Annotated in this window: 47 protein-coding genes, 2 tRNA genes and 2 pseudogenes (1 of these 51 running past the window's edge); 34 read left to right on the top strand and 17 right to left on the bottom strand. The window is 66.6% G+C overall.

Annotated features, from left to right (window positions below):
* The 3 genes from A5678_RS00805 to A5678_RS00795 all read left to right on the top strand — a co-directional run.
* On the top strand, nt 1-5,416 hold the 3' portion of the coding sequence (locus A5678_RS00805) for a type I polyketide synthase (protein ID WP_156746721.1). It extends 3,791 nt beyond the left edge of the window; 5,416 of the gene's 9,207 nt are visible here — the last part of the coding sequence; its start codon lies beyond the left edge, outside the window; its stop codon occupies nt 5,414-5,416.
* 31 nt (nt 5,417-5,447) lie between these two features.
* Nucleotides 5,448-5,840 (top strand): holo-ACP synthase, encoded by a 393-nt coding sequence (locus tag A5678_RS00800; protein ID WP_065444533.1) that lies wholly within the window; start codon nt 5,448-5,450, stop codon nt 5,838-5,840.
* Between the two features lie 111 nt (nt 5,841-5,951).
* Nucleotides 5,952-7,277 (top strand): dipeptidase, encoded by a 1,326-nt coding sequence (locus A5678_RS00795; RefSeq protein WP_068036969.1) that lies wholly within the window; start codon nt 5,952-5,954, stop codon nt 7,275-7,277.
* Between the two features lie 14 nt (nt 7,278-7,291).
* On the opposite strand, the gene A5678_RS26915 is transcribed toward A5678_RS00795, so the two are convergent.
* Complete coding sequence (locus tag A5678_RS26915) at nt 7,292-7,585, bottom strand: hypothetical protein (protein WP_156746710.1); 294 nt, start codon at nt 7,583-7,585, stop codon at nt 7,292-7,294.
* A 182-nt stretch (nt 7,586-7,767) separates the two neighbouring features.
* Here A5678_RS26915 and A5678_RS00790 point away from each other — a divergent pair, with 182 nt between their 5' ends.
* Nucleotides 7,768-9,144 carry a cytochrome P450 gene (locus tag A5678_RS00790; protein WP_068036965.1) on the top strand — a complete coding sequence of 459 codons (1,377 nt, stop codon included), beginning with the start codon at nt 7,768-7,770 and terminating at the stop codon, nt 9,142-9,144.
* 102 nt (nt 9,145-9,246) lie between these two features.
* On the opposite strand, the gene A5678_RS00785 is transcribed toward A5678_RS00790, so the two are convergent.
* The 3 genes from A5678_RS00785 to bcp all read right to left on the bottom strand — a co-directional run bounded on the left by A5678_RS00785 (nt 9,247) and on the right by bcp (nt 10,816).
* Nucleotides 9,247-9,762, bottom strand: coding sequence for a lipocalin family protein (locus A5678_RS00785; protein WP_068036963.1), 516 nt, complete (start codon nt 9,760-9,762; stop codon nt 9,247-9,249).
* A 90-nt stretch (nt 9,763-9,852) separates the two neighbouring features.
* On the bottom strand, nt 9,853-10,179 hold the full coding sequence (locus A5678_RS00780; RefSeq protein WP_068036960.1) for a hypothetical protein: 327 nt from the start codon (nt 10,177-10,179) through the stop codon (nt 9,853-9,855).
* A gap of 160 nt (nt 10,180-10,339) precedes the next feature.
* Nucleotides 10,340-10,816, bottom strand: coding sequence for a thioredoxin-dependent thiol peroxidase (bcp, locus tag A5678_RS00775; protein WP_068036958.1), 477 nt, complete (start codon nt 10,814-10,816; stop codon nt 10,340-10,342).
* A gap of 97 nt (nt 10,817-10,913) precedes the next feature.
* On the opposite strand from bcp, the gene A5678_RS00770 reads away from it, so the two are divergent.
* The gene (locus A5678_RS00770) at nt 10,914-11,141 is read left to right on the top strand and encodes a DUF3618 domain-containing protein (RefSeq protein ID WP_068037514.1); all 228 of its coding nucleotides are present in this window, start codon (nt 10,914-10,916) and stop codon (nt 11,139-11,141) included.
* Between the two features lie 4 nt (nt 11,142-11,145).
* Here the strand turns inward: A5678_RS00770 and A5678_RS00765 are convergent, their stop codons facing one another.
* On the bottom strand, nt 11,146-12,888 hold the full coding sequence (locus tag A5678_RS00765) for a DUF3556 domain-containing protein (protein ID WP_068036954.1): 1,743 nt from the start codon (nt 12,886-12,888) through the stop codon (nt 11,146-11,148).
* 1,403 nt (nt 12,889-14,291) lie between these two features.
* Here A5678_RS00765 and A5678_RS00760 point away from each other — a divergent pair.
* The 4 genes and pseudogenes from A5678_RS00760 to A5678_RS00750 all read left to right on the top strand — a co-directional run bounded on the left by A5678_RS00760 (nt 14,292) and on the right by A5678_RS00750 (nt 18,344).
* Nucleotides 14,292-15,404, top strand: a complete 1,113-nt coding sequence (locus A5678_RS00760) for a cytochrome P450 (protein ID WP_068036952.1) — start codon at nt 14,292-14,294, stop codon at nt 15,402-15,404.
* An 81-nt stretch (nt 15,405-15,485) separates the two neighbouring features.
* Nucleotides 15,486-16,499, top strand: a complete 1,014-nt coding sequence (locus A5678_RS00755) for a medium chain dehydrogenase/reductase family protein (RefSeq protein ID WP_068036949.1) — start codon at nt 15,486-15,488, stop codon at nt 16,497-16,499.
* 147 nt (nt 16,500-16,646) lie between these two features.
* Nucleotides 16,647-17,066: pseudogene (locus A5678_RS28155) on the top strand (trehalase-like domain-containing protein); the annotation flags it as partial.
* Nucleotides 17,067-17,222: 156 nt separating this feature from the next.
* Nucleotides 17,223-18,344 (top strand): glycoside hydrolase family 15 protein, encoded by a 1,122-nt coding sequence (locus tag A5678_RS00750; RefSeq protein WP_255396883.1) that lies wholly within the window; start codon nt 17,223-17,225, stop codon nt 18,342-18,344.
* A 90-nt stretch (nt 18,345-18,434) separates the two neighbouring features.
* Here A5678_RS00750 and A5678_RS00745 read toward each other — a convergent pair.
* Both A5678_RS00745 and A5678_RS00740 read right to left on the bottom strand, forming a co-directional pair.
* Nucleotides 18,435-18,507, bottom strand: a tRNA-Lys gene (locus A5678_RS00745).
* A 159-nt stretch (nt 18,508-18,666) separates the two neighbouring features.
* A complete protein-coding gene (locus tag A5678_RS00740; RefSeq protein WP_068037511.1) occupies nt 18,667-19,905 on the bottom strand; it encodes a GNAT family N-acetyltransferase in 1,239 nt (412 codons plus the stop codon).
* A 195-nt stretch (nt 19,906-20,100) separates the two neighbouring features.
* Here A5678_RS00740 and A5678_RS00735 point away from each other — a divergent pair, with 195 nt between their 5' ends.
* From A5678_RS00735 to A5678_RS00725, 3 genes are all read left to right on the top strand, one after another.
* Nucleotides 20,101-22,458 carry an MMPL family transporter gene (locus A5678_RS00735; protein ID WP_068036946.1) on the top strand — a complete coding sequence of 786 codons (2,358 nt, stop codon included), beginning with the start codon at nt 20,101-20,103 and terminating at the stop codon, nt 22,456-22,458.
* A gap of 63 nt (nt 22,459-22,521) precedes the next feature.
* The gene (locus A5678_RS00730) at nt 22,522-23,424 is read left to right on the top strand and encodes a DMT family transporter (protein ID WP_068036943.1); all 903 of its coding nucleotides are present in this window, start codon (nt 22,522-22,524) and stop codon (nt 23,422-23,424) included.
* A gap of 144 nt (nt 23,425-23,568) precedes the next feature.
* Entirely contained in the window at nt 23,569-24,765 is a 1,197-nt protein-coding gene (locus tag A5678_RS00725; RefSeq protein WP_068036939.1) for an Ig-like domain-containing protein, read from the top strand.
* A gap of 279 nt (nt 24,766-25,044) precedes the next feature.
* On the opposite strand, the gene A5678_RS00720 is transcribed toward A5678_RS00725, so the two are convergent.
* Nucleotides 25,045-25,120 (bottom strand) — tRNA-His (locus A5678_RS00720).
* Nucleotides 25,121-25,170: 50 nt separating this feature from the next.
* A complete protein-coding gene (gene orn / locus A5678_RS00715; RefSeq protein WP_068036935.1) occupies nt 25,171-25,818 on the bottom strand; it encodes an oligoribonuclease in 648 nt (215 codons plus the stop codon).
* A 122-nt stretch (nt 25,819-25,940) separates the two neighbouring features.
* On the opposite strand from orn, the gene A5678_RS00710 reads away from it, so the two are divergent.
* Nucleotides 25,941-27,506, top strand: coding sequence for a helicase HerA-like domain-containing protein (locus tag A5678_RS00710; protein WP_068036931.1), 1,566 nt, complete (start codon nt 25,941-25,943; stop codon nt 27,504-27,506).
* 3 nt (nt 27,507-27,509) lie between these two features.
* On the opposite strand, the gene cmrA is transcribed toward A5678_RS00710, so the two are convergent.
* Entirely contained in the window at nt 27,510-28,316 is an 807-nt protein-coding gene (cmrA, locus tag A5678_RS00705; protein ID WP_068037508.1) for a mycolate reductase, read from the bottom strand.
* 99 nt (nt 28,317-28,415) lie between these two features.
* On the opposite strand from cmrA, the gene A5678_RS00700 reads away from it, so the two are divergent.
* Nucleotides 28,416-29,756: an MFS transporter gene (locus tag A5678_RS00700; protein ID WP_068036928.1), complete on the top strand. Its 1,341-nt coding sequence runs from the start codon at nt 28,416-28,418 to the stop codon at nt 29,754-29,756.
* A gap of 5 nt (nt 29,757-29,761) precedes the next feature.
* On the opposite strand, the gene A5678_RS00695 is transcribed toward A5678_RS00700, so the two are convergent.
* Together A5678_RS00695 and A5678_RS00690 are read right to left on the bottom strand one after the other, a co-directional pair.
* Complete coding sequence (locus tag A5678_RS00695) at nt 29,762-30,550, bottom strand: MmpS family transport accessory protein (protein WP_082945321.1); 789 nt, start codon at nt 30,548-30,550, stop codon at nt 29,762-29,764.
* Nucleotides 30,551-30,613: 63 nt separating this feature from the next.
* Nucleotides 30,614-31,273: a TetR/AcrR family transcriptional regulator gene (locus tag A5678_RS00690; protein ID WP_156746709.1), complete on the bottom strand. Its 660-nt coding sequence runs from the start codon at nt 31,271-31,273 to the stop codon at nt 30,614-30,616.
* 202 nt (nt 31,274-31,475) lie between these two features.
* On the opposite strand from A5678_RS00690, the gene A5678_RS00685 reads away from it, so the two are divergent.
* The 10 genes from A5678_RS00685 to A5678_RS00640 all read left to right on the top strand — a co-directional run bounded on the left by A5678_RS00685 (nt 31,476) and on the right by A5678_RS00640 (nt 42,559).
* Nucleotides 31,476-32,219 carry a CoA transferase subunit A gene (locus tag A5678_RS00685; protein WP_068037503.1) on the top strand — a complete coding sequence of 248 codons (744 nt, stop codon included), beginning with the start codon at nt 31,476-31,478 and terminating at the stop codon, nt 32,217-32,219.
* A 97-nt stretch (nt 32,220-32,316) separates the two neighbouring features.
* Nucleotides 32,317-32,967 (top strand): 3-oxoacid CoA-transferase subunit B, encoded by a 651-nt coding sequence (locus A5678_RS00680; protein WP_068036918.1) that lies wholly within the window; start codon nt 32,317-32,319, stop codon nt 32,965-32,967.
* 11 nt (nt 32,968-32,978) lie between these two features.
* Nucleotides 32,979-34,550, top strand: a complete 1,572-nt coding sequence (locus tag A5678_RS00675; protein ID WP_068036915.1) for a carboxyl transferase domain-containing protein — start codon at nt 32,979-32,981, stop codon at nt 34,548-34,550.
* Nucleotides 34,551-34,555: 5 nt separating this feature from the next.
* A complete protein-coding gene (locus tag A5678_RS00670) occupies nt 34,556-36,562 on the top strand; it encodes an acetyl/propionyl/methylcrotonyl-CoA carboxylase subunit alpha (RefSeq protein WP_068037502.1) in 2,007 nt (668 codons plus the stop codon).
* Nucleotides 36,559-37,734 carry an acyl-CoA dehydrogenase family protein gene (locus A5678_RS00665; RefSeq protein ID WP_068036912.1) on the top strand — a complete coding sequence of 392 codons (1,176 nt, stop codon included), beginning with the start codon at nt 36,559-36,561 and terminating at the stop codon, nt 37,732-37,734. Before A5678_RS00670 ends, A5678_RS00665 begins: the two co-directional genes overlap by 4 nt.
* Complete coding sequence (locus A5678_RS00660) at nt 37,716-38,225, top strand: MaoC family dehydratase (RefSeq protein WP_231983548.1); 510 nt, start codon at nt 37,716-37,718, stop codon at nt 38,223-38,225. Before A5678_RS00665 ends, A5678_RS00660 begins: the two co-directional genes overlap by 19 nt.
* Nucleotides 38,222-39,043 carry a CoA ester lyase gene (locus A5678_RS00655; protein ID WP_068036907.1) on the top strand — a complete coding sequence of 274 codons (822 nt, stop codon included), beginning with the start codon at nt 38,222-38,224 and terminating at the stop codon, nt 39,041-39,043. The genes A5678_RS00660 and A5678_RS00655 overlap by 4 nt, the downstream gene beginning before the upstream one ends.
* 205 nt (nt 39,044-39,248) lie before the next feature.
* The gene (gene pdhA / locus A5678_RS00650) at nt 39,249-40,349 is read left to right on the top strand and encodes a pyruvate dehydrogenase (acetyl-transferring) E1 component subunit alpha (RefSeq protein WP_068036904.1); all 1,101 of its coding nucleotides are present in this window, start codon (nt 39,249-39,251) and stop codon (nt 40,347-40,349) included.
* The gene (bkdB, locus tag A5678_RS00645; protein ID WP_068036900.1) at nt 40,350-41,399 is read left to right on the top strand and encodes a 3-methyl-2-oxobutanoate dehydrogenase subunit beta; all 1,050 of its coding nucleotides are present in this window, start codon (nt 40,350-40,352) and stop codon (nt 41,397-41,399) included.
* The gene (locus A5678_RS00640; protein WP_068036897.1) at nt 41,396-42,559 is read left to right on the top strand and encodes a dihydrolipoamide acetyltransferase family protein; all 1,164 of its coding nucleotides are present in this window, start codon (nt 41,396-41,398) and stop codon (nt 42,557-42,559) included. Before bkdB ends, A5678_RS00640 begins: the two co-directional genes overlap by 4 nt.
* Nucleotides 42,560-42,563: 4 nt before the next feature.
* Here the strand turns inward: A5678_RS00640 and A5678_RS00635 are convergent, their stop codons facing one another.
* On the bottom strand, nt 42,564-42,746 hold the full coding sequence (locus A5678_RS00635) for a hypothetical protein (RefSeq protein ID WP_068036894.1): 183 nt from the start codon (nt 42,744-42,746) through the stop codon (nt 42,564-42,566).
* A gap of 229 nt (nt 42,747-42,975) precedes the next feature.
* Here A5678_RS00635 and A5678_RS26910 point away from each other — a divergent pair, with 229 nt between their 5' ends.
* Nucleotides 42,976-43,206: a hypothetical protein gene (locus A5678_RS26910; protein ID WP_156746708.1), complete on the top strand. Its 231-nt coding sequence runs from the start codon at nt 42,976-42,978 to the stop codon at nt 43,204-43,206.
* 127 nt (nt 43,207-43,333) lie between these two features.
* Here A5678_RS26910 and A5678_RS00630 read toward each other — a convergent pair whose 3' ends face one another.
* From A5678_RS00630 to A5678_RS00620, 3 genes are all read right to left on the bottom strand, one after another.
* The gene (locus tag A5678_RS00630; RefSeq protein WP_068036891.1) at nt 43,334-43,516 is read right to left on the bottom strand and encodes a hypothetical protein; all 183 of its coding nucleotides are present in this window, start codon (nt 43,514-43,516) and stop codon (nt 43,334-43,336) included.
* Between the two features lie 101 nt (nt 43,517-43,617).
* A complete protein-coding gene (locus A5678_RS00625; RefSeq protein ID WP_068036888.1) occupies nt 43,618-44,388 on the bottom strand; it encodes an enoyl-CoA hydratase in 771 nt (256 codons plus the stop codon).
* Nucleotides 44,389-44,807: 419 nt separating this feature from the next.
* A complete protein-coding gene (locus A5678_RS00620; protein WP_068036885.1) occupies nt 44,808-45,221 on the bottom strand; it encodes a hypothetical protein in 414 nt (137 codons plus the stop codon).
* A 415-nt stretch (nt 45,222-45,636) separates the two neighbouring features.
* Here A5678_RS00620 and A5678_RS00615 point away from each other — a divergent pair, with 415 nt between their 5' ends.
* The 9 genes from A5678_RS00615 to A5678_RS27415 all read left to right on the top strand — a co-directional run bounded on the left by A5678_RS00615 (nt 45,637) and on the right by A5678_RS27415 (nt 56,224).
* The gene (locus A5678_RS00615) at nt 45,637-47,118 is read left to right on the top strand and encodes a biotin carboxylase (protein WP_156746720.1); all 1,482 of its coding nucleotides are present in this window, start codon (nt 45,637-45,639) and stop codon (nt 47,116-47,118) included.
* Entirely contained in the window at nt 47,115-48,284 is a 1,170-nt protein-coding gene (locus A5678_RS00610) for a serine hydrolase domain-containing protein (protein WP_068036884.1), read from the top strand. Before A5678_RS00615 ends, A5678_RS00610 begins: the two co-directional genes overlap by 4 nt.
* 596 nt (nt 48,285-48,880) lie before the next feature.
* Complete coding sequence (locus tag A5678_RS00605; RefSeq protein ID WP_082945320.1) at nt 48,881-50,029, top strand: alpha/beta fold hydrolase; 1,149 nt, start codon at nt 48,881-48,883, stop codon at nt 50,027-50,029.
* Nucleotides 50,030-51,123: 1,094 nt separating this feature from the next.
* Nucleotides 51,124-51,828: an LmeA family phospholipid-binding protein gene (locus A5678_RS00600; protein ID WP_231983547.1), complete on the top strand. Its 705-nt coding sequence runs from the start codon at nt 51,124-51,126 to the stop codon at nt 51,826-51,828.
* Between the two features lie 387 nt (nt 51,829-52,215).
* Nucleotides 52,216-54,498, top strand: coding sequence for a WD40 repeat domain-containing protein (locus tag A5678_RS00595; protein WP_068036876.1), 2,283 nt, complete (start codon nt 52,216-52,218; stop codon nt 54,496-54,498).
* A 10-nt stretch (nt 54,499-54,508) separates the two neighbouring features.
* A complete protein-coding gene (locus tag A5678_RS26900; RefSeq protein WP_156746707.1) occupies nt 54,509-54,763 on the top strand; it encodes a hypothetical protein in 255 nt (84 codons plus the stop codon).
* A gap of 354 nt (nt 54,764-55,117) precedes the next feature.
* Complete coding sequence (locus A5678_RS00590) at nt 55,118-55,372, top strand: hypothetical protein (protein ID WP_068036873.1); 255 nt, start codon at nt 55,118-55,120, stop codon at nt 55,370-55,372.
* A gap of 148 nt (nt 55,373-55,520) precedes the next feature.
* Nucleotides 55,521-56,060 (top strand): hypothetical protein, encoded by a 540-nt coding sequence (locus A5678_RS00585; RefSeq protein ID WP_156746706.1) that lies wholly within the window; start codon nt 55,521-55,523, stop codon nt 56,058-56,060.
* Nucleotides 56,061-56,125: 65 nt separating this feature from the next.
* Nucleotides 56,126-56,224, top strand: coding sequence for a transposase (locus tag A5678_RS27415; protein ID WP_197501999.1), 99 nt, complete (start codon nt 56,126-56,128; stop codon nt 56,222-56,224).
* A gap of 274 nt (nt 56,225-56,498) precedes the next feature.
* Here A5678_RS27415 and A5678_RS27410 read toward each other — a convergent pair.
* Nucleotides 56,499-57,671 (bottom strand): annotated as a pseudogene (locus A5678_RS27410) (serine/threonine protein kinase); the annotation flags it as partial.

Here is a 57,671-nt window from a genome sequence, read left to right as displayed (position 1 = left end):
CCCGGCCCGGCTGGTCGGCTGGACCGCGCGGTTCCTGGGCATGGTGCGCCCCGGCGACGAAGTCGACTTCCGCATCGAGCGCGTCGGAATCGACCAGGGCGCAGAGGTTTTGGATGTCTCCGCCCGTATCGGGTCCGATCTGGTGATGTCGGCGACGGCCCGCCTGGCCTCCCCGCGCACGGTGTATGCCTTCCCCGGCCAGGGGATTCAGCACAAGGGCATGGGCATGGACGTTCGCGCCCGGTCGAAGGCGGCCCGCAAGGTGTGGGACAAAGCGGACAAGTTCACCCGCGACACGCTGGGTTTCTCGGTGCTGCACGTGGTGCGCGACAACCCGACCAGCATCATCGCCAGCGGCGTGCACTACAACCACCCCGAGGGCGTGCTGTACCTGACGCAGTTCACCCAGGTCGCGATGGCGACCGTGGCGGCGGCGCAGGTCGCCGAGATGCGTGAGCAGGGCGCGTTCGTCGAAGATGCCATCGCCTGCGGCCACTCCGTCGGGGAGTACACCGCGCTGGCCTGCGTCACCGGCATCTACGAGCTGGAAGCGCTGCTGGAGACGGTGTTTCATCGCGGCTCCAAGATGCATGACATCGTCCCGCGCGACGAGCTGGGCCGCTCCAACTACCGGCTGGCGGCGATCCGGCCCTCGCAGATCGACCTGCCGGACAACGAGGTGCCCGCATTCGTCGCCGAAATCGCTGAGCGCACGGGTGAATTCCTGGAGATCGTGAACTTCAACCTGCGCGGTTCGCAGTATGCGATCGCCGGCACGGTCCGCGGTCTGGAGGAGCTGGAAGCCGAGGTGGAGCGCCGTCGCGAGCTCACCGGCGGCAAGCGCTCGTTCATCCTGGTGCCCGGCATCGACGTGCCGTTCCACTCGCGGGTGCTGCGCGTCGGGGTGGCCGAATTCCGCCGCTCGCTGGAACGCGTCATGCCGCGGGACAAAAACCCCGACGTCATCATCGGGCGCTACATCCCCAACCTGGTGCCACGTCCGTTCACCCTGGACCGCGATTTCATCCAGGAGATCCGTGACCTGGTGCCCGCCGAGCCGCTCGACGAGATCCTCGCCGACTACGACACCTGGCTCGCCGAGCGCCGAAACGACATGGCCCGCATCGTCTTGATCGAGCTGCTGGCATGGCAGTTCGCCAGCCCGGTGCGCTGGATCGAGACCCAGGACCTGCTGTTCACCGAGGAGGCCGCGGGCGGCCTGGGCGTGGAGCGGTTCGTCGAAATCGGCGTGAAGTCGGCACCGACCGTCGCCGGACTGGCCACCAACACCCTCAAGCTGCCCGAATATGCCCACAGCACAGTGGAAGTGCTCAATGCCGAGCGCGACGCCGCGGTGCTGTTCGCCACCGACACCGACCCCGAGCCCGAGGCGGACGAGGGGGATTCCGACGCGGCCGCGTCGGACGTCGGGCCCAACCCCAATGTCGCGCCGGTCGTCGCTGCCGCTCCGGCGGCAGCTCCGACCGGCGCTCCGAGACCCGACGACATCGGGTTCGACGCCGCCGACGCCACCCTGGCGTTGATCGCGCTCTCGGCCAAGATGCGCATCGACCAAATCGAGGAGCTGGACTCCATCGAGTCCATCACCGACGGTGCCTCGTCGCGGCGCAACCAGCTGCTGGTGGACCTCGGTTCGGAGTTGAACCTGGGCGCGATCGACGGCGCCGCCGAGGCCGACCTGGCGGGGCTGCGGTCGCAGGTGACCAAGCTGGCGCGCACCTACAAGCCTTTCGGCCCAGTGCTTTCCGACGCGATCAACGACCAGTTGCGCACGGTGCTGGGGCCCTCGGGCAAGCGACCGGGCGCGATCGCCGAGCGGGTCAAGAAGACGTGGGAGCTCGGCGAGGGTTGGGCCAAACACGTCACGGTCGAAGTGGCCCTGGGGACCCGCGAGGGCACCAGCGTTCGCGGCGGCGCCATGGGCCACCTGCACGAGGGTGCGCTGGCCGACGCCGCCTCGGTCGACAAGGTCATCGACGCCGCGGTCACGTTCGTTGCCGCGCGCCGCGGCATCTCGGTGGCGCTGCCGTCGTCGGGCGGCGGCGGCGGTGCGACCGTCGACGCGGCCGCGTTGAGCGAATTCACCGAGCAGATCACCGGTCGCGACGGCGTGCTCGCTTCGGCGGCCCGCCTGATCCTGGGCCAGTTGGGCCACGACGACCCGGTCAGCGCGTCACCGGCGAGCACCGACGCCGAGCTCATCGACCTGGTCACCGCCGAGCTCGGCGCGGACTGGCCGCGTCTGGTCGCGCCCGCCTTCGACGCCAAGAAGGCCGTGGTATTCGACGACCGGTGGGCCAGCGCCCGTGAGGACCTGGTCAAGCTCTGGCTGACCGACGAGGGTGACGTCGACGCCCAGTGGAAGAGTCTGTCCGAAAGGTTCGAGGGCGCAGGCCATGTCGTCGCGACCCAGGCCACCTGGTGGCAGGGCAAATCCCTGGCCGCCGGCCGCCAGATCCACGCGTCGCTGTACGGCCGCATCGCGGCCGGCGCCGAGAACCCGGATCCCGGCCCGTACAGCAACGAAGTTGCCGTGGTGACAGGCGCTTCGAAGGGTTCGATCGCGGCGTCGGTCGTCGCGCGACTGCTCGACGGCGGAGCCACCGTCATTGCCACGACGTCGAAGCTCGACGACGAGCGGCTGGCCTTCTACCGCGGGCTTTACCGCGACCACGCCCGGTACGGCGCTTCGCTCTGGGTCGTCGCCGCCAATATGGCGTCCTACTCCGATATCGATGCGCTGGTCGAATGGATCGGTACGGAACAGACCGAAAGCCTTGGGCCGCAATCGATTCACATCAAGGACGCGCAGACTCCCACGCTGCTCTTCCCCTTCGCGGCGCCTCGTGTCGCGGGCGACCTGTCGGAGGCCGGTTCGCGCTCCGAGATGGAGATGAAGGTTCTGCTGTGGGCGGTGCAGCGGTTGATCGGCGGCCTGTCCAAGATCGGCGCCGAGCGCGACATCGCGTCGCGGCTGCACGTGGTGTTGCCCGGCTCGCCCAACCGCGGAATGTTCGGCGGTGACGGCGCGTACGGCGAGGCCAAGTCGGCTTTGGACGCGCTGGTGAGCCGTTGGCACGCCGAGACCTCCTGGGCCGCCCGGGTCAGCCTGGCGCACGCGTTGATCGGCTGGACCCGCGGTACCGGGCTGATGGGCCACAACGACGCCATCGTCGAGGCCGTCGAGGAGGCCGGTGTCACCACCTACTCCACCGACGAGATGGCGGCCATGCTGCTGGACCTCTGCGACGTCGAGTCCAAGGTCGCGGCGGCCGGTGCGCCGATCAAGGCGGACCTGACAGGCGGCCTCGCCGAGGCCAACCTCGACATGACCGAGCTGGCCGCCAAAGCGCGCGAGCAGGCCACGTCGGGCGAGCTGGCCACGGACGACGCGCCGGCCGAAGGCACCATCGCCGCGCTGCCGTCGCCGCCGCGCGGCTTCACCCCCGTGCCGCCCCCGGAATGGGACGACCTGGACGTCGACCCGGCCGACCTGGTGGTGATCGTCGGTGGCGCCGAGATCGGCCCGTACGGTTCGTCGCGCACCCGCTTCGAGATGGAGGTCGACAACGAACTGTCGGCGGCGGGCGTCCTGGAACTGGCCTGGACCACCGGACTCATCCGCTGGGAGGACGACCCGCAACCGGGTTGGTACGACACGGAATCCGGCGACCTGGTGGACGAAGCCGAGCTGGTCGAGCGCTACCACGACACCGTGGTCGAGCGGGTGGGCATCCGCGAGTTCGTCGATGACGGCGCTATCGACCCCGACCACGCGTCGCCGTTGCTGGTGTCGGTGTTCCTGGACAAGGACTTCACCTTCGTGGTCTCGTCGGAGGCCGACGCTCGCGGGTTCGTCGAGTTCGACCCGGAGCACACGGTCATTCGTCCGGTCCCGGACTCGAGCGACTGGCAGGTCACGCGCAAGGCGGGCACCGAGATTCGCGTGCCGCGCAAGACGAAGCTGTCGCGAGTCGTCGGGGCGCAGATTCCCACCGGGTTCGACCCGACCGTCTACGGCATCAGCCAGGACATGGCCAGCTCCACCGACCGTGTGGCGCTGTGGAACATCGTCGCGACCGTCGACGCGTTCTTGTCTTCGGGATTCACCCCGACCGAGTTGATGCGGTGGGTGCACCCGGGCCTGGTGGCCAGCACCCAGGGCACCGGTATGGGCGGGATGACGTCGATGCAGACCATGTATCACGGCAACCTGCTCGGCCGGAACAAGCCGAACGACATCCTGCAGGAGGTGCTGCCGAATGTCGTTGCCGCGCATGTCATTCAGAGCTACGTGGGTAGCTATGGCGCGATGATCCACCCGGTAGGTGCGTGCGCGACCGCGGCGGTGTCGGTCGAGGAGGGCGTCGACAAGATCCGCCTCGGCAAGGCCGAACTGGTCGTTGCCGGTGGATTCGACGACCTGACGCTGGAAGCGATCATCGGCTTCGGTGACATGGCGGCCACGGCCGACACTTCCATGATGCGGGGCCGGGGCATTCATGACTCGAAGTTCTCCCGGCCCAACGACCGGCGCCGGCTCGGCTTCGTCGAGGCGCAGGGCGGCGGCACCATCCTGCTCGCGCGCGGCGACCTGGCCCTCAAGATGGGCCTGCCCGTGCTGGCCGTAGTGGCCTACGCGCAATCGTTCGCGGACGGCGTGCACACCTCGATCCCGGCCCCGGGTCTGGGCGCGTTGGGCGCCGGCCGCGGGGGCAAGGAGTCGGCGCTGGCGCGCTCGCTGGCCAAGCTCGGCGTCGGGGCCGACGACATCGCGGTGATCTCCAAGCACGACACGTCCACGCTGGCCAACGATCCCAACGAGACCGAACTGCACGAGCGCCTGGCGGACTCGTTGGGCCGCTCCGAGGGCGCCCCGCTGTTCGTGGTGTCGCAGAAGAGCCTCACCGGCCACGCCAAGGGCGGCGCCGCGGTGTTCCAGATGATGGGCCTGTGTCAGATGCTGCGCGACGGGGTGATCCCGCCCAACCGCAGCCTGGATTGCGTCGACGACGAACTGGCCGGATCGGCCCACTTCGTGTGGGTGCGGGAGACACTGCGGCTCGGCGAGAAGTTCCCGCTCAAAGCCGGGATGCTGACCAGCCTCGGGTTCGGCCACGTGTCCGGGCTGGTGGCGCTGGTGCACCCGCAGGCGTTCATCGCGGCGTTGGACGCCGACCAGCGCGCTGACTACCAGCGGCGCGCGGAGGCGCGGCTGCTGGCCGGTCAGCGCCGGTTGGCCTCGGCCATCGCCGGCGGCGCGCCGATGTACGAGCGGCCGGCGGACCGTCGCTTCGATCACGACGCACCCGAGAAGCGCCAAGAGGCGGCGATGCTGCTGAACCCGGCGTCGCGGCTCGGTGAGGGCGAGGCCTACGAGGTCTCCGCCGGATGACGCCGACTACCGTCCGTTAGCCTGGCGACCCATGGGAATTGTCGGTGTGGGGATCGATGTCGTCTCCATCCCTGATTTCGCCGAGCAGGTCGACCAGCCGGGAACCGTCTTCTCCGAGACGTTCACACCGGGTGAGCGCCGCGACGCCTCGGACAAGAGCTCGTCGGCGGCCCGGCACCTGGCCGCGCGGTGGGCGGCGAAGGAGGCGGTGATCAAGGCCTGGTCGGGATCCCGCTTCGCGCAACGACCCGTGCTGCCGGAGGACATCCACCGCGACATCGAGGTGGTCACCGACATGTGGGGGCGGCCCCGGGTGCGGCTGAGCGGCGACATCGCCAAACATCTGGCCGACGTGACGATTCACGTGTCGCTGACACACGAAGGGGACACCGCCGCCGCGGTGGCAATCCTGGAGACGACCTGAGCGTCGCCGGGCGTCACGCCAGCCTGACCGTCGACTTCCGGTGTCACGCCAGCGTGTCTCCCGCAAGTGGGGGTGCCCCCAGCTCGGCGATCGACGACTAGCCTCGACGCCATGAGTGATCTTGTCGAGCGCGTCCGCGAGGTATTGCCGTCGGTGCGCCGCGACCTCGAGGACTTGATGCGCATCGAATCGGTGTGGGCCGACCCCGGCCGCCGCGACGAGGTGCACCGCAGCGCGCGTGCGGTAGCGGACCTGTTGTCGCAGGCCGGTTTTGGCGATGTGGAAATCGTCAGCGAGGATGGTGCACCGGCCGTCATCGCGCGGTATCCCGCGCCCCCGGGCGCACCGACCGTGCTGCTCTACGCCCACCACGACGTGCAGCCGGAAGGCGATGCCGGCCAGTGGGTGTCGCCGCCGTTCGAGCCCACCGAACGCGGCGGCCGGCTTTACGGGCGAGGCAGCGCCGACGACAAGGCCGGCATCGCAACGCATTTGGCGGCGTTCAGGGCGCACGGCGGCCAACCGCCGGTCGGTGTGACCGTGTTCGTCGAGGGCGAGGAGGAATCCGGCTCGCCGTCGCTGGGCCGGTTACTGGCCGCCCACCGCGATGCGCTGGCTGCCGACGTGATCGTCATCGCCGACTCGGACAACTGGAGCACCGACGTTCCGGCGCTGACGGTTTCGCTGCGGGGCCTGGTCGACTGCATGGTCGAGGTCGCCACGCTCGACCACGGTCTGCACTCCGGCCTGTGGGGCGGGGTGGTACCCGACGCGTTGAGCGTGCTGGTGCGACTGCTGGCGAGCCTGCACGACGACGACGGCAACGTCGCCGTCGCCGGCCTGCACGAAAGTACCGCCGCCGCCGTGGATTATCCGCCCGAGCGGGTCCGTGCCGACTCCGGGCTGCTGGACGGGGTGTCCGAGATCGGCTCGGGCTCGGTGCCGCAGCGGCTGTGGGCCAAGCCCGCGATCACCGTGATCGGTATCGACACCACGCCCATCGGCAAGGCGTCGAACACGCTGATCCCGCGGGCCCGCGCGAAAATCAGCATGCGTGTCGCGCCGGGCGGCGACGCCGGGGCGCACCTGGACGCGTTAACCGCTCACCTGCAACAACATGCCCCCTGGGGCGCACGGGTGACCGTCACCCGCGGCGACATCGGGGAGCCCTACGCCGTCGACGCCAGCGGCCCGGTATACGACGCCGCGCGCGCGGCGTTCCGGCAGGCGTGGGGAACCGAGCCCATCGACATGGGCATGGGCGGCTCCATTCCATTCATCGCCGAATTCGCCGACGCGTTCCCGCAGGCCAAGATCCTGGTCACCGGCGTCGAGGACCCGGGCACCCAGGCGCACAGCGTCAACGAGAGCCTGCACCTGGGGGTGCTGGAACGCGCCGCGGTCGCCGAGGCGCTGCTGCTGGCCAACCTGGGCTGACCGGAGCGGACGTTTCACGGCCAGGGGAAGCCGGGGGCCGGAGGGGGCACTTGCGCCGGGTCAGCCTCCGCGAAGTGATACACCGGGCCCGACGGGCCGTTCTCAACGGTAACGGCGAACCAGTGGCATACGCTCAGGTCGAAGCCTGGTGGTATCGGAACGGTGTATCCCCATTTCTGGCCTGGGCAGTAGTGCCAATAGGACGGGCCGGCCTGCGCGGGAGCGGCCAAGCCCATCGCGGCCGCCGCTGCGCCGCCGGAAAGCATCATCGCCGCGATGATCCGACCCAGGGGGCGGGGTGCATTCATCGAAGGAGCCCTTTCGTTGCCAAGCGCGCCGTACGTCACGGCGAACCGCTTGCGAAATTCTTGGCGTTCGCTTGCGGCTACCGATCCCAACCGCAGGTGCCGCGAACGGAGAATGCATATCGAGATCGGTCGTCTCGACGCATACTGCTTCTGTACGCCACTCGTCCGCAGGAGAGGCCACGGTGACTACGGAAGACACCCAGACCGGCATCAAGCGAACCAAGGCCGGCAAGAGCAACCGTTACCACTTTGATCGCCACACCCCCGAGTACCGTCAACGATTCATTGAGATCACCGAGGACATGCACGCCAGGTGCCCGTTGGCGTGGACCGACACCTACGACGGGCATTGGGTGGCCGCGGGCAACCGCGAAGTGTTCGAGCTAGCCCGCTGCCCGCACGTGTCCAACGACCACGATGTCACGGGCGGAGGCACCGGCTACAAGGGCATCACGATTCCCGCGCTGTCGCAGGGCACCGGCGTCCGTGCCGGCATGCTGGAGATGGACGAACCCGATCACAGCGTCTACCGCAGCATCCTCAACCCCTACCTGTCGCCGGCGGCCGTCAAGCGCTGGAAGCCGTTCGTCGACGAGATCGTGCGGGCGAGCATCGACGAGAAAATCGAAGTCGGGCGCATCGACTTTGTCGACGATCTCGCGAACGTCGTGCCCGCCGTCCTGACTCTGGCGATCATGGGCGTTCCCCTGAAAAAGTGGCAGCTGTATTGCGAGCCGGCCCACGCCAACGTCTACACCCCCGCCGATTCCCCGGATGCGCCAAGGGTTTTGGAGCAGACGATGGCGATGGTGGCGGACCTGTTCAACCACCTCCTCGAGATCCGCGAGAACCCACGCCCGGGCATAGTGGACGCGTTGGCAAGACTGCAGATCGACGGCCAGCCCGCCCCCGACGCCGAACTGCTCGGAATGCTCAGCTTGATCATCGGCGGGGGTTTCGACACGACGACCGCGCTGACCGCGCACGCGCTCGAATGGCTGGGCGAAAATCCCGAACAGCGCGAACTGCTGAGACGGGCATCGGAAACGCTGCTCGACTCGGCGACCGAGGAATTCCTCCGCTACTTCACGCCCGCTCCCGGCGACGGACGCACGATCGCCGCCGATCTCGAGATAGCGGGCACGCGGTTCAAGGAGGGCGATCGCCTGTGGCTGTCCTGGGCGATGGCCAACCGCGACCCGTCAGTGTTTCCCGATCCGAATCGGTTGGACCTCGGCCGTAAGAACAACCGCCACTTCAGCTTCGGGCTCGGCATCCACCGCTGCATCGGCTCCAATCTCGCGCGGGTCGTGTTCAAGTCGATGCTGACGGCGGTGCTCGACCGGATGCCGGACTACCGCTGCGACCCCGAGGGCACCGTGCACTATCCGACGATCGGCGTGATACAGGGCATGCAGCACCTTCCGGCCACCTTCACGCCCGGCAGGCGTCGTGGACCCGGGATCGACGAGACGCTGGACAAGCTGCAGCGCGTCTGCGACGGACAGGGAATTGCTCGACCCATCACCGAGTACAAGGAAGACGCCGTCATCGGCTAGACGTCGAGGTCGCGCCGCAGCTTGGCGAAGTGGCCGGTGGTCTGCTGGGCGACCAGCCCGGACGGGAAGGGCCGGGCGTGGTTGCGGTGAGTCGGTTTCGAGTCAGGCGTTGAGCAGATCGTCCGTGACGCGCCCACCCGACTGCCTTGGTGTGATCCACTTTGCGAGATCGAATCCTTGCCGGGTCGCTTCGGCGAGATTGGCCGCTTCCGTGGCGTGGTCGATGTGGGGTTCGCGGGCCAGAAGCCACAGGTATTTGCGGTCGGGCGTACCGACAAGGGCAACCGTGTAGGCGTCATCGATCTTCAGAACCCAGTAGTCACCTCTCGTGAAGGGAATCCACCGCAGAAACTGAGGAAGGAACGACACCTGCAACCGACCGGCCTGGCCGTTCACCCGGGTTGCACGACCGATCGCCTGCGACGGTCTGCCGGCCTTGTCGATGCACCGGTTGTCGACACGCACGCTCCCGTCGCCCTCGGGCGTGTACTCCGCGGTGATATCCGAGGCGTCGGCGTCCTCCCATCTGAGCGGGAGCCTGCCGATCTCATACCACAGGCCGCTGTAACGGCTGAGGTCGAGAGATCCGACGGAAGTGACATCGGACTGTTGACTCATCGTGGCATCCTCCCTCGTTGCGCACGGGGCTACCACGGTTGAAAGGCAGCAGCCGGCGCCAAGCCGACCTTGCTCGGCAGACAGCGCGACCTATTCGGCGGGCGTGTCGTCGATCTGCTTCTTCAACGTCTCGCTCGCGCTGCCGACGACGCTTCGGATGAACTCGTACTGCGTCTTGACGAGCTTGTCGGCCATCTCGAGGGCGGCGTCGATGATGGTATTGCGTCTCGACGGCTGGTCGTCGCTGTGCCCGGGCAACGATTCATCGACAGCGCCAACGAACTTGCGCACGGCATCGATGGCGGTCCGTTGTCCGGATTCGACCGACTTGAGCACTTCGTCGGACAGGCCCGCTACCCGTTCCGTCAGTTCCGACGCTCGTTCGGCCGCCGTCTTCTTCTCGGTAACTTCTGCCATGATCGCCCCTCAGGAATGGCTGCAAGAGTCAGTGTCGAATGACTTGGCACCAAGAATGCCCCCACATCTCGGCCGTCCATAGGGCCGATGGTCCTTTTCCGCCTGCTCTGCGAATCGCCCCCAGGAAACGATTGTGATGTCGCGGTTGAAGCCGCCGCCACTACGAGGCGCTGAGCAGTTTTTGGATGAATGATGTTGTGTGTGCGGCCTTGACGTTGTACTGCGCGACGGCGATCTTGCCTTTCTCGTCCACCACGAAGGTCGAGCGGATGACGCCCTGCACGGTCCGGCCGTACATCTGCTTCTCGCCGTAGGCGCCCCAGGCCGTCAACACCTTGCGGTCGGGGTCCGACAGCAGCGGGAACGTCAACTTCTCGGCGTCGCGGAACTTGGCCAGCTTCTCCGGCTTGTCGGGGGAGATGCCGATGACGTCGAGGCCGGCGTCGCTGAGTTCGTGCAGGTTGTCCCGGAAGCCCCAGGCCTGCTTGGTGCAGCCGGGCGTCGAGGCCGCGGGGTAGAAGTACACGATGACGCGACGTCCCTTGTAGTCGGACAGCGACACTTTGTTGCCGTCGGCGTCGGGCAGGCTGAACGCGGGCGCTTTGTCGCCCGGCGCAAGCCGCGTGATCTCGGCCAATTCTGGGCCCCTTTCTGTTCACCGGAGCGTTGGGGTTATCACCAGCTGATCTAGGGTAGTGCGTCAGGTGCATCAGGCCGACTGGGAGGACAGACACGTGGCGGACCGGGACCCCGAGGCGATCAAGCGGGACATCGACGTCGCCCGCGACCAGCTGGCGGCTACCGTCGACACGCTCGCCGTGCGGGCCAACCCGCGCCGCCTCGCCGACGACCTGAAGGCGAAGGTGGTGGATTTCGTCAAGAAGCCCGCGGTGACGGTGTCGCTGGCCGGCGTCGGTGTCCTCGTCGTCGTGGTCGTGGTGCACCGGGTGCGCAACCGCTGACACGTCACGCCATGCCGGCACCCGTGCCGCTCTGCACGTGCACCGGAATGTCGTCGGCCCAGGGCTGCGTCGTGACCATGTCGTCGACGTCGACGTAGCCGCGCTCGAATTCGCCGGTGGCCGCGTCGACCAGCCGGTATTCCTGCCGCTGGATGTGGATGGGCTGCGCGTCGAGAATCACCACCCGCACGTCTCCGGGCTGGAAATCGCAGCGCTGCTGTAGCGCCTCGATGAGGCATTCGTTGTGCATGTGCCCGTCGCCGAAGTTCCAGCCGAGCACCATCGAGCACAGGACCTCGCCTTCGCACAGGTTGTAGTCGTCCTCGTCGTAGCCCGCCAGCGCGCGGTGCACCAGGGTGAACAGCGCGCGACCGTGGGTGTTCATACCGCGGAACGCCATCGCCAGGTGCAGGGGAACGAGGGTGTCTTCTTTGGAGCCGTAGAGGCGCTCGAGCTGCAGGTGTTGCATCGGCCCGAGCGCGCGGGAGCCGGTACGGAACTTCTCGTCGACCGACGGCTTGACGCACCACACCGTGGTGTCCCAGTTGCCCGCGTAGTAGCGCATGCCCGGCAGGAAGGACACCTTGCGCGGGTAGAGGTTTCCGACGACGACGACGCCGGCGATGACCACGAACAGGATCGCCACCGGTACCGGGTTGGCCAGGTCGGACAACCCGAGGCCGGCGTGCGCGACGAACAGCGACAGCACCCCGAAGATCATGAACACGTTCCACTCCAGCGGCACACCCATCGGGAACGCGAGCAGGATGTTCAAGTGGAAGACGATCATCACGAACGCGGCGATGGCCGTCGGCCAGCCACCGTGGGAGAACAGCAGCGCCAGCGGCACCAGGCCTTCCACGGCGGTGGCGAAGTGGGCGATGAAACCCGCCAATGCGCTGGGCCGTAGGTCGTCCGGATAGCGCTTGAACATCGACCGCTTGAGCGGGCCGGACGGGATGAAGGGGTTGTTGGCCAGCATCGTCGAGATCACGAACGGGAAGTGCCGGTTGAGTTTTGAGGTGGCGGCCCCCAGCCAGATCACCATGAAGACCACCTTGGCCCCGATGATGGAGTCGGCCCCGGCGAAGAGAAAGACGAGCGCTAGCGGCGCATAGACCTCGCCGCGAGCGGCCAGGAAGATGACCTTGTCGCGCAGGCCGGCGACGGCCAGGACCGCCAGGATCGCCACGGTGTGCCAGGGCGCCAACACGCCAATCTCGGTGTGCAGGGCGGGGATTGGGCCGGTGCCGTCGGACACCAGGGCGACGGCGAGCAACACCAGCAGCGCGGCGTAGAGCACCGCGTCGAACGGGCTGCGGACGCTGCCCTTGGTCAGCGGCACCCGATCGGGCCACGGCGGCAACCGGATGGTGCCGGGCCGCAGCCAGTACAGGATGGAGCCCATCGGCGGGAAGTAGCGGCCGGCCAGTGGCCCGAAGCAGCATCCCAGGCCGACGACTTCGAACAGCATCGTGTACAGCACGGCCTTTTCGAACACGATCGGTTCCGACCACCAGGCGGCCACGCCGGTGAAGCTGCCGATGCCCGTGGTGCACCACCCGAACACCCAGCCGCCCAGGATGTACAGCGCGATCTTCACGCCGTACATCACATGCATCATCAGCGGGGTGCCGAACCCGTTCTCGGCGATGTGGCGCACCATCGGCACGATCCGCTCGGCGCGGCTCTGCTTGCTCCATTCGGCCACGTCGACGACGGGCAGATTCGGCTGGATGAACCCCATTGCGGCTCCTTCGATGCGGCTCGTTCCGTGGGTGCCGGCGGCGCCTATGGCGCCAACCGGTGTCAGCAAAAGTACCTGGAGGAACAGCTACGGCGCGTGCATACGACGTCAAGAATTCATCGCGTTCCTCGAGCTGCCCGTTGCTTTCGGTTCGTCGCCTCCCATGTCGCGTGTCCCTGCTTGCGGCTCGTACTGCCCTGCTCTTGCAGTCTGGCCCAAACCAACTGCGGCGCAGCCATCTCAAGCGCAGCGACCTCTTGATACACCGCCCTGGGCGCGACATCAGCCGGTCGAATTGATAAGCGCACGAGCCGGTTTGGGCGACGCGGTCGGCGGCCGCGGCTCAATCTCTACGCATCCGGCCGGCATAGGTGGCAAACGACGTGGCACGGGCGAGGCTATGAGCTGCAACTTCCCCTGGCGAGCTCGGGTTGCGCCCAGTCGCTGCGGGCCGGGGCAGGCAGGCGCCCAACCGGAACAATCTGGGGAAGGCGTACACCGGACTTTGATCGTTTTCACAGCTTACTGGTGGCTAGCACGCAAGTCTCGTCTTGTACAGTCCTGCCACTGTGGGGCATGGGAGCGCTCTCAAGACTCGACGACGACAATCGGCCGTCGCAGCCATCACCGCGCTGAGCGTGTTCATAGCGTTGATCGCGGGGTCGTCTCTGCGCCCACAACTCGCGGCGGGTTCGCTCCCGTTGCCCGCGGCGTGGACTCATGAATCCCAAAGCGCCCGAGCGCATGCCGGCCAGGTGCGGCCTGGTGCGGCCACGGTCGGCAGTCGCGTGCACCATGGCGTGTCACCGGGCTCGACACCGACGAATAAAAAGCCGTTCCACAGCACATGGATGACGCGGGACCGGCCCGTCAGCTGGCCTTGCCTGTCGCCGCAATCTGGTTGGTTGCCTCTGCCGACTTCTTTTGCCGCGCCTCAGTTTCCGCCATGCTGCGCAAACCGGGCTGTGCGCACGATCGCTCCCGACGGCCCAGACATCTTGGCCCAGTGCTGCGTCACCCGTTGCTGAGAGTTCGGATCCAAACTTTTCGTGCCGTCTGAAGAGGCCCATAAGGCCAACGCGCACAACAACTTGCTCTGATACCGCGTCCCCGTGCGGCTAACGCAATCACAGGGGTTGCGGCCGTGCTGATAACCCCGTGGGTGTTGCGGCTCAGGCCGTTCGGTCAAACATAGCGACGCCCTGAGCGTCGGCCATTTCCCGTCCTTGAGGAATAGTCATGTCTGTAGGCACAAGTCCGCCTTCTCCTGCGCGCCGGGCGAGGTGGTGATGAAGTCATCTGCGCAAGAGCGCAATCCGTGGGATAGCCACTCCGGCGGTCTGCTCGACGTAAGCCGGCCGCAAAGGTTCCACCTACCGCGGCTCGAGCATTCCACATTGCCGATGGCCGCCGACCGAGGTGTCGGATGGAAGACGTTGCGAGACGCGGGGCCGGTCGTGTACATGAACGGCGCCTATTATCTGACCCGTCGCGAGGACGTGCTCGCGGCGCTCTCCCAACCAAATCTCTTCTCAGCGCATTTGGCGCTTCAACCTCCGGGCAGCCCGGTGCCGGTGCTGCCGTCGGCGTTCGACCCGCCCGAGCACACCCGCTACCGCAAAATTCTGCAACCGCACTTCAGCCCACACGCGATGACCAAATCTCGGCCCGTCATGGAGCGCCACGCCGTTGACATGATCGCCAACATCGCGGGCCGTGGCCAATGCGAGGCGATGGCAGATTTTGCGCGGCTCTATCCGTACCAGGTGTTCATGGAGCTCTACGGGCTTCCGGTGGAAGACCGCGATCGCGTGATCGGCTGGAAAGACGCCGCCGTCGACGGCCGGCCCGGCGGGCACGATCTGCTGGGGTACTTCACCGACGCCATTCAGCAGCGCCGGCAGAACCCCGGCTCGGACATGCTGTCGCAAGTGATGAGCGGACCCGGCGAACTGACTGACCTCGAGTTACTCGGCATGAGCCACCTGCTGGTTTTGTCCGGTCTGGACACCGTGGCCGCGGCGATCGGGTTCTCGCTGTTCGAACTGGCGCGCAGACCGCAGCTGCGCAGAACGCTTCGGGACGAACCGGCGCGGGTCAAGGATTTCATTGAAGAGATCGTCCGACTCGAGCCGGCAGCTCCGTTGGCGGCGCGGGTTACCACCGACTTCGTCAACGTGGGCGGCATGACACTCCCGCCAGGCACACCGGTCCGGCTGTGCACGGCCGCGATCAACCGCGACGGCAGCGACGAGACGTCGACTGACGACTTGGTGATGGACGGAAAGGTGCACCGACACTGGGGATTCGGCGGCGGACCCCACCGCTGCATTGGTTCCCACATGGCGCGCATAGAACTCACGATTGTCGTCGTCGAGTGGCTCAAACAGATTCCCGACTTCGAAGTGCCGCAGAGATATATCCCGGAGATCAAGTTCCCCTCGAAGAGTTTTGCACTCAAGTCGCTACCGTTGAGCTGGGCTGACTCGGCCTCGTATGGGTCGAGCGGTGGTTAGGGCTTCATCCGTGACCTTTGGCGCTTTTATTAAGGACCCAAGCCACTAGGAGGTAGGCCCCTGTCCTCTTACGTTGACCGGATGAAGCGTGTTCTCATCGAGCACTTCGGTGGACCAGAGGTCGTGAGCGTCGTGGAGGACGATGACCCCCACCCGGTTGAGGGGCAAGTTCGCGTCCGGGTGCTGGCCTCCGGTGTGTCACTCAGCGATGCTCAGATGCGCGCCGGCACGTATCTGGGTGGTCCCAAACCACCGTTCACGCCCGGCTACGAGCTCGTCGGCGTCATCGATCAGCTCGGACCCGGCTGTTCGAGGCTCCGAGTAGGCGACCGTGTCGGCGTGCTCACGCAGTGGGGCGCAAACGCAGAACTAGTCTGCGTACCGGAGCAGTACGCGGTCGTGGTGCCCGAGGAGCTCGATCCCGCAGAGGTCGTGAGCCTGGTCTTCACCTACATGACCGCCTACCAGATGCTTCATCGCGCTGCGCAGGCGAAAAACGGCGAGTCGGTGTTGGTACATGGCGCGGCCGGCAGGGTTGGCACCGCGGTGCTCGAGCTGGCCGTCCTGGCCGGACTGCGGGTTTACGGGACAGCTTCAGCCAGCGACCGAGCCGCGGTCGAGCGGCTCGGCGGTGTTCCGATCGACTACCGCAGCGAGGACTTCCTGGTGCGCCTTCGTCACCTGACTGATGACGGTGTGGACATCGCGCTGGATCCCTTCGGTGGCGCGATGGCGCTTCGCTCTTTCCGCGCGCTGCGTCCCGGCGGACGGCTCGTCATTTATGGCCGCCAAAACACGATTGCGGACGGGCGCAAGAACTGGCCGGCAGTCTTTGAGTGGTACACGGGCACCGCCGTCGTCGCACTGTGGAGCCTGGTTTCGCCGCACCGGCGAGTACTTGCCTACCGCGTCCAGAAGCTCCGGATCCACCATCAGGACTGGTTCGAGGAGGACTTCGGCGTGCTTCTCGAATTCCTGCGGGCCGACAAGATTCATCCGGTGGTCGCCGAGCGCCTGCCACTCGCCGAGGCGCGCCGAGCCCACGAAATGCTCGATCGCGCGGCAGCGAGGGGAAAACTTGTGCTTGTGGCCTAGGACCGACGAGGACAATGGCTGATGGCATCTGCCCCTCTTGGTCATACTCGGTATCTGCCCATCACCGAGCACGGTTTTATCGGCGACCTGCATACCGTCGCGCTTGTGGGCACCGACGGGACCATCGACTAATATTGCTGTCCGCGGTTCGACTCGCCGAGTGTTTTCGCGGGCATCCTCGATGCCAATCGCGGTGGCTTCTTCCGCATTTCGCCAGATTGTGACGGCTGGAGTTCCAAACAGCTCTACCTGCCGGATACCAATGTCCTGATCACTCGCTTCCTAATGGCGGACGGAGTGGGGGAAGTACAAGACTTCATGCCGCCACCTCGTAGCGGCGGGGTGCATCGTCAACACATGGTCCGCCGCGTAGTTGCCGTCCGGGGCCGAATGCGCTTCGTTGTCGACGTTGCCCCGCGCTTCGACTACGGACGTGCAAGCCACAAAGTCGAATTAACTCCGCACGGCGCGCTCTTCCGGTCCCACAAGCTGGAGCTGGGCCTATCCGCGCACTGCCCGCTAGAGATCTTCGAGGGTCGCGATGTACAGGCCCGCATCGTCCTTCAAGCTGGGCAGACGGTCACATTCGTGCTTGACCGCCTTGAGCACGGCCAGCAGCCGTTGAACTATTCCGATGCTGACGTCGCCGCTGACCTCGATGTCACCGTGGCATTCTGGCGCGGCTGGCTGCGCCGCTCAACCTATAGTGGGCGCTGGCGCGAGATGGTGCATCGCTCGGCACTGACACTAAAACTGCTCACCTATGCGCCGACCGGCGCAATTGTCGCCGCTCCCACCACCAGCCTGCCGGAACAGCTTGGCGGTGAACGCAATTGGGACTACCGCTGCACGTGGATGCGCGACGCCGCCTTCACGCTCTACGCACTGCTCAAAATCGGTTTCACGGATGAGGCCCGGGCATTCCTAGAGTGGCTCCAAGCCCGGATTCGTCAAGCGGCAGAAGGTGAATCCGGCCCGCTGCGGATCATGTACGGCATCGACGGTCGCGAAGAACTGCCCGAGGAGTGCTTACTACACCTTGAGGGCTACATGGGTTCAGCGCCGGTGCGGATCGGCAACGCCGCGGCCAACCAGCTGCAACTGGATGTCTACGGCGAGCTGGTGGACGCTCTCTACCTTTGCAACAAGAATGGCCTACTTATCTATCACGATGGCTGGATGCAGATCGCCCGCAGCCTCGAGTGGCTGATAGATCATTGGGACCGACCCGATGAGGGGATCTGGGAATCTCGCGGCGGTCGCAAGGAATACACGTACTCCCGGCTGATGACCTGGGTCGCGATCGAGCGGGCAATTCGAATCGCGCGTCAGCGCGGCTTGCCAGCCGACATCGCGCGTTGGAGCGCAGTGCGGGACAGCATCTATTACCAGATCATGGACCGCGGTTGGAACACCGCACGACGGGCATTTGTCCAGCACTACGACAGTGACGTGCTTGACGCGTCGCTGCTACTGATGCCGTTGTGCAAGTTCATCGCGCCGACGGATCCCCGTTGGATCTGCACGCTTGACGCCATCACCGCAGAGCTGATCTCCCACAGCCTCGTTTACCGCTACAACGTCCAAGCATCACCGGACGGGCTCGCCGGCACGGAAGCCACGTTCTCGATGTGCTCCTTCTGGTGGGTGGAAGCCCTCGCCCGAGCCGGCCGGCTCAATGACGCGCGCTTGGCATTCGAGAAGATGCTCACCTATGCCAACCATCTCGGGCTGTACTCCGAGGAAATCGGGCCGAGAGGCGAGCAACTCGGCAACTTCCCGCAAGCCTTAACGCACCTAGCCTTGATTAGCGCCGCTTACAACTTAGACCGCCAGCTCGGATGACCGCGGCTTGATCATCGTCGGGACGGGTCAGGTTGCTCGCCGCCGATGGAAGGATGCCCGAAACGAGCTTTACCTGCGGTAATGTCTGAGTGCGCCGTCAGGGTTTCGAACCCCGGACCCGCTGATTAAGAGTCAGCTGCTCTACCAACTGAGCTAACGGCGCTTTCGACGGTCGAGACCGCGTACGCGAGAATAACAGGCGTCTTGCCGCGGAGTGAAATCTCGCAATCCCCTCCAGCATAGACACGGAGGAGGGATGGTCAGCCTCCGCCCGGACTGACCTGTTGCTGTCGATCACGAAATGGCCTGCAGCGCAGCGTGCTCAGAACAGCGTCCCGCAGTACGGTGCCCGGTCGGTGCTGAAGGCGGCATCCAAGTCGTGTATCGCACCCGGCCGCAGTTCTTCGATACGGCCCGCTCGCAGGAGTTCGGAGGCGCTGTGCGCGCCCATGTAAATCGTGGCCAAGTCGGCCAGGCCGATCTTGACGTCGGTGGGCCCGTCATGCGGCGTGCATTTCCCCACGCCGTCGCGGGCCTGGAGCAGGAACCGGCCGCCCGCCAGGCCCAGCGGGTCGTCGACTTCCAGCGCGATCTCGATATCGGCGACGTAGGCGCGGGCGCCGAGCACCTCAGGCACATCGTTGATCCGCGCCCACAGGAAGTCGTTGACACCGGTGGTCTCCGCTGCCCGCGGGTCGGTGAGCTTGAGCGGCAGCGGGTCGTCGACCGGCACGTCGATCTCGACGGTGTTGAACATCTCCAAGACCAACAACGTCTGCAGCAGCTGGCTGTGAGCCTCGTCCGTGATGGGGCAGAAGTCCTCGACCACCACGGTTCCCAACGGGGGCCGGTACCCGTGATTCGAGTCACCGACGACGCGGTATGTCAGGAAGCCGTCCGGATGGATCGTGTAATTCAACGCGGTTCCGTTTCCGCGCTGCGTCGGCCGGTCCTCCAAGTAGTCCGCCCACCATGCGTCGTCGCGGTCGACCGCGCCCGTCGTTGTGGCGCACCAACGGTCGTAGATCTCTGGCAGAAGGCTTTTCGCTTCGTCAGCGCCGATCTCGCGAGCCCGCATCTCGCCCGGTTTGGTTCGCAACTTCGCGAAGCGGCGGTCAATGGAGTAACTGCGAAGATAGCTCGCCACGCCTGCGCCGAAGCCGTCGTACATCGCGGTCTGGGTCGGCGCCCCGAAGACAATCGGATAGCCGCGTTCGATGAGGATCCCCAGCCCCTGGGCACTGAGCTGTCCCCACACCCCCTTGCCCTGATGCGTTGACGCGACCGCGATCATCGTCAACCACGCGGCGCGCAATCTGGTGTCACCCGGCACCGTCAGCTGCGTGGGGTAGATGATGGACGACCCCACCAGGAATGACCGTTGCGGGTCGGAGAAGTCCTCGGCCACCAGCATGTTTTCGACGTCGACGCGGCGTTTCCACGCTTCGATATCGCGCTGGTCAATGGGATCGCCGAAAGTGCGTGCCTGATTCGCGAAAACCGCGGGCAGGTCATCTTCCGTGGGATGTCTCATTTTGATGGCGTTGTCCGTCGAGTTCATCGTCATCCAATCCGCTTATAGCTCAACTCAAACGACGCTCGCACAGCGAATGGCATACCCCATGCGCCCCTTTCCGATACCCGAGTGCTGGATTGCCAAACGTCGCCGGCGCTCCGGTCAATGCCCAGCAGGTGGGTTAGTCGGCCTCGTTCGGGTATAGGGGTACGGGCGGGCGTTAGGGATGAAGGGACAAGGATGCTGCAAGCACTCACCCGACTTGCCATCGCCGCGCCGCGGCGCATCATCGCGGTCGCCGCCTTGGTGCTGGTCGGGTCCGCGGTCTTCGGTCTCCCGGTGATCAACAGCCTGTCGGGCGGAGGCTTTCAGGACCCGACGTCGGAGTCCGCACGCGCGACAAATGTGCTTCGCGACAAGTTCAACCAAACCGATCAGCAAATGCTGATCGTGGTGACCGCACCGGCCGGCGTCCAAAGCAATCGGGCGCGCCAGGTCGGCACCGACATCGTCGACCACCTGCAACGATCGCCGTGGGTGCTGAACGTGTCCTCGGCGTGGACGTCGCCGCCGCAGGCCGCCGCCCAGCTGGTGAGCAAGGACAAGAAGTCCGGGATGGTGGTGGCCGGCCTGAAGGGCGGGGAGAACGACGCGCAGAAGTACGCCAGCCAGCTCACCGACCAATTGGTGCACGACCGCGACGGTGTGACCGTCCGCGCCGGGGGCATGGCCGTGGCGTATGCGCAGATCAATGACCAGAACGAGCGCGATCTGCTGATGATGGAGTCCATTGCGATCCCGCTGAGCTTCGCGGTGCTGGTCTGGGTCTTGGGCGGCGTGGTCGCGGCGGCGCTGCCGATCGTGCTGGGCACCCTCGCCATCGTCTGCACCATGTCGGTGTTGCGGCTGATCACCTTCGCGACCGACGTGTCGACGTACGCACTGGACCTGAGCATCGCGATGGGACTTGCCCTGGCGATCGACTACAACCTGCTGATCATCAGTCGCTTCCGCGAGGAGTTGGCGCGCAGCGGGGACCGAGATCGGGCGTTGGTGCGCACCATGGCCACCGCGGGCCGGACGGTGCTGTTCTCCGCCACCACCGTGGGGTTGTCGATGGCGGTGATGGCGGTGTTCCCGATGGCGTTCTTGAAGTCGTCGGCGTACACCATCGTCGCCACCGCGGCGATCGTCGCGATCGCGTCGGTCGTCGTCACCCCGGCCGCGATCGCGCTGCTGGGCCCCCGGCTGGACTCGCTGGACGGCCGCCGGGTGCTGAATCGCATCCTGCATGGGCAACTTTCGTTCCGTGATCATGCGCACAAGCCGCTCGAGCAGCAGTTCTGGTACCGGTCGACTCGGTACGTGTTGCGCCACGCCCTGCCGGTCGGCCTGAGCGTCGTTGCGTTGATGCTGTTGCTGGGGGTTCCATTCCTGGGAGTGAAGTGGGGCTTTCCCGACGAGCGCGTGTTGCCTAGGTCGGCGTCGGCCCGCCAGGTCGCCGACATGTTGGACAACGATTTTGCCAACGGATTCGGTACCGGGGTCACGGTCGTCGTACCCGACGCCCGCGGTGTGACCCCCGCCGACCTGGACCGCTACGCCGCCGAGCTGTCGCGCGTGCGCGATGTGTCGGCGGTCAGCGCGCCGACGGGGACATTTGTCGCCGGGAACCGGGCGGGCCCGCCCGCCGCACCCGCCGGCGCCGCCAACGGCAGCGCGTTCTTCTCGGTGACCAGCAGCGCGCCGCTCTATTCGGAAGCCTCGAACACGCAGCTGGACCAACTGCACAAGGTCCCCGGACCGGCCGGGCGGTCGGTGCAGATGACCGGGCTGGCGCAGATCAACCGCGACAGCGTCGACGCAATCACCAAGCGGCTGCCGATCGTGTTCGGGCTGATCGCTCTCATCACCTTCGCGCTGTTGTTCCTGCTGACCGGCAGTGCGGTGCTGCCACTGCAGGCGCTGGTGTGTAACTTGCTGTCGCTCACGGCCGCATTCGGGGCCATGGTGTGGATCTTCCAAGACGGCAATTTGGGCGCGCTGGGGACCACTCCCAACGGGACTTTGAACGCCAACATCCCGGTGCTGTTGTTCTGCATCGCCTTCGGGCTGGCCATGGATTACGAGGTGTTCCTGGTGTCGCGGATCCACGAGTACTGGCTGGCGTCGCAAGCAATCCAGGAGACGCCGCCGACCGCGGCCGAGGCGCGTGCGGCCACGGACGAAAGCACGGCCCTGGGCATCGCCGGCATCGGGCGCGTCGTCACCACCGCGGCGCTGGTGATGTCGATTTCGTTCGCCGCGTTGATACCCGCGCACGTCTCGTTCATGCGGATGCTCGGTCTCGGCCTGACGCTGGCCGTGCTGGCCGACGCCACGCTGGTGCGGATGGTCCTGGTGCCCGCGTTCATCCACCTGCTCGGCCGGTGGACCTGGTGGGCGCCCAAACCGTTGGAGTGGCTGCGGGAACGGTCCGCGACCGGCGAAGACGCGGCCGCCGCGGTGGGGCAGCGCCGCTGGCGCGCCGACGTGCCCGAACCGCAGCGGCCCTCGATCCGGAGGTGGCCCACCAAAGCCGCGACGTACCGTGGCTAGCGGGTCGGATGCTGTTGTGGCGCAACGGTATTCGCACCGTTCGGCATCGACGGAGGAACCGTGATGGCCAAGACGGAAATCGCCGCCCTGCTCGCGCTGACTTCTGCGCTGTGCGTCGCGATCGGCGACGTGCTGCAGCAGCGAGCGGCCCACTGCATCGAGGACCGGGCGGTGGGGCACGTCGAACTATTCGCCAGCCTGCTGCGAAACCGGCGCTGGTGGTGCGGCGCGCTGCTGCTCGCGGCCAGCGTCGGGTTGCAGGCCGCCGCGCTGGGCCAGGGTTCGGTTCTGCTGGTGCAGGCGCTGCTCATGTTCTCGCTGCTGTTCGCGCTGCCGATCAATGCCAGGTTGTATCACCGCACCGTGACGGTCACCGAGTGGATGTGGGCCGGCTTGCTCACCGCGGCGGTGACGATGATTGTCGTTGTCGGCAACCCGCAGGCGGGTCACGCTTCCGCGCCGCTTCGAACCTGGGCCGTCGTGGCCGTCGTGCTGGGGCCCCTACTGGTCGCCTGCATCGTGGCCGGCCGGATCTGGGGCGGCGCCGCGGCCGCGGTGCTGTTCGCCCTCGTGTCCGGTTCACTGTGGGGAATCTTCGCGGTGCTCGCCAAGGAGGTCGTCGCCCGGCTCGGCGAGGGCGGATGGGCGGTGATCCAGACCCCGGAGCTCTACGCCGCCATCCTGGTCATCGTGGGAGGCGTGGTGTGGAGCCAGTCGGCGTTCCGCGCGGGACCCCTGACGGCGTCGATGCCCACCCTGGAGGTGTCGCAGCCGGTCGTGGGGGCGGTGCTCGGGGTCGTTGTGCTCGACGAGACGCTGAACGCGGGTCCCGCCGGGATGATCGCCCTGGCGGTCGCCGTCCTGGTGACGGCGGCGGCCATCGTCAAGCTCGCGCGGGTAGAGGCGGTCGCGACCCGTGATCGGGTCGAGGCCGAACTCCACGCCAGGGTCGACCAACCGGCCTGAACGGGCCCTCCAGCCGGCCTCGCGTGACACCTGATCACGGACCTGTCAAGGGCGGCATGCGCGCGCCCCAAAAGCCATTACAATTCATGCACTGTTTCTGGTCAGCGGTGACCAACTACATCGGATTTTACGGAAGGTCACTCGATGACGCCTTTGCGCAAACGACGATTGTGGCTGGCTGCTGCGATCGCTTCGGTTGCTGTATTCGGCGTCGCCTGCGGTGGCGGCAACACCGCGGCACCGCAGAAGGTCATCTTCGACAAGGGCACTCCATTTGCCGATCTGCTCGTCCCGAAGCTCACCGCCTCGGTGACCGACGGCGCCGTCGGCGTCACCGTCGATTCGCCGGTGACAGTGAGCGTCGCGGACGGTGTTCTCGCATCGGTCACCATGGTCAACGAGAACGGGCGGTCGATCAGCGGCCAACTCAGCCCCGACGGGCTGCGCTGGTCGACCACCGAGCAGCTCGGCTACAACCGGCGCTACACGCTGAGCGCCAAAGCGCTGGGCATGGGTGGCGCGGCGAGCCGGCAGATGACCTTCCAGACCAGCTCACCGGCCCACCTGACAATGCCGTACGTCAACCCGGGCGACGGCGAGGTGGTAGGCGTCGGTGAGCCGGTGGCGATCCGCTTCGACGAGAACATCGCCAACCGCGCCGCGGCGCAGAAGGCCATCACGATCACCACCAACCCGCCCGTGGAGGGTGCGTTCTACTGGCTCAACAATCGTGAAGTGCGTTGGCGCCCGGAGCATTTCTGGAAATCGGGCACCACCGTCGATGTGGCGGTCAACACCTACGGCGTGGACCTGGGTGACGGAATGTTCGGCGAGGACAGCGTCAAGACCCACTTCACCATTGGCGACGAGGTCATTTCGACGGCCGACGACACCACCAAGACGGTGACCGTGCGCGTCAACGGCGAAGTGGTCAAGACGATGCCGACGTCGATGGGTAAGGACAGCACGCCGACTGCCAACGGGTTCTACATCATCGGCGGCCGGTTCAAGCACATCATCATGGATTCCTCGACGTACGGCGTTCCGGTCAACTCGCCCAACGGATATCGCACCGAGGTCGACTGGGCCACCCAGATGTCCTACAGCGGCGTGTTCGTGCACTCCGCACCCTGGTCGGTCGGCGCCCAGGGGCACACCAACACCAGCCACGGGTGCCTGAACGTGAGCCCCAGCAATGCGGAGTGGTTCTACGACCACAGCAAGAGCGGCGACATCGTCGAGGTCATCAACACCGTGGGGCCGACGCTGCCGGGCACCGAGGGGCTGGGTGACTGGAACGTCCCATGGCCGCAGTGGAAAGCGGGCAACGCCAACACCTGACCCGCGGTCAGTCCACTTTCTTCCAGTCCGCGCAGTTCCTGGTCATGAACGCGCGATCGGTCGGGAAGATCTGCACCACCTGTGGACCGTCGTTGACGGCGTTGTCGATGATGTCGCCGGTGTCCAGGCTCCGCGGCCTCGCCCAGTACCAGGCGCACGGGGGTGCATCCGGCGATGATTCGGCGGCACGGCCCGCTGTCCTCCCGTTGCGGATGCGATCGCGTGGCGCGGGCCGGTACGGACCCGGGGGTCGGGAAGCGGCAACGCCTTCCGACCGATTGGGGTGGCTGACGGGACTCGAACCCGCGACACCCAGGATCACAACCTGGTGCTCTACCAGCTGAACTACAGCCACCATCGCCGCCAGCTGATACCGATAGCGGTGAACGAGCGGCGACGTCGATACTAGCCGGTCGGTGGCTCGGGGACCGAATCGATTGGTCCCGGTGTGGCCTGTCCGCCGTCCAGATCGGTCACCACGGCCTCGATCTCGCTGGTCGACGGCCCCGGTGGGGAGACGAACGCGGTCCGGCGGTAGAACTTCAGCTCGCGGATCGATTCGTGAATGTCCGCCAGCGCCCGGTGGGTGAGCCCCTTGACCGGCTGGCCGAAATAAATCCGCGGATACCAGCGCCGGCACAACTCTTTGATCGAGCTCACATCGATCATCCGGTAGTGCAGAAACGAGTCCAACGCGGGCATGTCGCGGGCGATGAACGCACGATCGGTGGCGATGGAATTGCCCGCCAGCGGCGCCGTCTTGGGTTGCTTGACGTGCTTGCCGATGTAGTCGAGCACCATGGCCTCGGCGGTCGCCAGATCGACGGTGGACGCCCGCACCTCGTCGATCAACCCTGAACGCGAGTGCATTTCGGTGACGACCTCGATCATCGACGACAGAGCCGCATCGTCGGCGTGGATCACCACGTCGACGCCGTCGCCCAGAACGTTCAATTCGGCGTCGGTGACCAGGGCCGCGATCTCGATCAACTTGTCCGAGCCGAGGTCCAGCCCGGTCATCTCGCAGTCGATCCACACCAACTCGTCTCGCACAGCGCTCACACTAGGCCCATGTGGCGCTCAAGTTGCCCGTCGCCCCAAACTCGGCCGGAGAAGTAGTGTGAGCGTTGCCGGACCGCATGCCGAACCACTGGAGAACAGGGGGGCGCAGCACGATGAGCACCGAATCAGCGGAGACACCCGCACGCCGGATCGCCGACGGCTATGCCGTCGCCGGTAAGGCACTCGAATTGGGCACGGTCGTCGTCGACGGCGCGGCCGACCCGACGGCACAGATTCGCATCCCGCTCTCCACGATCAACCGGCACGGTCTGGTGGCCGGCGCGACCGGAACCGGCAAAACCAAGACGCTGCAGCTGATCGCCGAACAACTCAGCGCGGCCGGCGTTGCGGTGATGATGGCCGACGTCAAGGGTGACCTCTCGGGGTTGGCCCGGCCGGGCGAGGGCAACGACAAGACCGCCGCCCGGGCCAAAGACACCGGCGACGACTGGGCGGCGACCGCATTCCCGGTCGAGTTCCTGTCGCTGGGCACCGGCGGAGTGGGCGTACCGGTCCGCGCAACCGTGGCCAGCTTCGGTCCGGTTCTGCTGTCGAAAGTGTTGGGGCTCAATGCCACCCAAGAGTCGACGCTGGGACTGATCTTCCACTGGGCCAAGGAGAACAATCGTCCGCTGGTGACGCTGGACGATCTGCGCGGCGTCATCAGCCACCTGGCCGGCGAGGAAGGGAAGGCCGACCTGAAAGACCTGGGCGGGGTGTCGTCGACGACGGCGGGCGTCATCCTGCGGGCGTTGGTGAATTTGGGCGGTGAGGGCGGGGACACCTTCTTCGGCGAGCCGAAGCTTGACCCCAACGATCTGCTGCGCGCCGACGGCCAGGGCCGCGGCACCATTTCGTTGCTGGAGTTCAGCGGTCAGTCGTTGCGTCCGGTCATCTTCTCCACCTTCCTGATGTGGCTGCTGACCGATCTGTTCGCGGTGCTGCCCGAGGTCGGTGACATCGACAAGCCCAAGCTCGTCTTCTTCTTCGACGAGGCGCACCTGTTGTTCGCCGACGCCTCCAAGGCCTTTCTCGAACAGGTCGAACAGACGGTCAAGCTGATTCGCTCCAAGGGCGTCGGGGTGTTCTTCTGCACCCAGCTACCCACCGACGTGCCCAATGACGTGCTCTCCCAGCTGGGTGCCCGCATCCAGCACGCGCTGCGGGCATTCACCCCGGACGATCAGAAGGCACTGAGCAAGACGGTCCGCACGTATCCGAAAACCGATGTCTACGACCTGGAGTCGGCGTTGACGTCGCTGGGAATCGGCGAGGCCGTTGTCACTGTCCTTTCGGAGAAGGGCGCACCCACACCGGTCGCCTGGACCCGGATGCGGGTGCCTCGCTCGCTGATGGCCTCGATCGGCGACGACGCGATCGCGCAAGCGGCGAAAAACAGTCCACTGCAGGCGAAGTACGGCCAGACCGTTCAACAACCGGCGCGGCCTGAGCCCGGCCCGCAAGCCCAGCCCGGTGCGCAGCCTCCGCAAGTCCAGTCCGACTACCCACCAGTCCCGGCGAACGAGCCGCCGTCGCCGATGCCGCAGCCGGCGGAGCCCAAAGGGCCCGGCTTGTTAGAAAGGCTGTGGCACGATCGGGAAGTGCAAAGCGCGGTGAACACCGGGATCCGCGAACTTATCCGAGTCAAGTTCGGCAACGGCCGTCGCCGCCGGAAGTAAGGGCTAGCTGCCGCCTAGCTTCTTGTAGAAGCTGCCCACGATCGGCGCGACAATGGCGCGCGGCGCGTAACCGCTCGCCACCGACATCGCCTTGGACGTCAAACCAGGGACGACGCGCATCTTGTTGCGCGCCAACGCATCCAGCGACACCCGGGCGGTGTGCTCGGTGGAGATCCACAGGAAGTCCGGCACCAGCCGTTCCACCAGCGACCGTTCGGCGTCGTCGGGGAGGTCGGTGCGCACCGGTCCCGGCGCCAGCAGTGTGACGTGCACGCCAGAGTTGCGCAGTTCACCGCGCAGCGATTCGCTGAAGGTGTTCGCGAACGCCTTGGTGGCCGCATAGGTTGCGTTGTAGGGAATCGGCGAATTGCCCGCCGCCGAACCGGAAATCAGGATGCCGCCGGCCTTGCGCTCGACCATGCCCGGCAGCACCGCCAACGTAAGGTCGTGCACGCCCAGCACATTCAATTGCAGCTGGGCTTTCTCGGTCGCCGGGTCCAGTGTCGCCACCGGGCCAAAGGTCGCGGTGCCGGCGTTGGCGCACAGGACCGAGATCGGCCGGGCGGCCAGTTCGTCGCACAGTTTCGCCCGCTCCCCGGGATCGGCCAGGTCGGCCGGCCGCACCTCGACCGCGACGCGGTATTTGTCGCTCAGGCGGGCAGCGAGCTCATTGAGCAGGTCTTCGCGTCGTGCGGTGACGATCAGGCTGTGTCCGCGCGCGGCCAGTTCGGTGGCCAGCGCTTCGCCGATGTTCTGCGAAGCTCCGGTCACAACGGCACGCGCGTCTGGGCTGGGCGCGGGGATCGGCATGAGCCAATCGTAGACAGCCGCCGCGGTGAAGCCGGGCGCGGCGGGTCGGCTGCCGAACGCGTGCGGCACGCGGTGTGCGAAACACATAGAGTGCCGGGCATGGGCCAGCCGTCGTCGCGTTCTCTCACGCCCGTGCCATCCCGGGTGGTGGCGTGGGCGCTTTGGGACTGCGGCTCCACCGGCCTGAACGCGATCGTGGCGACCTTCGTCTTCGCGGTCTACCTGACCAGCAGCGTGGGTGTGGGGATATCCGGTGGCACCACGCCGGCGAGTTGGCTAGGACGCGCCGCGGCCATTGCCGGGCTGACCGTTGCGCTGCTGGCGCCGGCAGTCGGCGTCTGGGTGGAGTCCCCGCATCGCAGGCGGGTGGCCCTGGGCGTGTTGACCGCCCTGGCCGTCGCGCTGACGTGCGGGATGTTCTTCATCCATGACCGACCCGGTTACCTATGGGCCGGGCTGGTTCTGATGGGCGCGACGGCGGCCTGCGGTGATCTGGCGAGCGTCCCGTATAACGCCATGCTGCGCCAACTTTCGACGCCCCAGACCGCCGGCCGGATCTCGGGGTTGGGCTGGGCGGCCGGCTACGTCGGTAGCGTCCTGCTCCTGCTCGTGGTCTACAGCGGGTTCATTTCCGGGAAGGGCTCCGGGCCGGATGCGACGCGCGGGCTGTTCCGGGCGCCTCTGCACGACGGCCTCTACGTCCGGGAGGCGATGCTTGTCGCGGCGGCATGGCTGGCGATTTTCGCCCTGCCACTGCTGTTCGTCGCCCACCGGCTCCCCGACTCGGCCGAGGTGCACGAGCCGACGAGCATGCTCGGCGGCTACCGCAAGCTGTGGACGGAGGTCTCCGCCGAATGGCGGCGCGACCGCAACCTGGTCTACTTCCTGTTCGCCAGCGCGCTTTTCCGGGATGGCCTGGCGGCGATCTTCGCCTTCGGCGCCGTGCTCGGCGTCAACGTGTACGGCATCTCGCAAGGCGACGTGCTCATCTTCGGTGTGGTGGCCAGCGTCGTGGCGGCGGTGGGCGCGGTGCTGGGTGGGTTCGTCGATCACCGGATCGGGTCGAAACCCGTCATCGTCGGGTCGCTCGCGGCGATCGTCGTCCTGGGGATCACCCTGATGCTGCTGTCCGGCTCGGTGGCCTTCTGGATATGCGGGCTGCTGCTGTGCATGTTCATCGGGCCGTCGCAGTCGTCCTCGCGCGCCCTGCTGCTGCAGATGGCGAAGCACGGCAGGGAAGGGGTCGCGTTCGGCCTGTACACGATGACCGGGCGGGCGGTGGCGTTCGTCGCGCCCTGGCTGTTCTCCGTATTCGTGGACATATTCGGCGCCGTGCGCGCCGGACTGGGCGGCATCTCGCTGGTGCTGATCGCCGGGCTGCTGGCCATGCTGGCGGTCCGGGTTCCGGCGCGCGGTGCCCTCGTGGCCGAACCGTCGTAGCGCGTCTAGCCCCGGGCGTCGCAGATGGTCAGGCCCACACCGACACGCTTGCTCATCTGAGTGCCGTTCACGGTGACCGAGCAGGTGACGTTGTGACCGATGTTGACGATCGTGACGTTGGCCGGGTGCGCCGCCGACTTGGCGAGGCTGACCTCTTTAGTCCAGGGCAGCTCGACGTTGAATTCCGTTTGGATCAGGCCCCCGGTGTCGATGTACATGATGCTGATCGCGCGGCCTTCGCCGGCCACGCTGTAGACGATGTCCTGCAGGGCGGCAGGGCCGGTCGACTCGGTGGGCGTCGGCGATCCGCCGGTCGGCGGCACCGGAGCGGGGATGCGCGGCGTTGACGTGCGCGTCGAGGGGCTCGGCAGTGTGGGAGTGGTCTCCGGCATGGCGGGCAGCGGCGGGACCGCGGTTTGAGTCTTGATCGCGTCGTTCACCAACACCAGAGCAATGACCAAGGCGACCACCAGCAGCACGGCCGCGCCGGCGACGATCCACAGCCATCGCGGCGGTGGGGTGGGGCCGCCGGATTGCGGGGGAGCCGACCCCTGCTGCGGCGGTTGTCCCGACGGAGGAAGCTCCTGCTGCCAGTACGCCGGCAGTTGCTTGGTCGCGTTGACATCGTTCGTGCTGGGCGACCACGGCGGGGCTTGCCCGCCATAGGCGGGCGCGTAGGGCGTCTGATCGGCGTATGCCGGGTCAGCGGGCTGCGGGTACCAGGGGCCCTGCGACCCCGATCCCGGCAAAGAGGCACTGAACCGATCGGTGGGACGTGAATCGTTCATGTCCACCTCATAGCTTGCAGAGTACCTGCGTCGGGCGCTCGGTCGGCGAATCACCTCACCGTTGGCGGCTCAGGGACACTCGTTCCCCGCGGCGAGCGCGGCGACCGTCATCGCCCGCATGACGGCACGGGACCGTGCGGCGCGGGCGGACTTGCTGCGCGAGGCGTCGGCGGATTTCATGCTGTGCGGCGTCGAATTGAGCAAGCCGAACACCGCGTGGGCGGTCAGCCGCGCATCGGCCTCGGCGAGGTCGGGGTTGAGTTCGCGCAGCACCCCGACCCAGACCTCAACATATTGGCGTTGGGCCTTGCGTACCTGCTTCTCGGCCGCCGCGGGCAGATATGCGAGGTCGCGGTCCTGGATGCGGATCAGGTCCGGTTCACCCAGCGCGAAGTCCAGGTGAAAGTCGATGAGGCCGTCCAGCGTCGCTTCCGCGTCGCCGCAGTTGCGGGCCCGCACGTCGCGGGCCCCGGCGAGCAGCCGGGCGCTGATGCCCACCAGCAATTCGACCAGCAGCGACTCCTTGTTGGGAAAGTGCCGGTAGATCGCCGGACCGCTGACACCCGCGGCGGCGCCGATGTCTTCCAGCCGCACGGCCAGAAAGCCGCGCTCGGCGAACAGCCGCTCGGCGGCCGACAGCAGCTGCAGGCGACGGTCGGATTTCAACTGGCTGCGTCGATTTGGAGCGTCGGCGAGGCTGGCCTGGCCGTGGGAGGCGGACGTTGTGATGATGAACCCCCGTCCAGTTGGTTAATCGCCACTAACTTAGCACGAGTTATTCACGATTAACCTGCGGCTAACCTGCGTCGAGGGACCGCGACGCCCGGTGCCGCCGTCCCTGGACCAGCGGGATCGACGATGGTATTCTCGCCCTGAGTTAATGGGGATTAACTCAATCACCCCGCCCGACGGCAAGGAGGCTGCTGCGGCGATGGACAAGGTGGTGGCGACGGCCGCGGAGGCGGTCGCCGACATAACCGACGGGTCGTCCCTGGCGGTCGGAGGCTTCGGGTTCTGTGGCATCCCCGAGGCTTTGATCGCTGCGCTGGTGGCCACCGGGGTGCGTGACCTGGAGACCGTGTCCAACAACTGCGGTGGAAACGGTGTCGGGCTGGTTCACCTGTTGCGGCACAAGCGGATTCGCAGAGCTGTCGCCTCGTACGTCGGTGACAACAAGGAGTTCGCCCGCCAGTTCCTCGCCGGTGAACTCGAGGTGGAGCTCACCGCACAGGGCACGCTGGCGGAGCGGCTGCGTGCCGGCGGGATGGGGATCCCGGCCTTCTACACCCCGGCGGGGGTGGGCACCCCGGTCGCCGACGGTGGGCTCCCCTGGCGCTACGACGCCTCGGGCGCGGTGGCCGTCGTGTCGCCGCCGAAGGAGACCCGCGAGTTCGACGGTGTCACCTACGTTCTGGAACGGGCGATCCGCACCGACTTCGCGCTCGTGCACGCCTGGAAGGGCGACCGGCAGGGCAACCTCGTCTACCGCCGGGCCGCCGCCAACTTCAACCCGGACTGCGCGCAGGCCGGCAGGATCACCATCGCCGAGGTCGAAAACCTCGTCGAGCCGGGAGAGATCGACCCCGCGACGGTGCACACCCCGGGCGTCTTCGTGCAACGGGTCGTGCATGCGCCCGACCCCGTCAAGCCCATCGAGAAGATGACGGTCCGCTGATGCGCGCGCCACGACGATGCAGAAACGAAGTGATGAGGTGGGGGCCCTCCCCAGCTCCGCGGGGACCCCACCCGCTTGCGGGGGAGAGTGGCGCCTAATGGCGTGGAGCAGAGAGGGTTTGGCGGCGCGGGTGGCCGCCGAGTTCGAGGACGGCCAATACGTCAACCTGGGCATCGGGATGCCCACCCTGGTCCCGAACCACATCCCGGCCGGCGTCACCGTCGTCGTGCATTCGGAGAACGGGATCCTGGGCGTCGGACCCTATCCCCGGCCCGAGGACGCCGACGCGGACCTGATCAACGCGGGCAAGGAGACGGTCACCACTTTGCCGGGCGCGGCGTTCTTCGGCTCCTCGACCTCGTTCGGGATCATTCGCGGTGGACACCTCGACGTCGCCGTGCTTGGGGCGATGCAGGTCTCGGCCACCGGCGACCTCGCCAACTGGATGGTTCCCGAAAAGATGGTCAAGGGCATGGGCGGCGCGATGGACCTGGTCCACGGCGCCCGCAAGGTGATCGCGATGATGGAGCACACCGCGCGCGACGGCAGCCCGAAAATCGTTGCGCGGTGCACCCTTCCGCTGACCGGCGCGGGCTGTATCGACCGCATCATCACCGACCTGGCCGTCATCGATGTCTGTGACGACGGCCTGCACCTGGTCGAGACCGCGCCGGGCGTCTCTGCCGACGAGGTGCTCGACAAGACCGAACCGCCGCTTGTGCTGGCGACAACCGGGAGGCATTCGTGAGTTCATCCGTGATGACCGCGCCATCGTTCGCCGATGAGCACCGCCGGTTGGTCGGCGAACTGAACGCCAAGCTGGCGGCCGCCGCACTGGGCGGCAATGAGCGGGCCCGTGAACGCCACGTCAGCCGCGGCAAGCTGCTGCCGCGCGAGCGGGTGGACCGGCTGCTCGACCCCGGCACCCCGTTCTTGGAGCTCGCCCCACTGGCCGCCAACGGCATGTACGACGACGAGTCCCCGGGCGCCGGGATCATCACCGGTATCGGCCGGGTGTCCGGGCGCGAGTGCGTGATCGTCGCCAACGACGCCACGGTCAAGGGTGGCACGTACTACCCGATGACGGTCAAAAAGCACCTGCGCGCACAGGAAGTCGCGCTGCAGAATCGCCTACCCTGCATCTACCTGGTGGACTCCGGGGGCGCCTTCCTGCCGCGCCAAGACGAGGTGTTTCCCGACCGCGAGCACTTCGGCCGGATCTTCTACAACCAGGCGACCATGAGCGCCAAGGAGATCCCGCAGGTCGCCGCGGTCCTCGGTTCGTGCACGGCGGGCGGCGCCTACGTCCCAGCGATGAGCGACGAGGCCGTCATAGTCCGCGAGCAGGGCACCATCTTTCTCGGCGGTCCGCCGCTGGTGAAGGCCGCCACCGGCGAGATCGTCTCCGCCGAGGACCTCGGTGGCGGCGACCTGCACTCGCGCGTCTCCGGTGTCACCGACCACCTCGCTGACGACGACGAGCACGCGCTGCGCATCGTGCGCGCCATCGCGGCCACCTTCGGCCCGCGCGAGCCCGGCCAATGGGACGTCCAGCCCGTGGTGGAGCCCAAACACGCGCAGAGCGAGCTCTACGACGTGGTGCCGCCGGATCCGCGGGTGCCCTACGACGTACACGAGGTCGTCGTGCGGCTGGTCGATGGCGGCGAATTCAGCGAATTCAAGGCCAATTACGGCAAGACCCTGATGACTGCCTTCGCCCGCATCCACGGCCATCCCGTGGGGATCGTCGCCAACAACGGCGTCTTGTTCAGCGAATCCGCTTTGAAGGGCGCCCATTTCATCGAGCTCTGCGACAAACGCAAGATCCCGCTGCTTTTCCTGCAGAACATCGCCGGGTTCATGGTCGGCCGCGATTATGAGGCAGGCGGCATCGCCAAGCACGGCGCCAAGATGGTGACCGCCGTCGCCTGCGCCCGGGTGCCCAAGCTGACCGTCGTGATCGGCGGATCCTATGGCGCGGGCAACTATTCGATGTGCGGCCGGGCGTACTCGCCGCGTTTCCTGTGGATGTGGCCGAATGCGCGCATCTCGGTGATGGGTGGCGAGCAGGCCGCCTCGGTGCTGGCCACGGTGCGCGGTGAGCAACTCGCCGCGGCCGGCAAACCGTGGCCGCCCGACGAGGAAGAGGCGTTCAAGGCGCCGATCCGCGCGCAATACGAGGACCAGGGCAACCCGTACTATTCGACCGCGCGCCTGTGGGACGACGGCATCATCGACCCGGCCGACACCAGGACGGTCGTCGGGCTGGCGCTTTCGGTGTGTGCCCACGCCCCGTTGGAGCCGGTGTGCTACGGCGTTTTTCGGATGTGATGACCATGTTTGAGACGGTGTTGGTAGCTAACCGCGGTGAGATCGCGGTCCGGGTGATGCGGACACTGCGCCGTCTGGGTATCCGGTCGGTGGCGGTGTACAGCGACCCCGACGCGAACGCCCGTCATGTCCTCGAGGCCGACACGGCCGTCCGCCTGGGCCCCGCCGCCGCCCGCGAGAGTTACCTCGACATCGATAAGGTGCTTGATGCGGCGGCACGCACCGAAGCTCAGGCCATCCATCCCGGCTACGGATTCCTCTCCGAGAACGCGGAATTCGCCGCCGCCTGCGAGCGTGCCGGAGTGGTGTTCCTCGGTCCGCCGGCACGGGCGATCCAGGTGATGGGCGACAAGATCACCGCCAAGAACGCGGTCGCCGCCTTCGACGTGCCGGTGGTGCCCGGGGTGGCCAAGCCGGGACTGAGCGACGACGAGTTGGTCGCGGCCGCCGAAGAAGTCGGATATCCGGTGTTGATCAAGCCATCGGCGGGTGGTGGCGGCAAGGGGATGCGCCTGGTGGACGACCCGAGCCGGCTGCGCGACGCCCTGTCGGGTGCCCGGCGGGAGGCCGCCTCGTCGTTCGGCGACGACACGCTGTTCCTCGAGCGGTTCGTGTTGCGCCCCAGACACATCGAAGTGCAGATCCTCGCCGATACCCACGGCACCGTGGTGCACCTCGGCGAGCGCGAGTGCAGCCTGCAACGGCGCCACCAGAAGGTGATCGAGGAGGCGCCGTCGCCGTTGCTCGACGCGCAGACCCGCGACCGCATCGGGGCGGCGGCCTGCAACACCGCCCGCAGCGTCGATTACGTCGGCGCGGGCACGGTGGAGTTCATCGTCTCCGCCGACCGGCCGGACGAGTTCTTCTTCATGGAGATGAACACCCGCCTTCAGGTGGAACATCCGGTCACCGAAGCGGTTACGGGCCTGGACCTGGTGGAGTGGCAGCTCCGGGTGGCAGCGGGGGAGAAGCTGGGGTTCGCGCAAGACGACATCGAACTGCGCGGTCACGCGATCGAGGCTCGGGTATACGCCGAGGATCCCGCACGGGGGTTCCTCCCCACCGGCGGCCGGGTCCTGCAGGTCGCCGAACCCTCCGGCGCCGGAGTGCGGGTCGACTCCTCGCTGCTGGCGGGCACGCTGGTCGGCAGCGATTACGACCCGATGCTGAGCAAGGTGATCGCCTACGGGGAGGACCGCGACGAGGCGCTGACCAAACTGGACGGGGCGCTGGCACGGACCGCGATCCTGGGTGTGCAGACCAACATCGAGTTCCTCCGGTTCCTGCTGGCCGACGAGCGTGTGCAGGCAGGTGACCTGGACACGGCGCTGCTGGACGAGCGGGTGGCGGACTTCGAGCCGTCACCGGCGCCCGACGACGTGCTGGCCGCCGGGGGCCTCTATCGCCAGTGGGCGCTGGACCGTCGTGCCGCGGGCAACGCGTGGGCCGTGCCGACCGGTTGGCGGGTCGGGGGTGCGCCGGCGCCGGTCCGCACCGAGATGCAAACGCCGCTGCGCAGCGAGACGGTGTCGGTGTGGGGATCACCGGACGACGCCCGGGTGCAGGTGGGTGACCGGGAGATCTGTTCCGCGAGCGCACAAGTCGACGGTGCCCGGATGGACGTGACGCTAGACGGAGTGCGCCGCGAATATCGATGGGCGGAGGCCGACCGTCACCTGTGGATCGCCGACGAGCGGGGAGCGTGGCACCTGCGCGAGGCCGAGGAGCACAAGATCCATCGCGCGGCCGGCGCGCAGCAGGCCGAGATCCTCAGCCCCATGCCGGGCAGCGTGATCGCGGTCGAGGCCGCCGCCGGCGCCGAGGTAGCCGAGGGGGACGTGGTGGTGGTCGTGGAGGCGATGAAGATGGAACATTCGCTCCGCGCACCGGTCTCGGGGCGAGTGGAGCTCTTGGTGGCCGTCGGCGAACAGGTCACGGTCGACCAGGTGCTGGCCCGACTGGTCCCCGAAGAGCCCGAAGCAGCAGCCGATTCGAGTAAGGACGAGACATGACGACATCCATTACCGCGGGAACGCTACCCAAGGAATACGAAGATCTTCGCGACACGGTGGCCGAGTTCGCGCGCACAGTGGTTGCGCCGGTATCGGCCAAACACGATGAAGAGCACAGCTTCCCGTACGAAGTCGTCGCCAAGATGGGCGAGATGGGATTGTTCGGCCTGCCGTTCCCGGAGGAGCACGGCGGGATGGGCGGTGACTACTTCGCGCTGTCATTGGCGCTCGAGGAACTCGGCAAGGTCGACCAGTCGGTGGCAATCACGCTGGAGGCCGGTGTGAGCCTCGGTGCGATGCCCATCTACCGCTTCGGCTCCGAGGAACAGAAAGCCAAGTGGCTGCCGGACCTGACGGCCGGCCGGGCCCTGGCCGCCTTCGGGCTCACCGAGCCGGGCGCCGGTTCCGACGCGGGTGCCACCCGGACCACGGCCCGGCTCGACGGGGGTGAGTGGGTGATCAACGGCAGCAAGCAATTCATCACCAACTCCGGCACCGACATCACCAAGCTGGTCACCGTCACCGCGGTCACCGGCACCATTGGAAACGCAGCCGACGGAAAAAAGGAGATCTCGACGATCATCGTGCCCAACGGCACACCCGGATTCACCGTCGAGCCGGTTTACAGCAAGGTGGGCTGGAACGCCTCCGACACCCACCCGTTGAGCTTCGCCGACGTCCGCGTCCCGGAGGAGAACCTGCTAGGCCCCCGCGGCACCGGCTACGCGAACTTCCTATCCATCCTGGACGAGGGCCGCATCGCCATCGCCGCGCTGGCGACCGGCGCCGCGCAGGGTTGCGTCGACGAGAGCGTCAAGTACGCCAAGGAACGTCAGTCCTTCGGGCAGCCGATAGGCTCCTATCAGGCGATCAGCTTCAAGATCGCGCGGATGGAGGCACGCGCTCACGCCGCGCGCACGGCGTATTACGACGCGGCCGCAAAGATGTTGGCCGGCAAGCCATTCAAAAAGGAGGCGGCCATCGCGAAGATGATCGCGTCGGAAGCCGCCATGGACAACGCCCGCGACGCCACGCAAATTCACGGCGGGTACGGATTCATGAACGAGTACCCGGTGGCCCGGCACTACCGCGACAGCAAGATCCTCGAGATCGGCGAGGGGACCACGGAGGTTCAGCTGATGCTCATCGCGCGATCGCTGGGGCTCTCGTGAGCGGGAAGTCAATCATCCAGCGGGGCCTGTGGTTCGAGGAATTCGAGATCGGCACGACGTATCTACACCGGCCCGGCCGGACCATCACCGAGGCCGACAACGTCTTGTTCACCACGCTGACGATGAACACCCAGTCGCTGCACCTCGACGCGGCGTGGGCCGCCGAGCAGCCCGGCTTTCGGGGCGAGCGGCTGGTGAACTCGATGTTCACCCTGTCCACGCTGGTGGGGCTGTCGGTCTCGCAGCTGACGCTGGGCACCATCGTCGCCAACCTCGGCTTCTCCGAGGTGTCGTTCCCCAAGCCGGTCTTCCACGGCGACACGCTCTACGCGGAGACCGTGTGCACCGCTAAGCGTGAGTCGAAGAGCCGGCCCGGCGAGGGGATCGTCACCCTCGAGCACACCGGGCGCAACCAGCACGGCGACATCGTCGCACGGGCCGCGCGCACAACTCTGGTCCAGAAACGCCCCAGCGACGAGGAGGCCGAGTGAACCTGCAAGCCGCCGGCCCGGGTTGGCTGTTCTGCCCGGCGGATCGCCCCGAGCGGTTCGCGAAGGCCGCCGCCGCGGCCGACGTGGTGATCCTCGACCTCGAGGACGGCGTGGCCCAAGCGGACAAGACCGCCGCGCGCAAGGCGCTGCGGGAGACCCCGCTGGACCCCGAGCGCACCGTGGTGCGCGTCAACGCGGCCGGCACCGAGGAGCACGGCCGCGACCTGGACGCCCTCGCCGAGACCGCCTACACGACGGTGATGCTTTCGAAGACGGAGTCGGCCGCGCAGGTGGCCGCGCTGGCGCCGCGCGACGTCATCGCCCTGATCGAGACTCCTCGCGGGGCGGTGTTCAGCACCGAGATCGCCGCCGCAGCGGGAACTGTCGCGATGATGTGGGGCGCCGAGGATCTGGTTGCCGCGCTCGGTGGCAGCTCCAGCCGCCTGGCCGACGGCACCTACCGCGACTTCGCCCGCCACGTCCGGTCCACGGTCCTGCTGGCGGCGTCCGCCTTCGGCCGGATCGCGCTGGACGCGGTGCATCTGGACATCCGCGACATCGACGGCTTGCGGGCGGAAGCCCACGACGCCGTCGCGGTGGGTTTCCACGGAACCGTTTGCATCCACCCAACCCAGGTTCCGGTCGTGCGCGACGCCTACCGCCCCAGCGAGGACAAAGTCGACTGGGCGCGAAGGGTATTGGAGGCGGCGCGGACCGAGCGCGGCGTGTTCGCGTTCGAGGGACAGATGGTGGACTCGCCGGTGCTCAAGCACGCGGAAATGCTGGTGCGGCGGGCTGGGCAGTCCGCGGCGGGGTGACCGACGAAAGCCGCCCGACCCCGGTTGCCGTTCGGCGCGACACGTTCGCGATCACCGCGGTCTCTTCTGATTTGAGCGCATAATGGTGAGTACGCCAGTGTCGCGGCGAGCGGAGCCTTTCGTGTAGCTGGCGATCGACTTCGGCTCGCGGTAGGTCAGGCTGAGTTTTAGCTGTGACCCTGCGGCACCGAAGTAGGGAGACGGTATGGCGACGGTGCCTCAACTGCCGATGACCGTCGACCTCGAGCCGGTGCAACTCGTCGCCGCGGACGGCATACCGACACCCGAACTCCGCTATGGCCGTGACCTTCCCGCGGAGACGCTGTGCTGGCTCTACGAAATGATGGTGGTCACCCGCGAGCTGGACGCCGAGTTCGTCAACCTGAAGCGCCAGGGGGAGTTGGCTTTGTTCGCGTCGTGCCGCGGTCAGGAAGCCGCCCAGGTGGGCGCGGCGGCCTGTTTACGCAAGACGGACTGGCTGTTTCCCCAATACCGCGAGCTTGGCGCATATCTGGTGCGTGGCATCCCGCCCGGCCACGTCGGCGCGGTGTGGCGTGGAACCTGGCATGGCGGACTGGGATTCACCAAGAAGTGCTGCGCCCCGACCTCGATTCCGATCGGCACCCAGACCCTGCACGCCGTCGGTGCGGCGATGGCCGCGCAACGCCTCGGTGAGGATTCGGTGACGGTCGCCTTCCTTGGCGACGGCGCCACCAGCGTGGGTGACGTGCATGAGGCGCTGAACTTCGCGGCCGTCTTCACCACGCCGTGCGTCTTCTTCGTGCAGAACAACCAATGGGCGATCTCGGTGCCGATCCACAAACAGACCGCGGCACCATCCATCGCGCACAAGGCAATCGGCTACGGCATGCCCGGGATCCGGGTGGACGGCAACGACGTGCTGGCCTGCTACGCGGTGATGGCCGAGGCCGCCGCCCGTGCCCGGGCCGGCGGTGGCCCGACCCTCATCGAGGCGGTCACCTACCGGCTCGGCCCGCACACCACCAGCGATGATCCCAGCCGCTACCGGACCCAGGAGGAGGTGGACCGCTGGTCGGCGCTCGACCCGATCCCTCGCTACCGCACGTACCTGCGGGGTCAGGGATTGTGGTCGGACCGCCTGGAGGACCGCGTCGCTGCCCGCTCGAAGCGGATGCGCGCCGAACTGCGCGACGCGGTGTTCGGCGCGCCCGATTTCGACATCGACGAGGTGTTCACCACGGTATACGCCGAAATCACGCCGGGGCTGGAGGCGCAACGCCAAGCGCTGCGGGCCGAACTCGACCGAAGCGACCGGGAGGACTGAATGACTCAGCTCGCTGATCGCCCGGCGAGCGCCGACGACACCCTCACCGCCACAACGGAGAACGTCGGCGCGCAGTCGCTGACCATGGTGCAGTCGCTCAACCGTGCCCTACATGACGCGATGGCGGCCGACGACCGGGTGCTGGTGTTCGGCGAGGACGTTTCGGTCGAGGGCGGGGTGTTCCGGGTAACCGAAGGGCTGGCCCAAACCTTCGGCGAACAGCGCTGTTTCGACACGCCGCTGGCGGAATCCGCCATCATCGGGATTGCGGTGGGACTCGCGCTGCGCGGCTTCGTGCCGGTGCCGGAGATTCAGTTCGACGGGTTTTCCTACCCGGCCTTCGATCAGGTGGTCAGCCATCTGGCGAAGTACCACACCCGCACCCGTGGCGAGATCAACATGCCGGTGACGGTGCGGATCCCGTCCTTCGGCGGAATCGGCGCCGCCGAACATCATTCGGACTCCACCGAATCGTATTGGGCGCATACCGCGGGTCTGAAGGTGGTGGTTCCGTCCTGCCCGGCCGACGCCTACTGGCTGCTTCGCCATGCGATCTCTTGCCCGGACCCGGTGATGTATCTCGAGCCGAAGCGCCGCTATCAGGTCCGCGGCGCCGTCGACACCGATCGGCCCGAACCACCGATCGGACGGGCGGCCGTGCGCCGCCCCGGTTCCGATGTCACCGTCGTGACCTACGGCAGCTTGGTCAGCACCGCGGTTGGCGCCGCGGAAGAGGCTCAGCAGGAACGTGATTGGAGCCTTGAGGTGATAGACCTGCGGTCACTGGTCCCGTTGGACTTCGATACCGTCGCGGCGTCGATTCACCGGACCGGACGTTGTGTGGTGATGCACGAGGGGCCGCGCAGCCTGGGATACGGCGCCGGCTTGGCCGCCCGGATCCAAGAGGAGATGTTCTACGAGCTGGAGGCACCGGTGTTGCGCGCCTGCGGGTTTGACACTCCCTACCCGCCCGCGCGGCTGGAGCGATTGTGGCTGCCTGGCCCCGATCGGCTGCTGGACTGCGTCGAGCGTGCATTGGGGCAGCCATGAGCCTCGACGAGCGGGTCAAGTCATTCCGGGTGCCGGACCTCGGTGAGGGATTGCAGGAAGTGACGGTGACGCACTGGAACGTTGCCGTCGGCGACGACGTCGAGCTCAACCAGGTGTTGTGCTCGGTGGAGACCGCCAAGGCGGAGGTGGAAATACCCAGCCCCTACGCGGGGCGGATCGTCGAAACCCACGGCGGCGAAGGCGATGTGCTCGCGGTGGGGACGGTGCTGGTCCGCATCGACACTGCACCGCTGGACGGTGACCTCCCCGCGGCCCCCGGGTCGCTGCCCACGTTGGTGGGCTATGGCGCGGACGCCGGCATCGACGTCAGCCGGCGGAGCAGCCGGCCGCTCGCCGCCCCGCCCACCCGCAAATTGGCCAACGAGCTGATGGTCGACCTGCGCTCGCTGCAGCGCGATCCCGACAGCATCATCACGCGCGCGGACGTGCTGGCGGCGGCTGACCAGAACGGGGCCGACGTTCGACCGGTCCGCGGCGTGCACGCCCGGATGGCCGACAAAATGACGGCGTCGCACCGGGAGATCCCGGCCGCCAAAGTCAGCGTCGCGGTTGACTGCACCGAGTTGTTGAAGCTGTCCGACCGGGCGTCGGCAGAGCAGAGGATTACGCCGTTCGTCCTGACCCTGCGACTGCTGGTAATCGCGCTGCGCCACAACGAGATTCTTAACTCGGCATGGGTCGACTCGCCCGAGGGCCCGCAGGTTCGCGTCGATCATCGAGTGCACCTGGGATTCGGAGTGGCCACCGAACGGGGGCTCCTGGTCCCCGTGATCACCGACGCGCACAACATGACCACCCGCGAACTGGCCAGCCGGGCAGCCGAATTGATCACCGGCGCTCGGGAAGGCACGCTCACGCCGGGGGAGTTGCATGGCTCCACGTTCACCGTGTCGAACTTCGGGGCGTTGGGCGCCGACGACGGCGTGCCGGTGATCAACCATCCCGAAGCGGCCATCCTGGGGATGGGGTCCATCAAGCCGCGCCCGGTGGCGCTCGGTGATCAGGTGGTGGTGCGCCCGACGATGACGTTGACGTGCGTGTTCGACCACCGCGTCGCCGACGGCGCCCAGGCTGCCCGGTTCGTCGGCGAGCTGAGGGACTTGGTGGAGTCGCCTGCGACCGCGTTGCTCGACCTGTAACCGCTCAGGGGTGCGGCGGTACGGGGCACCAGAACAGGCCGCAGTTGAAATTGGGCTGGCGGAATGGCGGCGGGGGCGGATGCTGCGGCGGGTTGTCGGTGTCCCAGCACTGATTCCAGTAGAGGTGGACGTGCCCATGATGCAGGGCCAGGTTGTGCAGCACCTTGACGGTGACCGTGCCATCCATGTCGAACCCCCTTCCTCGACTGGTGACGCCAGGTACGACGAACCGCGCCCCTCAAGGTGGCCGCTGAGCAGCGTTCGGCGGTTGGCCGGTGTGGCAGGGTGGTCGGAAGCTCTCAGTGTTGACAGGGTGTTGACACGCCAACTTGCCTACTAGCCCCCAGAAAGTGCGACCATGTGTCGATAGCGTTAACAACGCGCGGCCATTTAGGGGGTCAGAAGAGGAATAACTGATGAAGAAGGCATTATTGGGCGTGTCGGCGGCGGCGGCCATAGCACTAGCACCCCTCTATATTCCACCAGCACTAGCACACGCGGTCGACAATCCCTGTGCTGGCATCACCGATCCCGCTGCCCACCAGGCTTGCATCGACCAATACCTGCGCGATATCTACAAACGCGAACATCGGCAGTGCGAGGCGAGCCCCAATCATGGACAGACAGGCCAGTGGTTCCCCTGCTGAGTCGGCCAAGTTTGTGGGTAGGGGTGGTGCTGGACACCAACCGGCTCAAGACCAAGTCGAATGCTATCGGGCTCTGGGGTTAACGACAGGTCAACCCAAGAATCTCAAATATCCGGTATTCCGGTAACTACCCGTTCCAGTACTTGTTCTCGCCCCAGGCCGGGTTCCACGGTTGGTTCGGGCACCAATACACCTGTGGCGCGGGACCCGGCTGGGCGTGGGCGGTGTCGGCGATCAGTGCGACGCCGGCCGTCGCGAGTCCACTGGAGAGCAGGGCCCCGGCGGCGACGCGGGTGAGGGTGATGTGCACGTTACGTGTCCTTGTCCATGCGCCAGGTCGGCTGGCGTCTTCGCAGCAAGCAAACGATGTTCGCTCCGCTACCGATCCCAACCTGCTAGCACATGATGGCACTATCGGCGTTGCGCCGCAGCCAGTCGCTGAGCAAACTCGGGCGACTGGATGGAGTAGGCCTGCGGGCCCAGCTCCGTGCGCATGGCGAAGACGTGTTGCTCGTGATCCAGCGATCCCGGGCTGGCTGTGGCGCGCATGGTGGCCTTCGTCGCCAGTACCACCTCGCGCGGGGCGGCCGCGGGCCCGGCGGCGAGTTCCAGCGCGGCGGCGACCGGGTCGTCGGCGACGGAGAACGCCAAGCCGTGGTGCACGGCGGCCTCGGCGTCGAAACGCATGCCGAAGAGCAGGGCCGCCCGGGCCACCTGCGGGCCCACCGCCCGCTGCAGCATCCAGGTCGCACCCCCGCCGGGATGCAACCCGAGCTTCTGGAACCGGGCGTCGAACAGCGCCGCCGGACCGGCGATGCGCACGTCGGCCGCCAGTGCGAGATTCAGACCCGCGCCGACCGCCGCACCGTTGACCGCGGCGATGGTGGGCAGGCGGCAACTGCCGACGGCCATGAAGCCGTCGTAGAGCTGCTGCAGACCCGTCTCGGCCTTGTCGCCGCCCGCGGCACCGAGCGCGCTGAGGTCCGCGCCGGCGCAAAAGGCCTTGCCGGCGCCGGTGACCACCAGGGCGTGCACGTCGGGATCGGCCTCGGCCCGCTCGACGACGGCGCGCAGACGCGCCGACATTTCGGCGGTCACCGCGTTGCGCCGGTCCGGGTCGTTGACGGTGATGAGCGCGACGCGATTGTCGACGGTGAACAAGACGAGGTCGGATTGGGCCATCGGGCACCTCCGCGGCTGGGGTTTGGCGGGTCCTGCGACGCACGATGCTGTGCCGTCGGCTGCGACTCCGGGGCACGGTAAGGGTACTGCGCGCCCCGCTCACGGAAGCCGGCCGGTATGAGCGCGGCCCGGCGAGTCTCACGTAATCGGCACCGGCAAGAACCTTTTGAATGCCTTCGCATTCCGTCTTGACCGGCAGGGGATGCCAACTCTCAGGACGTGAACGCTATTGGAGGTCGCGTACGGGTTTCCAAAGAATGGTTGTTTAAGGCGAATACGTTTGCCGTAGGGGCGACGCTCGAAAGGGTGCCCGGAAACGTTAATGACGGCGATGTGATTCAGGACCGTAAATACGCCACTTCGCTTGACGCGACGCCGCAAGGAGCATCACGCATTCAGGCCGAAGCCTGACTAATTGCTCACCCGCATTCGGGTCTTGCCAACCTCTTCGCCAGCTGATCGAGCGCCGCTTGGCGCCGTCTGACCGCATACGCTCGTTGATCGCGCTGCGTCCCCTGGAGCACCATGGTTTGCACCGCGCCGTACCGCAACCTCGTGTTCGCATAGTGGATTGCCGCATCGATCATCTCGATGTAGTGCTCCGCTTCGTCCACTGCGCAGGTACCCTCGATGCGCTGGACCTCATCCCAACAGGGATAGGAGGAATACCGGGCATCGAGCCGTTGCTGCGACACCTGAGAACCGAAGTAGCCGCGCCAGTCTCGGCTTAGCCACCCCCGTGTCTTGACCTCGACCTTGATCCTGTTCCCCAGCCCGGCTACGAACTTGGGTTCTCCAACTCGCACCACCGGTTGCCAGTCGTCCGACGTCACATCGACCACCCCTCGAATAGAGACGCCCTACGTCATAATCCCCCGACTAGCGTCTTCTGCTCGCACGACACGCCAATTGTCGTTCCCTAACGGTCTAAATGGCAAACTTTTGGTGACCGACAGCTTCGCGGCACTTGTTAGGAGCCATTAATGCCGCATGTCTTCGAGGGCGGTGTTGCACGCGGGTGATCGGAGGGGCGACGCTTGGGCGCGTGGATGCATTGCGGCTAGCGAGGGGGAAACACGATGGCGAGGGTCCCGTTCGCCATGACCGCTCTCCGCTGCACCTTTGGCGAAAGAGTTCATGAAGGAACTCCGTTAAGGGAGTGCCGCAGGCCATGCGGGGTCACACTTGTGGAATGAACGTATGTGATTGCAACGCCGACGCGCTGAGCGCAGCGCCGCCCCGGGTGGCGTGATCGTGCCCGCCGGTGGGCCCGAGTCGGAGCGGCGCGGCCCGCTGAAAGGTCTCTCGGACGTACGTGCGTTCTTTCACACCAACAAGGTGCCGCTGTACTTCATCTCGCCGACCCCGTTCAACCTGCTAGGTGTCGACCGCTGGATACGAAACTTCTTCTACCTGACCTACTTTGACTCCTTCGAGGGCACACACTCGCGCGTGTTCGTGCCCCGGCGACGCGACCGCCGCGATTTCGACTCCATGGACGAGGTGTGCAGCCACCTCCTGTCCGATCCGGAGACGCTCGAGTTCATCGCGGGCCGAGGTCCGGGTGGCAAGTGCTGCTTTGTCATGATGAACGCGGAAATTCAGGCCCTCGCGCGGCAGGCGGGTCTCGAGGTCATGCACCCGCCGATAGAGCTGCGCGAGCGCCTGGGCTCCAAGATTGTCATGACGCGCCTGGCCAACGAGGCGGGAGTGCCGAGCGTGCCTAACACGATCGGGCGGGCCGGCTCCTACGAGGAACTCCTGGCGCTCGCGCAAAGCGCCGGATTGGGAGACGACCTCGTCATCTCGATCGCTTATGGCAACGCGGGCAGCGGGACGTTCTTTGTCCACGGGCAGGGCGACTGGGACAAGTACGCCGGCGACCTGGTCGGGCAGGATCTCAAGGTTATGAAGCGGATCCGCAATGTGGAGGTGTGCCTCGAGGGTGCCGTGACCCGCCACGGCACTGTGGTCGGCCCCGCGATGACCAGTCTCGTCGGTTATTCGGAGCTGACTCCGAGCCGGGGCAGCTGGTGTGGCAATGACATCTGGCGCGAGGTGCTGCCGCCCGCCCAGACCCACGCCGCGCGAGAGATGGTGGCAAAGCTGGGCGACGTCATGCGCCGCGAGGGTTACCTCGGTTACTTCGAAGTGGACCTTCTGCACGACCTCGACTCAGACCAGCTCTACCTCGGCGAGGTGAATCCGCGCCTGTCCGGTGCAAGCCCGATGACGAACTTGACCACCGAGGCCTACGCCGATATTCCGCTGTTCCTCTTTCACCTGCTCGAGTACATGGACGTGGAGTACGAGCTCGACATCGAGGCGATCAACTCGCGCTGGGAGCGGGGCTATGGCGAAGACGAGGTCTGGGGCCAGGTGATCATCACGGAGACGTCGCCGGATATCGAGATCTTCACCGCGACGCCACGCACCGGGGTGTGGCGCATCGACGACGACGGTCGGGTCTCCTTTTCGCGGACCGCCAATGACTGGGCCACGCTGCTCGACGGCTCCGAGGCCTTCTACATGCGGGTCGCGGCGCCCGGCGACTTACGTTCCGAGGGTGCCCAACTCGGCGTGCTCGTCACCCGTGGACACCTGCAGACGGACGACTATCAACTCAGCGAGCGCTGCCAGCGCTGGGTCAAGGGTATGAAGGCGAAGTTCACCTCGACGCCCCTGACGCCCGCCGCGCCGATCGTCTCGCGGCTCGTCGCGCGCGCGTGAGCCGCCCGGCCGGCATCGCACTGCACAACTGGCTGTCGCCGCCCTATGCGCGGTGGTCGTTCCAGCACGTCGAAGACTTCGTGCCGACCGCGGTGATCCCACGTGGGACCGGGCCGGTCGCGACGCTGCCCTCGGTCCCCGTACCGGTGGCCGAGATCGCATTGACCAACACTGACGGGGCGGCCACCACGGTCGGTGCGGTGATGGCTGCCACCGTCACCGACGGGTGGGCCGTCGCCCACCGCGGCGCGATGGTGGCCGAGCAGTACCTGGACGGCATGGTGGCCGGGACCCGGCACCTGCTGTTCTCGGTGAGCAAGTCGCTGGTGGGCGCCGTCGTCGGCGCCCTGCACGGCTCCGGTGCGATCGAACTCGAGGCGCCGGCCACGAGATACGTTCCAGCCCTGGGAAACTGCGGCTACGCCGGCGCGACGGTGCGGCACCTGCTGGACATGAGGTCGGGCATCGCCTTCTCCGAAAATTACGACGACCCGGCCGCCGAGATCCACCGTCTCGACCAGGCGATGGGATGGGCGCCCAAGAGTGGCCCGGACGTTCCCGCCACGCTGCACGACTTCCTGCTGACCCTGCGGCAGAAATCGGCTCACGGCGGCCCATTCGAATATCGCTCGTGTGAAACGGACGTCCTCGGCTGGATCTGCGAGGTCGCTGCCGGCCAGCGGATGCCCGACTTGATCTCGGAACTGCTGTGGAGCCGGATCGGAGCCGAAAGTGACGCCACGATTGCCGTCGACCCGGTCGGGACCGGGTTCTGTGACGGCGGCGTCAACGCCTGCCTCACCGACATGATCCGGTTCGGGTCGCTGTTCCTGCGCGACGGTGTCTCGTTGACCGGGCAGCAAGTGGTGCCCGAGGCGTGGATCGCCGACACCCTCGGCGGCGGCCCTGACTCGCGTCAGGCGTTCGCCGCCAGCCCCGACCACGACACCGACCTGCCCGGCGGGATGTACCGAAACCAGATGTGGTTCCCCTATGCGGGCAACAACGTGGTGCTGTCCCTCGGCATGTGCGGTCAGATGATCTACGTCAACCGCGCCGCGGAGATGGTTGCCGCCAAGGTCTCCACCCAGCCGCATTCCCATGAGCCGCACATGTTGGACACGCTGAGCGCGTTCGACGCGGTGTCAGCACGACTCCGACCATGAACGCAGCTGTAGCACGTCGTCTTGGCACACTCGATGATTACTGCTTCGCGGATCGTCAGTCACCGATTCTGCGTGCTCGTCAACCACCTCTGCCAAACTTCGCGGCAGACCCAATGTCCGATCAACATGGTATGGCCCCGCATCTGGTCAGGATGCCGCAGCAAGAGCGATGGTAAAGTTCGGTTGCCGCCCGTAGGGACGTCCGGTTAGAGCGTGGTGTGCCAAGCCTCAATGTCTGCGTAACGGCAATGGTTAGGGTCCTATCCGTGGGCGGATTGCCGAACCGATCCGAAGGCATCTGAAAAGGCAACGCCGATGAGTGCGCGCAAGTCCGGACACCACCGCCGCGTTCTTCGGGCCTACCACGAGCTCAAGCGAGCGCGAGGGGATGGGAACTATGCCTGCATCGTCGAGTGGCAGAGATGTCTAGACAGTCTGCTCGATGAACGTCTGCGCGACGCAATCGCCACGACCTGCCGCCCGCACGGCGTGCCCGACAACCGGCCACTTGCCCATGGCAGGGCGTAATATCACCCGCCGTCGTCATCCACACGCGCTGCCAGAACAGGATTCCGGGGCTTTCCATCGGAGTGGGGATGAATAACGGATCGCAAGGCCGGATTCGCCTGACACATCACATTGTGGAACTAGACGACGAGTGCCACGTCGGCCTTTCCGTCGGCGGCCACGGGGTGCCGTTGGTTTTCATGCACGGCATCATGCTGAGCCGGCGCGCATACCTACAGATGCTCAGCCGGGTCGCCGGTCTGGGGTTCTTAGTGGTCGCCATCGACGCCGCCGGTCACGGCGATACGGGGCGGCTACCTAGTAATGCGTGCGCCTTCACCGACCGCGCCGATTCAGTGTTACGCACGTTGGATGCCCTCGGACTGGGGCCGGCGGTGTTCGTCGGCCATTCAATGGGTGGGCGGATGGCTATCCACCTTGCTGCGCGCGCCCCTGAGCGTGTGCTTGCCGCAGTCTTGTTAGACCCCGCTGCCGGGGCGAGCTTCGACACCGCGTTGCAGAAGCTGGTGAGGTCGCCGGGCAGGGCACTGAGTGCCGCTTCCGCCGCGGTTCTCGACGCGGTGAACGACCCGTGGCGAATGATCGCGGGAGACCAGGCCAGCTACTTGTGGTTGTTGGCATCGGTGTCTAGACCCAACTTCAGTCACCCGTCGGGACCGATCCAAACAATGAAGGCCATCGTCGAGTCCGGTGATTCCACGCCGATGCTGCACATCATGCGTGAGGAGGGGATGCCGACGTTCGTGCTGCATGGCGAAAAAGACATGGTTGTGCCGTTCGGCAGCGCCCGCGACATCGCCGACCACGCAAACGCCACGCTGTACAGGGTTCCGGGCGAACATCACATGTGGATGATCGCCAATCCGCGGCAGGGTGCCGACGCGCTGCGGCAGCTGCTACACGGCGAACTCGGCGAGGTGCTTCGCACCGCCGCCGACGCAATCGGCATCGACGATATAAACGACCACGGCGCCTGGGAGCGAAAGATGCTCGACCCCGATGGGCTGCTATTCGAGTTCCTCCAGGACGGCACCGACGTGATCGGCGAGGAAGAACTCGACCATGTCGAACTCGAGCTGGTACGCGAGGCGGAGCGCACGCACGAACGGATGTCCTGGGCGGGACGAACGTGTCGACGATGGGCGGCCGAGCACAGGCATGAGACGCGGTCCGGGATCCGCCAGAACGTCCGAATCCGCCCTGATCGCCAGCACTAGACGCCCAGTATCGTCGCGCCCCAACCCGCATCTGGCTGCCTCCCGCGAGGGCGCCCTACTCTACGCGCGCGGTGTCTTGTCAGGGATGTCCCCGTAACGATCTGTCAGCCACGTGTCCGGACTGAACAGGCATGGCTAGGTGTCCGGCCGGCATTGTTTCTCGCGGCCGTGGTGGATTTGATTGCTATCATTTACCAAGCCATACAACACCGAGTCGTTCGACATCGTCGATCAACTGATGCGGGGCCAAGCCCTCGGACGTCCGAGATGGTCCTGCCTTAGTCGCCATCGACGGCGGCAACCGGCGCGGCAACCCACATGACGAAACACGCATACCGAGAAGACGCTCGTGAAACGGGATGGGACCGCAGCAACTGCGCGGCGTTGGAAACCCACGTATGGGCCAGCGGCGAAGTTGCGGGGTTGCGGCACGCCGGTGGCCCGGCTGCTGGTGAGCGGCGCCGTCACATGATCAAGTCAGCGAGGGTGGCGGCCGCAGCGACCACAAACGCTGCAACGAGCCAGGGCAAGCGTACGAGGCGTGATCCGCACGACACGACCTTCCGAACCGTCGCGCCGGCTGGTGGCCGCCAACGCGCAAACCTGGTGTCAGTATTCGACGAGCCAATGCGTGCGCCGCAAACGCTTCTTGATAAGGCACCATTGAGGTGGTGACAACTCCGCACGGGCCTTCGGGCGGTGATTCGCCGGAATGGAATCGCCCCGCCAAGCCGCCTGCCCCCGGCAGGGGACCGGTCCGCCCGGGGCCTCCGCCCGTGCCCCCGTCGGGATCTCCGACCCGGCAGATTCCTCAGGGAGGCCGGCCATACCCGCCGCCGCCGCCGAACCGACCACAGCCGCCAGGTCGCCCACCAAGTCCGCAGCCGTATCCGCCTGGTCGCCCGCCCGCCTCGTGGCCCTATCCGCCGGGGCGCCCGCCGGCCCCGCGACAAGGTCAGTCCAGCCCGCCACCAAGCCCGCCGGAGCAGGCCACCACTCGGCCACCCACTCAACCGGAGCCGAGGGAGGCCCCGGCGCGAACCCGACGGCGCCTGTTTGGCAACCGGCGGTCGAGGGTTCTGGTCCTAGCCATCGTGCTGGTGGTCATCCTGGCAGCCGTAATCGGCGCTGACCTATTCCTCCGCCGCCTGGCCGCCAGCAAGGTGGCAAGCGCAGTGGCATGCGAGGTGCAGGACAGCGCCACGGTTTCGTTTGCCTCCATGCAGCCGATGCTCTGGCAGTACATCGGCAGTCACTACCCCGACATCTCTGTGCAGACTGCCGGCAATCAAGTGCGCAGCGCCAAGGGCATGAAAATCAGCATCGATATCAAGGACCTCCGCCTGAGCAATACAAACAACTCCAAGGGCACCATCGGTGCGCTGAACGCCACCATCACCTGGTCGTCCGAAGGCATCAAGGAATCGATCCAGGACGCCATACCGGTGCTGGGCAGCTTGGTGACTAGCAAAGTCGCCACCAATCCCAGCGACGGAACCATCGAGTTGATGGGCTTCCTCAACAGCGCCACCGTCAAGCCCCAGATCGCCAATAACGGGCTCTCACTGCAGGTGGTCAACTTGAGCGTGCTGGGCTCCAATATGTCGACGGCTACGGTGCAGAAGAACCTGGACAGTCTCACGTCCAAAGCGACCCAGAACTACCCGCTGGGCATCCACGCCGACAGCGTGAAGGTCACCGCTACCGGCGTGGAGGCTACGTTCTCGACCAACAACGCGACTATCCCGGCGGCATCGTCGTCGCCAGACACCGGTCAGGACTGCTTCAGCGGAGTCTGATTCGACTTAGCCCGGCGAGCACGGCGCTGCTAGTCGCCGGCGCCCGGCGGGCAGCGGTGGGGTCGAACCTCGCAAGCCGTTCGCGGCGGCTTCCAAGCATCCCGTTTCGACGTGTAAAGACACAGATCATCTCGGTGCGCCGACACCGCCTCTGCCCTGTTTTGCGGATGTCCGCCGCACACACGCAGATTGGGCCTGCCAAGTCGATCCTGGGTGGCTGGCCAGGTATCCAATTGCGTCGTCGGTGGCGGCTTCCGTGCGCTCGGCCGCTTTCGTCCGCCGCCACCAAAGTCTGACGCCTGGCGTCGTCAGGACGGCGGTTTGGGCCGATGCACGCGGGTTCGACGAACCGGTCCCGGTGAGTCGTCGGCGAGCGATACTGGACGTGTGATCGCTTCTGACGATGCCGAACACCACCCCGGCGCCGCCGAACTCCAAGCCGCCCAAGAGAAGGAGCATGCGGCCGCGCTGGGTAAACGCTCACGGATTCTCATAACGGCGTTGGCGGTGATCGCTGTGATCGCCGTGATCGCCGCCGTCGTCGGCTTCGTGCAGGCCTCGCAGGCCAAGCGTGAGGCAAATGAAAGATTCCGCGAGGCGACCAGCTTCCGGCTGATCGCCGAGGCCGAGTCGATGCTGGCTACCCGTCCCGGAGGCGATGTACGCGCGTTCCAGCAATTGGCTGCCGCACGGCGACTTGCGCAAACGCCTGATGATGCTCCATATCTCAGTGTGCTGGAAGAGATGAGCAACACACTCAAGATCATCGAGACACCTGCCGTGGTGGCCAGCGTGGCGTTCAGCCCGGACGGCAAGCGGATCGTCTCCGGCGGTGGGGACAACACCGTGCGGCTGTGGGACGCGGCCACCGGCCAGCCGATCGGTCAGCCCATGACCGGCCACACGGGCTCGGTGAATAGCGTGGCGTTCAGCCCCGATGGCAAACGCATCGCCTCCGGCTCCGGCGGCAACGACAACACCGTGCGGCTGTGGGATGCCGCCACCGGCAAGCCGATCGGGCGGCCAATGACCGGCCACAAGTACGGGGTGCTCAGTGTGGCGTTCAGCCCGGACGGCAAGCGGGTCGTCTCCGGCGGTGACGACGGCGTGCGGCTGTGGGACGCGGCCACCGGCCAGCCCGTCGGCCAGCCGCTCACTGACAAACCTGTGAAGAGCGTGGCGTTCAGTCCCGACGGCAAGCGAATCGCCTCCGGCGACGCCGACGGCGTGCGGCTGTGGGACGGTTACACCGGCCAGCCGATCGGTCGGCCGATGACCGGCCAGTGGTACGGGGTGTTCAGTGTGGCGTTCAGCCCGGACGGCAAGCGGATCGTCTCCGGCGGCCTGGAAGGCTGGAACGACGGCACCGTGCGGTTGTGGGATGCCGACACCGGCCAACCGATCGGTCAGCCGATGACCGGCCACACGGACCCGGTGAGCAGCGTGGCGTTCAGCCCCGACGGGCGCCGGATCGTCTCCGGCGGCCACGACGGCACCGTGCGGTTGTGGGATGCCAACACCGGCCAACCGATCGGTCAGCCGATGACCGGCCACACGGACCCGGTGAACAGCGTGACGTTCAGCCCCGACGGCAAGCGCATCGTCTCCGGCAGTGGGGACACCACCGTGCGGGTGTGGGACGCCAACACCGGCCCCACGATCATCGGCCAGCCGAGGGGCGGACAGCACACGTGCGGGGTGGACAGCGTGGCGTTCAGCCGCGACGGGCGCCGAGTCGCCTCCGTCAGCTGTTTTGACAACGCCGTGCGTCTGTGGGACGCCGACACCGGCCAACCCGTCGGCCAGCCGCTGACTCACGAGGGGGTGTCAGACGTGGCGTTCAGCCCCGACGGCAAGCGCATCGCCTCCGGCGGCGCCGACGGCGTGCAGTTGTGGAACGCAGACACCGGCCAACCCCTCGGCCGGCCGATGACTCACGAAGGGGTGTGGAGGGTTGCGTTCAGCCCCGACGGCAAGCGCATCGCCTCCGGCAGCGCCGACAGCGTGCGGCTGTGGGACGCCGACACCGGCCAGCCCGTCGGCAAACCGCTTACCGGCTCCACGGCCCCGGTGGCATTCGGCCCCAACGGCAAGCGCATCGTCTCCGGCGCAGGCAAGGACATCGTGCGGCTGTGGGACGCCGACACCGGCCAAGCCGTCGGCCAGCCGATGACTCACGACGAGGTGACCAGCGTGGCGTTCAGCCCCGACGGGCACCGGATCGTCTCCGGCGGTGGGGGCGGCGCGCGGCTGTGGGACGCCGACACCGGCCAGCCCGTCGGTGACCCGATGACCGGAGGCACGCACGACTCCGTGCGGAGCTACGTGCGGAGCGTAGCGTTCAGCCCGGACGGCAAACGGATTGTCTCGGGCGGTAACGAAGACGCCGTGCGGTTGTGGGACACGGCCACCGGTCAGCCCCTCGGCAAACCGCTCACCGGCCACCTGGGCTCGGTGGACAGCGTGGCATACAGCCCCGACGGCGAGCGGATTGCTTCCGGCGGTTACGACACGACCGTGCGGCTGTGGCCTGCTTACCCCAACCCGGTGGCGGCGGTGTGCGCCAAGCTCACCACCAATATGAGCCACAAGCAGTGGCGGGACTGGGTGTCGCCGGACATTGGTTACATCGAAGCCTGTCCGCGACTGCCCATTCCCGCCGATGGCTGACACGAACCCTTTGCGCGTCGAAGTGGCGGCGGCCTCCCGGCGAGCTGCGCAACGAGGCCAGGGCCCGGATCGAGCCGACCGCGGCCAGACGCCGATCTTTGATATGGCGATGCAGCACAACGGTTTCGTGCCGCTGACGCTGGTGGGCGGCGCGGGTCCGGCGAACGGTCGACTTCGTCGCTGCGCTGCCCGCAATCCGAGCGGCAAGACCCTCAAACACGAAGTGCGCGAACCATTGTGGTGCAGCAAGCACCGGGCCCTCTAGAACACCCGAACAGCTCATCACGGCAACCAGAAAACTGAGGAGATAAGAGCCATAGCCGACGCTTTCGTGCGCGACCATTTACAGCAAACGTCGAGTCGGCAAGACGACCAACGAGATAACGGGCGCCGAACTCGGGCCGGGGTTGGTCATGGTGGCTGCGCTCAAGCTCATCTGGCGGCGGTGGACCATTGGACGCTGTGCTCTGAACCGAACCGGATCTCGGAAACGCACACCTGGTCCGCGCTTGGGCGCTTCGAGCAACCCAATACCGTTGTGTCGCTAGAACGTTAAGCGCGTTAGGTCGGCCTGTAAAGGAACCGCCGAACGAGCGCGATCGCATGAGACTATCGCCTGATGAACATGTTGCTGCTCGGCACCGGTGCATTAATCTCGGGCATCGTCATCGGAAAGCGCAGCTGGGGTCAGTGCTGGTCGGCGTTTGACGACCATGCCTCAGATTTGGGTTGCATGGCCATCCTTTCGGGCAGCTACAACTGGGCGATAACACTGATTTTTCTGGGCGTCGCCCTCCTGGTCGCAGCGCTGATCCAGGGTCTTCGTACCCTGGGTCGGCGCTCCGGTCGCACGCGATCCCCTGGACCGAATTGAGGGTCAAGCGACCGCCACATCGCGCAATGGTCGGTATTCGTTCTGCCAATGGATCTCGAAATGAGCTGAATGTCATCCCGATCCACGGCACCATGATGCGGGCGCCCGGGCCAAAGGCCCCTATTAGGAGGCAGTCCGACGACGCAGAATGAACCGGATGATTCGCCAACTATTCGTCGTAGCGGCCATCGCAGCGGCCAGCATCGGTGCGGCTCCAACGGCGAGGGCGGACCCCGCTGCTGACCTGTTCGGCATGTTGCCGCCGGGGTATAGCGCAGGCGCGTGCCATCGGCTCGAGGGGTCATTAAAAGACCCCGGGGCACTGGCAATGGTGGAATGCTCGGGCAATTCGCTGCCCAACGGCCCAACAGATGCGCGCTACACATTGTTCAGCGATGTCGGCGCGCTGAACAACTCATTCGCGGATATCTACGATGACACGCACCATTTCAAGGCTCTGACATGCCCGGGAATGACGGCCAGCCCGGCTTCGTGGACGGGACAAAACGGCACGGGTGGCTCGATCGCGTGCGGCAGGTTCGAGGGTGACATTTATGCCGTGATGTGGACCAATGACTCGGGCCCGCTGCTCGCCCTGGCCTTCGGGGGATCCGATCTCAACCATCTGCCCGGACCCGACGTAAACGGCCTGTGGCAATGGTGGTCGCGCTTCGTATCGCACCGCTGAAGACACCGATGCCGGCCAGAGTCCGAGCCCAGCTCGGGCCGCATACGCGTCGGCGGTCTGCACACGTGGGCTGGTTGTTCAGCGCGCAGATCGTCGCCGAGCGCTTCCACCTGGTGCGCCGCGCCGACGACGCCCTGACCAAGGTGCGCCGCCGCGTCACCTGATGCATCGACTCGCCGATCCTTGAACCGCTCAGCCTCGCCACCACCATCGACTTGTGGTGGCCTGACATCAATGCGTTCATGCCAACCGGCATCACCAACGCCGGCACCAAGGGGGCTACCGCCGACTCGTCAGGCAGAGAAAGCGACCTCCATGCTGAGTACCCGGTCAAAATCGACGAGCCAGCAAAAGACGGTCCACGTTATGGCCGGGCCGGCTGCGCTACCACCGCGAGCCTTTGTCATCTGAGCAGAAACCCCGGAAAGGGATGGCCCTCTAATCCCCGGTGCGCACGTATTGATTATCGGTATCAAAATGGCCGACTTTGCAGGCGCCGGTCTGTTCCTGCTGGCTGTGACCGGTGAGCAGCGTGATCGGATCCTGCGGCGGTTGCGGCAGCGGATACGCCGCGGTGATTTTCATGTGCATAGTGCCACCGCCCGGACACGGCGTGTCCCGCTCGTTGTCCCGGGTCCACTGCCCGCCGGCGAGCACCAGCGGCACGACACCGTCGGGGTTGTGGAAATAGCTCATGCACCGGTCACCGGTGCGCAGACAATCGGTGCGGACAGCGTAGTCGTCCTCCTGTTTGCTCCCGTCGTCGAAGGTTCTCGTGTGGTGGTAGTGGCCGTGCAGGGCCTCGGCCGGCGACACCACCCGCGGTGGCTGGCCGGCCGGGTCGGGCAGGCTGGTGACGTCGACGTCGCCGGTGCGGGTGAAGCTCACGGCCCGCTTGAGTTCGCAGCCATCGCTGGTCGTCGAGCTGTAGTCGCCGGTCAGGGTGCCGTCGGGGCGGGGCTGCAGGGTGAACACCTCCCAGCGTTCGGCGGGAGCGTTGTGGCACGTTCCGGGGCCGGTGCCGACGGCCAGCCAGCGGCCGCCGACCTCGTCGAACACCTGCGTCGACACGCGCGTGGTTTGTCCGCTTCGGCGCGCGGCGGTGGCCACGCACTCGCCCGGGCGGCACACCGAGCGCAGGCCCCAGGTTTCGGTCGTCGGCGCCGCACCCTCGTACCGATTGCCGTCGAGATCGGTCTGCGGGTCGAAGTTGGCGGTGTAGATACCGGTGAAGGGACCCGTGTTGGGCGCCGCGGCGGGGGGTGCGCCGGCGGTCGGCTTGTGGTGGTGGGAGACGTTGACGGCCGCGAAGACACCGGCGCCGATCAACACCGCGGTAGCGAGCAGGGCGGGAATCACGACGTGGGGGCGCCGCCACCTGGGCCGCTGCGGGGTGGGTGTCACCTCCAGCGGTGCCGCTGGTGGCAGAACGGGCGCGGTCGCGGTGGGGGCCAGTAGGGTGTCATGGCCGTGGATGGGGCCCGCGGTGGGCTGGTCGGTCCAGACCGGTGGGTGGGTCGGCGCGGTGGTCGCCTCGCGGGCGGCGTGCGCGAATTCCACGGTGGTGGCATAGCGCTGGTCGGGGTCTTTGGCCATGCCTTTGGCGATGAC

It is taken from the genome of Mycobacterium sp. E2733 (assembly GCF_001667585.1).
In the GTDB taxonomy this organism is placed as follows: Bacteria; Actinomycetota; Actinomycetes; order Mycobacteriales; family Mycobacteriaceae; genus Mycobacterium.
This window is presented reverse-complemented; position numbering and strand designations above follow the sequence as displayed.

Excerpts from the sequence above, each read along its gene's own strand:
- A5678_RS00800 (WP_065444533.1), top strand. The coding sequence starts at position 5,448 with ATGGGAATTGTCGGTGTGGGGATCGATGTCGTCTCCATCCCTGATTTC.
- A5678_RS00795 (WP_068036969.1), top strand. The coding sequence starts at position 5,952 with ATGAGTGATCTTGTCGAGCGCGTCCGCGAGGTATTGCCGTCGGTGCGC.
- A5678_RS26915 (WP_156746710.1), bottom strand. The coding sequence starts at position 7,585 with ATGAATGCACCCCGCCCCCTGGGTCGGATCATCGCGGCGATGATGCTT.
- A5678_RS00785 (WP_068036963.1), bottom strand. The coding sequence starts at position 9,762 with ATGAGTCAACAGTCCGATGTCACTTCCGTCGGATCTCTCGACCTCAGC.
- A5678_RS00780 (WP_068036960.1), bottom strand. The coding sequence starts at position 10,179 with ATGGCAGAAGTTACCGAGAAGAAGACGGCGGCCGAACGAGCGTCGGAA.
- A5678_RS00765 (WP_068036954.1), bottom strand. The coding sequence starts at position 12,888 with ATGGGGTTCATCCAGCCGAATCTGCCCGTCGTCGACGTGGCCGAATGG.
- A5678_RS00760 (WP_068036952.1), top strand. The coding sequence starts at position 14,292 with ATGGCCGCCGACCGAGGTGTCGGATGGAAGACGTTGCGAGACGCGGGG.
- A5678_RS00755 (WP_068036949.1), top strand. The coding sequence starts at position 15,486 with ATGAAGCGTGTTCTCATCGAGCACTTCGGTGGACCAGAGGTCGTGAGC.
- A5678_RS00750 (WP_255396883.1), top strand. The coding sequence starts at position 17,223 with ATGGTGCATCGCTCGGCACTGACACTAAAACTGCTCACCTATGCGCCG.
- A5678_RS00740 (WP_068037511.1), bottom strand. The coding sequence starts at position 19,905 with ATGAACTCGACGGACAACGCCATCAAAATGAGACATCCCACGGAAGAT.
- A5678_RS00735 (WP_068036946.1), top strand. The coding sequence starts at position 20,101 with ATGCTGCAAGCACTCACCCGACTTGCCATCGCCGCGCCGCGGCGCATC.
- A5678_RS00730 (WP_068036943.1), top strand. The coding sequence starts at position 22,522 with ATGGCCAAGACGGAAATCGCCGCCCTGCTCGCGCTGACTTCTGCGCTG.
- A5678_RS00725 (WP_068036939.1), top strand. The coding sequence starts at position 23,569 with ATGACGCCTTTGCGCAAACGACGATTGTGGCTGGCTGCTGCGATCGCT.
- A5678_RS00710 (WP_068036931.1), top strand. The coding sequence starts at position 25,941 with ATGAGCACCGAATCAGCGGAGACACCCGCACGCCGGATCGCCGACGGC.
- cmrA (WP_068037508.1), bottom strand. The coding sequence starts at position 28,316 with ATGCCGATCCCCGCGCCCAGCCCAGACGCGCGTGCCGTTGTGACCGGA.
- A5678_RS00700 (WP_068036928.1), top strand. The coding sequence starts at position 28,416 with ATGGGCCAGCCGTCGTCGCGTTCTCTCACGCCCGTGCCATCCCGGGTG.
- A5678_RS00685 (WP_068037503.1), top strand. The coding sequence starts at position 31,476 with ATGGACAAGGTGGTGGCGACGGCCGCGGAGGCGGTCGCCGACATAACC.
- A5678_RS00680 (WP_068036918.1), top strand. The coding sequence starts at position 32,317 with ATGGCGTGGAGCAGAGAGGGTTTGGCGGCGCGGGTGGCCGCCGAGTTC.
- A5678_RS00675 (WP_068036915.1), top strand. The coding sequence starts at position 32,979 with ATGACCGCGCCATCGTTCGCCGATGAGCACCGCCGGTTGGTCGGCGAA.
- A5678_RS00670 (WP_068037502.1), top strand. The coding sequence starts at position 34,556 with ATGTTTGAGACGGTGTTGGTAGCTAACCGCGGTGAGATCGCGGTCCGG.
- A5678_RS00665 (WP_068036912.1), top strand. The coding sequence starts at position 36,559 with ATGACGACATCCATTACCGCGGGAACGCTACCCAAGGAATACGAAGAT.
- pdhA (WP_068036904.1), top strand. The coding sequence starts at position 39,249 with ATGGCGACGGTGCCTCAACTGCCGATGACCGTCGACCTCGAGCCGGTG.
- bkdB (WP_068036900.1), top strand. The coding sequence starts at position 40,350 with ATGACTCAGCTCGCTGATCGCCCGGCGAGCGCCGACGACACCCTCACC.
- A5678_RS00640 (WP_068036897.1), top strand. The coding sequence starts at position 41,396 with ATGAGCCTCGACGAGCGGGTCAAGTCATTCCGGGTGCCGGACCTCGGT.
- A5678_RS00635 (WP_068036894.1), bottom strand. The coding sequence starts at position 42,746 with ATGGATGGCACGGTCACCGTCAAGGTGCTGCACAACCTGGCCCTGCAT.
- A5678_RS26910 (WP_156746708.1), top strand. The coding sequence starts at position 42,976 with ATGAAGAAGGCATTATTGGGCGTGTCGGCGGCGGCGGCCATAGCACTA.
- A5678_RS00625 (WP_068036888.1), bottom strand. The coding sequence starts at position 44,388 with ATGGCCCAATCCGACCTCGTCTTGTTCACCGTCGACAATCGCGTCGCG.
- A5678_RS00605 (WP_082945320.1), top strand. The coding sequence starts at position 48,881 with ATGAATAACGGATCGCAAGGCCGGATTCGCCTGACACATCACATTGTG.
- A5678_RS00590 (WP_068036873.1), top strand. The coding sequence starts at position 55,118 with ATGAACATGTTGCTGCTCGGCACCGGTGCATTAATCTCGGGCATCGTC.
- A5678_RS00585 (WP_156746706.1), top strand. The coding sequence starts at position 55,521 with ATGAACCGGATGATTCGCCAACTATTCGTCGTAGCGGCCATCGCAGCG.